Genomic DNA, 57,671 nt, shown 5'->3' with positions numbered 1-57,671 from the left:
TTATGCCGGGTTTAAAAAATCGACTAATGGGCTAGCCTGACAACGTCAAGTGGGGGCTTTGCAAGGGTATCTGTTCATAATCATGTGATCTGTCTCTAATTATGAAAAATCCCCTATGCCCTCGCCATAGGTTTTACATTATGCGTAGGGCTCAAAACGGAAATATTGCGTCAGGTCATTTTTAGCTAAAGTTAAAGAAAGTAAGGAAAGTAATACCGGATAAAAATAGCCGTTTCGCAGGATTTCTGCCCCATTTGGGGTAAATTAGTGCATCATAGTTAAACCAAGGCGAGAAAATCGGGTTTTCTTGGCTGGCTGGCTTTTAATTAAGGTTCACTCAGTCTATCATTCGCGCCTTATTTTTTGAGTGGCGCCGCTGGTTTTGAGCTACCTGACTCATTGATTTACTTTGAGTCTTCTGCTCCTACAGTCTTTTTTTTCAGCGGCGGTTCTATCTGCAACACGTAACGGGATAGAGTAACAAATAAATGACTGAGATATCTTCTCTGGGTTCCAACGCAGCATTACAGCCTGTTGTTCGTTTGACAGGTATCCGTAAGTCTTTTGATGATAAAGACATCATCACCGATCTTGACCTTACTATTAATCATGGCGAGTTCTTAACCATTCTCGGCCCCTCTGGCTGCGGGAAAACCACCGTTTTGCGTCTTATTGCCGGTTTGGAAGACGTTGATGATGGCCGCGTTATTTTGGACGGCGATGATATCACTCACGTCCCAGCCGAGAATCGCTGCGTTAATACGGTATTCCAAAGCTACGCGCTGTTTCCACACATGACCGTGCTAGACAACGTCGCCTTTGGGTTGCGCATGCAGAAGCGACCAGAAGCCGAAATTATTCCTCGCGCCCATGAAGCACTGCGTATGGTGCAGTTAGAGGAGTTCGCTCAGCGTCGGCCGCATCAGCTTTCTGGCGGGCAACAACAGCGCGTGGCCATTGCGCGTGCGGTGGTGAATAAACCCAAGGTGCTTTTGCTGGATGAATCACTGTCTGCGCTGGATTATAAGCTGCGCAAACAGATGCAAAATGAGCTCAAGGCCTTACAGCGTAAGCTGGGCATTACCTTTATTTTCGTCACCCACGACCAAGAAGAAGCGCTGACCATGTCAGACCGCATCGTGGTGATGCGTGATGGTAAGATTGAGCAAGACGGCACACCGCGCGAAATCTACGAAGAACCTAAGAACCTGTTTGTCGCCAGCTTCATTGGCGAGATCAATATTTTTGATGCCGAGGTTCTGCATCGCGTGGACGAACATCGCGTTCGTGCCAACGTCGAAGGCCGCGAGTGCAATATCTACGTCAATGCTGAAATGGACGTGCAGGCGGGCGATAAGCTGAATGTGCTGCTGCGCCCTGAAGATGTGCGAGTCGAAGAGATCCACGATGCCGGACAGGTTGATGGCATCATCGGATACGTGCGCGAGCGCAACTATAAAGGCATGACGTTGGAATCTACCGTTGAATTAGAGAACGGTAAGATGGTGCTGGTGAGCGAATTCTTTAACGAAGACGATCCCGACGTCGATCATTCGTTAGATCAGAAAATGGCCGTGACTTGGGTCGAAAGCTGGGAGGTGGTGCTGGCTAATGAAGAAGTCGCGTAAGTATTTTCAAAACGTGGTGATCACAACCGTGGTCGCCTGGCTGGTGCTGTTTGTCTTTATGCCGAATCTGATGATTATCGGCACCAGTTTCCTGACGCGTGATGACACCCATCTGATAAAGATGGTGTTTTCCTTCGATAACTACACTCGCTTATTTGATCCATTGTATGCCGAAGTGCTTCTGCACTCGCTGAATATGGCTATCATCGCCACGCTGTGTTGTTTGGTGATCGGGTATCCTTTTGCCTTTATTCTGGCGCGGCTACCGGAAAAAGTTCGCCCTCTTCTGCTGTTTTTACTGATTGTGCCTTTCTGGACCAACTCCCTGATCCGTATTTATGGCCTGAAATTATTCCTCAGTACCCGAGGTTATTTAAACGAGGTTCTGCTGTGGATTGGGATTATCGATAAGCCGCTGCGCATCATGTATACGCCTGAAGCCGTGATCCTTGGGCTTATCTATATACTGCTGCCGTTTATGGTGATGCCGCTGTATTCCAGCATTGAGAAGCTGGATAAGTCGGTATTAGAGGCCGCACGTGATTTAGGGGCAAATAAATTCCAAACGTTTATTCGGATTATTATTCCTCTCACCATGCCGGGTATTGTTGCGGGCTCGTTGCTAGTCATGCTGCCGTCTCTGGGGCTGTTTTACGTTTCCGACCTACTGGGCGGTGCGAAAAACCTGCTGATTGGCAACGTGATTAAAAGCCAGTTCCTGAATATCCGTGACTGGCCATTCGGCGCGGCCACCAGCATCTGTTTGACGCTGGTCATGGGCATCTTGCTGTATATCTATTACCGCGTTGGGAAACTGATGAATAAAAAGGTGGAACTGGAATGATCGGACGCCTGCTACGCGGTGGATTTATGTCCATCGTCTACGCCTATTTATATATCCCTATTATTATTCTGATCGCCAACTCGTTTAATAGTTCGCGTTTTGGTATCAACTGGAAAGGCTTCACCTTTGATTGGTACAGCACGTTGATGAACAATGACAGCCTGCTGCAAGCGGCTGGTCATTCCATCACCATGGCTGTCCTTTCTGCCACCTTCGCCACGCTGATTGGTTCGTTAACGGCGGTGGCGCTTTTCCGTTACCGATTCCGCGGTAAACCTTTCGTTAGTGGCATGCTTTTTGTGGTGATGATGTCGCCCGATATCGTGATGGCAATTTCACTGTTAGTCCTGTTTATGCTGCTGGGCGTTTCATTAGGTTTTTGGTCGTTGCTGTTTTCACACATCACCTTCTGCCTGCCCTTTGTGGTTGTCACCGTGTATTCGCGTTTGAAAGGTTTCGATGTGCGAATGCTTGAAGCGGCAAAAGATTTGGGCGCGGGTGAAGTGACGATTCTGCGGAAAATCCTCCTGCCGTTGGCGATGCCCGCGGTGGCGGCGGGTTGGCTGCTGAGCTTTACCCTCTCCATGGATGACGTGGTGGTTTCATCATTCGTCACTGGCCCAAGCTATGAAATTTTACCGCTGAAAATCTACTCAATGGTGAAAGTGGGTGTGTCACCAGAAGTGAACGCCTTGGCTACCATACTGTTGGTGCTTTCGTTGGTGTTGGTTCTCGGCAGCCAGCTTATTTTGCGTGATAGAACAGCGAGTAAGTAGCGGGATAAGTTAAATCTATTCAAAGGCGCCCTAAGGCGCCTTTTTCATGTTCATACATTCATTAATTAAAACTTCACCGATCCCTGCAAGAACAGCGTGCGCGGTTCTCCTACGTAAATCCCTTTATTGTTGTCATCATAGGCGCGGGTGAAATACTGATGATCCAACAGGTTACGCACGCCCATACCGAGATTTAAATTCGCCATATCGGGTCCGAATTGGTAATCAGCACGTAACCCCCAAATCATATAACCCGGAATACGCCCGGTGCTGCCGTCTGCGCTGGCTTTTTGCGTATTGGCATTATCGGCAAACTGACTCGACTGGAATTGCCCGTTCACATTAAATGCCCAATCCCCTGGACGATAATCTAACCCGATCATGCCTTTGTGTTTTGGCGAGAACGGAACCTGATTCCCTTGGTTGTGACCGTCTTCGCGGATAACAGCGTTAACATACGCATAATTAGCAGAAACGCTAACATCTTGCAGCGCTGGCGCAAGCTCGCTGAGATCATAACGCGCGCTGGTTTCTGCGCCAGTATGACGCGTTTTACCACGTGCCGTTACGCTGTCGGTTGCTTGGTTTGAGTCATACTGATTGTTGAAATTAATCAGGAATACACCAAATTCCGCCTTGAGCGCGTCGCCATCGTAACGGGTGCCTAATTCCCACGTGCGGGCTTTTTCTGGCTCAATGTTGCCGCTGGAAATCGCTTTACCCATCTGGCTATATTGCACGGTGCCAAAAGATCCCTCGGTGTTCGCGTAAAGATTCCACTCATCTGTGAGGTGATACATCACGTTTAGCGCCGGTAGCGGCGCGTTATAGCTAACTTCCTGCTTATCACCTTTGATCTGATTCTTCTGATATGAGCTGACATGCTCGTAGCGAATGCCCGGCGTAATGGTCCAGTCACCGATATCAACACGATCGTCGAGATACACGGCATGCGCCTGTGTGCCTGACTGCGTATCACGGTCGTAAGGACTGTTAGTGCTTGGCAATACCCCAGATTTGGTGGCGGTGTAATAACGTAACTCATGGGTAGACTCGCTTACGTAGCGATAGCCCATCCCCACCTCATGGGCTGAAGATCCCAGCATAAAGCTTTGGCTGTAGCGTGGTTCAACACCTCTGACCCAATATTCACGCGGTGAAAGCGTCAGCTTTTTGCCCTGCTCCAAATAACCACTGCGCAACGTGTAGGTATAAAACGTCTGCACGTTGAATTTATGCTGCTGATCGGGCTGATATTCATAGCCTAGACTGGCAAGATCGCGGCGTCCCCAAAATGAATCGTAAAGACGCGTTGATTGGTAGGGATCGCGATCGTACTGCGCCTGCGTTAAACCACCGGGCATCTCCGCCCGACCTTCGTAATGCTGTAGCAGGCTCGTAAATTTATGCTCTTCATTGGGCGCGTATTGCGTTTTGAGCATCACGTCGTCAATTTTGGTGTAGCTGTGTTCGCGCCAATCGCTGCCTCGGGTGCCGGAATAAAGCAACGCAGCGCCGAGGCCATTATCCGCAGTTCCTCCAATCATCAGATTTCCGGTGCCTTTCGGGTGATCCTGCGTGGACGTTGGCGTTAAATTGCCCTGCATCCCTGCTTCCACACCAAAGGTTTTCGGAATGGCACGCGTGACAAAGTTCACCACACCGCCAACCGACTGCGGCCCATAGCGCACAGCACCACCGCCGCGTACGACATCAATGGCATCCATATTGCCCAATGAAACCGGCGCTAATGAGAGCTGCGGCTGGCCATAGGGTGCAAACGGCACCGGAATACCATCCATTAATACCGTTGAACGGCTGGCCAAACGTGGGTTTAGACCGCGAATACCAAAATTCAGCGCTAAATCATGGCTGCCGGTACCGTTGTTTTCCGGTGCGACCACGCCTGGGATCTGGTTTAGCACATCACGCATACGCGTTGCACCGGTGGTGGCAAACTGTTCGCGGTAGATCACATCGCGAGCGCCCGCGTGTTCAAAAACATCATTTTCACGCGCTTGCCCAAGCCAATCACCCACCACGGTTAATGTCTCTTCGCCGTGCGGCTGAGGCAAGGGTTCAATCGCAAAGCTATTATTCCCTAACGCGTGCGCCACCAGCCCACTCCCCTGCAACAGAGTATTGAGCCCCTGCTGAGCGGGTACCTTTTTAGGCACTGCGGATACGGTTTTTCCTGCTGTGATCTCTGCATTCATCACTAAAGAAATGCCTGTTTCACGCGCAAACTGATTAAGCCCCTCGTCCAAAGAAATAGCGGAAGCCTGCAAGCTGGGCGAATTTGCCGCTAATGCATTAGGTACCTGAAGCAGCGCCATGCACACTAGCGCACGCTGCATAGCCTGCGCTAACGGAGAGATTTTGCCTGATGAGAGATACAAAGAGGCGTTTCCTGCCTGAAATAACATAACAAACTCCTGAATCATCATTGAATATGCCTAGCGGCATTTGTTGTATTTACTCAGGGGTCGTTTGGGACAGGGTAAAAGTACAATTAAGAATGAAAATATTTCTCATTTATTTTATTTCAGGCTCAACGCAGGGAAACACGCGCCCAATAACGGCTGACGTATCGCACTTTTATCGGTAAAACACGCGCAATCAGGGTGATGGCATGAGGAATATTATCGAGAGGGAAAGTACCACTAACGCGCAAATTGGCAGCATCTGAAGCGCAGGACAAATACCCAGATTGATAGCGCGCTAGTTCATCAATCAGCTGTGAAAGTGGCCAATGGCTAACGCTTAATAAGGCTTGCTCCCAGCTTGCGGCTGCCAGAGGAAGTTCTTCAACAGCTGAAATCGTTTTCGCATCGAAGCGGCGTTGCTGTCCGGCTTCCACAATGGCCTGCATACCGGTTTTTTGCGTCACGATCTCAACCGCATGTTCTTGAACGCTAAGTTGCGTGTAGCCATCGGTATGGCGCACCTGAAAATACGTGCCTAGGGCGCGTAGGCTGCCGTTTGACGTTTTGACATAAAATGGACGGGCTGGGATGGTTTCGTCTTTAGCCGTTCTGATGGATATTTCGCCTCGATGCAGCGTGACTAAACGACGCTGGGCATCAAAATCGACGTCAACGGCAGAGTCAGTATTCAGCACCAGTTGAGAACCATCGTCTAAGGTAAAACGAGAAAGCTGCCCTGCCGAGGTGCGGTACTCAGCCACCAACGCTTGCCCAGTTTGGCTACGCACGCCCTGCCAGCCAGCAAATCCCACGCCTAAGGTCAGCAGCGTCATTTTGAGTAGCTGTCTACGGGTGCGATCCTTGAGATCCTGTGACTGATTAAGCGCATGAAAACCCGCATGAACCGGTAATTGCCCCATCTGTTCGCATACTCGGCTCACCTGAGACCACGCCCAACCGTGGGTTGGGCTGGCGTCATGCCAAAACTGCCATTCTGCCTTCGCCGTCAGATCGTATTTATCCTGTAAACGCACATACCATTCAGAGGCTTGCGCTAGCGCATGGCGCTGTTGCGGGTCAATTGCAGGTGAACTCATGCTACGCAGTCTCATGGGTTAGACGGTATAACAGGCAATGCTCCATCGCTTTTGCCATGTACTTTTTAACTGAGCTAAGTGAAACCCCCAGCCGCAGTGCGATATCGCGATATTCAAGCCCTTCCAACTGCGCCAGCAGAAATGCCTGTTTGACTCTGCTACCTAAGCCATCGAGCATAGCATCCACTTCCTGCAACGTTTCCAGCACCGCGAGTCGCTCGTCTTCTCCGGGCATCTCCTGCTCTGGCAGTTGTGCCAAGGCGTCCAAATAGGCGCGTTCTAACGTTTTGCGGCGGATAAAATCCACCATCACACGCTTGGCTATGGTGGCTAAAAACTCACGCGGGCGTTGGATTGGTTCGCGGTTGGTGCTGCGTAAAATGCGCATAAACGTGTCCTGCGCTAAGTCTTCAGCATCAAAACGACAGTTCAAGCGAAAGCCTAACCAATTTCGCAGCCACGCGTGGTGCTGTTGATAAAGATCGTTCAGAGCCGAATGATGGGCGTTAGAGGTCGTCAGCATAGCCATTTACTTATGTTATCTATTGCGCGAACTCTAAATGATAATTATTATCAACACAACTTTTTTGCACACTTCTGCTAGCTTTATAACAAGCGCTATCTATAGAAATTGTCTATTCCTACAGCAATTACTATACAAAACTGTTTTAGCTCAAAGCATTGTCGTTAACGCTGGGGCAAATGTGATCCACATCGCAATTTGTCATATAATTCACTCAGGATTTCTTTCGATAAAACGACAGCATGCGGTGACGGAACACAGTGAATGCTTGATGTTAACGGGGCTAACATGGCGTCTTCTAAAAAAATCGGGCTTATTGCCTGTACCGGTATCGTCGCGGGAAACATGATGGGGAGTGGTATCGCGCTCCTGCCTGCGAACCTCGCCAAAATTGGTTCTATTGCACTCTTCGGCTGGATCATTACTTTAATCGGCGCCATGTCTTTGGCGTATGTCTTTGCACGTTTGACGACTCGCGACCCGCAGGTCGGTGGGCCTATCGCCTATGCAGGCCGGTTAGGCCCTGCGTTCGGTTTTCAAACTGCCGTTCTTTACTACCACGCTAACTGGATTGGTAATCTTGCCGACTGTTTGGCCGGTGTAGCTTATCTCTCGGTCTTTTTCCCTGCGCTCAATCACCCTATTCCCGCGGGTATCGCGAGCATTGTGATCATCTGGATCATGGCGCTGGTGAATATGATGGGCGGTAACTGGGTCAGTCGCTTAACCACGCTGGGATTAATTTTGGTTCTGGTGCCCGTGATTGGTACCGCCGTTGCTGGCTGGCATTGGTTTGATCCTGCGCTTTATCAGGCGAACTGGAATACCTCAACCCAAACCGATAGCAAAGCCGTTATGCACAGCATTTTGATTTGTCTGTGGGCGTTCGTCGGCGTGGAATCAGCCGCAGTCAGTTCAGGGTTAGTTAAAAACCCGCAGCGTACCGTGCCTATCGCCACTATGCTGGGTACCGCGCTGGCCGGTATCGTTTATATCTTGGCCACACAGGTGATGAGCGGCATGTTCCCTGCCGACGTGATGGCGAAAACCGGTGCACCGTTTGCTGCCAGTACCTCATTGATGGTCGGTAGTTGGGCCGCACCGGTGGTGTCTGCCTTTACTGCATTTGCCTGCCTCGCGGCGTTAGGCTCTTGGATGATGTTGGTGGGTCAGGCTGGCGTACGCGCCGCGCGCGACGGCAACTTCCCTAAAATTTACGGCGAGGTTGATAGCCACGGCGTACCGCGTAAAGGGATTATTTTGTCGGCCATAAAAATGACGCTGCTGATGGCGTTCATGACCTTTATGAGCTCGAAAGGCAGTAACTCATCCGATATTTTTGGGGAACTCATCGGGATCGCGGTTCTGCTTACCATGCTGCCGTATTTCTATTCCTGCGTAGCGTTGATTCGTATGGAAGGCGCTTCGCTGAGAAATATCGTGAGTGTGATGGCCGCAACCTTAGGCTGTATCTTCTGCTTTATCGCCCTGTCTGGCGCGGAAAATATCAAGTTAACCGCCACCTTTATCATTAGCTTAAGCATTTTGATGTTCTATGCCCGCAAGCAAGGGGAACATGAAAAAGCCTATGCGGCTCAACTTAAGAAAAATCCACCGCCTGACGATAACTTAGGATAAGCATTAACATCGTTCACTTTGCTGCGCCGCTATTATTTTTGATTAGCGGCGCAAATCTCTTTTGCCCCATCCGCTTTACCCCTACTCCCACGGCTCCTATAATGACCGCCCTGATGGCACGACTCCCATAAAAACGTTTTGTTCTTGTTGAAGTGTTCCATTCAGGACTCATAGAGATTTTCTCTTTATTTCGACCTTCACTATAGGGATACGCTGAATGAAAAAGTGGTCACCTCTGGTAGCCGCAGGTTTGTTGGCTTTGGGAGTAAATGCCGCAATCGCTGCCGATGCGCCGAAAACGGAAAATGACAATAACACTGTCTATTTCTACAACTGGACTGAATATGTGCCGCCGGGACTGCTTGAGCAGTTCACCAAGGAAACCGGCATTAAGGTGATTTATTCCACCTACGAGTCCAACGAAACTATGTATGCCAAGCTGAAGACCTATAAAAGCGGCGCATATGACTTAGTTGTACCTTCCACTTACTTTGTCTCCAAAATGAGTAAAGAAGGTATGCTGCAAAAGATCGACAAATCTAAGCTGACCAATTTCCATAACTTAGATCCAAACCTGCTGCACAAACCTTTCGATCCGGAAAATGATTATTCCATTCCGTATATCTGGGGAGCGACGGCAATCGGCGTTAATTCCGATGCTATTGATCCAAAAAGCGTGACCAGCTGGGCCGATCTGTGGAAGCCGGAATATAAAGGCAGCCTGCTGTTAACCGATGACGCACGCGAAGTGTTTCAGATGGCGCTGTTGAAGCTTGGATATTCAGGCAACACCACCGATCCCAAACAGATTGAAGCCGCTTATGAAGAGCTGAAAAAGCTGATGCCAAACGTGCTGGCCTTCAACTCAGATAACCCAGCCAACCCGTATATGGAAGGCGAAGTGAATCTGGGCATGGTTTGGAACGGTTCAGCGTTTGTCGCTCGCGAAGCTGGAACGCCGCTAGAGGTTATTTGGCCAAAAGAAGGTGGGATTTTCTGGATGGATAGCCTGTCGATTCCTGCAAACGCGAAAAACCCTGAAGGTGCGATGAAGCTAATTAACTTCCTGCTCCGCCCGGAAATCGCGGTACAGGTGGCGAAAACCATCGGTTATCCAACGCCGAACTTAGCCGCTCAGAAGATGTTGCCTAAATCAATTTCTGGCGATAAATCACTGTATCCTGACGCAGAAACCATCGCCCATGGCGAATGGCAAAATGACGTGGGCAGCGCCAGTGAAATTTACGAAAATTACTTCCAGAAGCTGAAAGCAGGCCGTTAATAAAGCCCTTTTGATTTGTTAGATATTAGGGGGGAACGTAGGGATGGGGTCGTAGCAGCTTTAGCTGCCGGAGTGCCCCACCCTACGGTAGCCCCGAGTATCTCGATCTTTCTGACAACCAACACACTCTATACGCCCACAGCATCCTGCTATGAAGAGTTCTTGGCGAATGATAAAACGACCTAAACCATCAAGAAACCGTTTTGAACGCGCGGATTTTTTGTAGGTGCTGCGACAAACTTTTAAATTTATGCGTTTGCTGCTCATCCCAGATAATTTCATAGAACGGCTGCAAATATTCAGCGCTACGCTGGCTGTCTAACACTTCATCAGTGCGAGAAAGCACCGCTAAACAGCGTTCGCGATTCTTCTCACGGAAGTTTTCCACGCACTTGGTCGCAATATCCAAATACTCTTCCGGACGGTCAATCTTACCCACCATGTTTTCCTGCGGGAACAAATTAGGATTGAACATCACCTGTCGAATACCGCACAGATAGCCAATACGCTCAGCCCAAAAACCGCCAAGGCCAACGCCGCAAATCAGCGCATGGCTATCACCGGCCTGCTGAACCACCTTATCGACTTCTTTCAGTAGATGCTGCATATCGTGGCGAGGATGGCGGGTGCTGTAGCTAATTAAACGCACGTCGGGATCGATGAATTGCAGCTGCATCACTTTTTCGTGATTGCCCGGACTGGTGGAATCAAAACCGTGAAGATAAATAATCATGTTCTCACTGCTCCCAAAAAGCGGCTAACTCTCAGCCGCTTTGCGTTATTGTCATTTGAGCGTCGAGCTTATGCTTTGCTCTCTTCCCAACGCAGATGAAGTTGCTCCAGCTCTTGATGCGCCGCTTTCCAGCGCGGTGAAGCCATTAACTCTTCACGTGTAAATTTACCATTATGATACAGGGCGCTAACGCGTTCTGCGGTGATCGGTGCCAAATTATCTAACACGCTTACCGCGCCAGCGCGATGATTACACACTAGAATCATATCGCAGCCAGCGTCCAGCGAGGCCTGCCCACGTTCGGCGTAGCTACCCATTACCGCAGCGCCTTCCATTGACAGATCGTCAGAGAAGATCACGCCGTTAAAGCCAAGCTGCTGGCGTAATACCTGCTTCAACCAATATGGCGAACCGCTGGCCGGAAGACTATCCGCCGCAGGGTAGATCACATGAGCAGGCATAATCGCGTCGAGCTTAGCGCGTGAATTCAGCTGGTTAAAAATAACCATATCATGATTAATGATTTCTTCCAGCGGACGTGGATCAATCGGGGTTTCTTTATGTGAGTCAGCGGTGACCGCGCCATGCCCTGGGAAATGCTTACCCGTAGTTTTCATGCCCGCTTCATGCATGCCATCGATGAAGCTTTCCGCCATACGAATCGCAATTTGCGGATCTTCATGGAAAGAACGTTCTCCAATGGCGGCGCTGCCGTGGCCAAGATCCAACACAGGTGCAAAACTGATATCGATATCCATCGCCATCATTTCGTTGGCCATCAACCAACCTGCTTCCTGCGCTAATCGGCGCCCTTCTGCATCGCTATTTATTGCGGCAAAAGACTGCGCGGCAGGCAGGCGCGTAAAGCCTTCGCGAAAGCGCTGCACTCGGCCGCCTTCCTGATCCACCGCAATAACCAGACGATTGCGTGACGCCGCACGGATCTGGCGCACCAATTCGCGAAGCTGCTCAGCATCATGGAAGTTTCGGGTAAATAAAATCAGACCGCCTACCAGCGGATGCTGCAAAATCTCACGCTCTTCGGCATCCAGTTCATAGGCTGCCACATCCAACATTACAGGACCCACAGGGATTCTCCTTTATACCCGTCATACTTGAAGCTGCATCCGTGTTGGCTACGCCAATTATTCAGGGTGTAGATATTAACTATATTGCGTGATGGCGTGGTTTTACGCCGTCAGTGTTTTATCGCGCATGCCGCATCTGTGCTACTTTCCCATTTTTAGCTGTGAAAGCAATAGATTGGCGGCCTCACGAAATGAATTCTGTTTTGATTGTTGCCAACGCACTTCATACCATAACCATGCCATATAATCGACGCGCGGCAGCCATTGCTCAACATGCTGTTGCAATTTTTTCGCATCACGATAGCCTCCGGCCTGTACGTATCGCTCCGTGAAATCGCGTCGCTGTGCATACTCCCAACCAAAACTACGGTACATAGCGGCCAGATCCAACGCAATATCGCCCACTGCGGCGTATTCCCAATCAATCAATCGCAGACCGTGATGCGTCAAAACGATGTTGCCCGGATGAATATCCATGTGCAGCAAAGCGACTTTCAACGGCTGAGGAACCTGGCGAGACTGCCAGTATTGATGAATTTTTAATCCTTGCGGCGTCACTCGCTGGCGGGAGCTTAGCTGGCGGTAGGATTGGCAATGACGGTGAAAATCACGCGCCTGCCCGCAGGGCTTTATGTTATGCAGTGCAACGATTTTTTCAGCTAAAGCGTGTAGATGTGGCTGATAGGTTGTGTCGTTGAGAACGTCGCCTGATAGCCATTCAGTGACTAGCCAGCCATCGTGAAGTCCTAAGCTTTGCGGTGCGAGATCATAGGCTGCCGCTAGCTGTAATGCGTGAGCTTCACGTTTGCGCTCAATACCTAACTGCGTTTTTTCAATCGTTTGAGGACGGATCAAATAAGTGACACCGTCACTCAATTGTGCTTTCCAATTGATACCCGTTAAGCCTTCGACCGGTGAAAGCTGCCATTCATGCGGCGCTACAGATGAAAAACAGCGGGCCAGAACGGCCCGCACAGAAATTAACGAGGGGTGAAAAGCATTCGACATAGAATCAGCGTGTCACGGCCCCGTTGCCAGACCAGATAATCTCACCGGTCTGCACTAACATCAGCTGCATCGCCACTTTAGGTGACTGCACATCGCCCTCTACCGTGCTATACAGCACGTATTGAGCATTAACAATGCGCGCTAAACCAATCGCTTTACGACGAGAACCTAAGCTATCTTCGGCAGATAACCCCAGTGACTGTTTGGCACTGGTGACCTGATTGGCGGGAACCAGCGTAAATTTATTCCCCTGCTGCAATGCTTTTTTCAATTCAGTCGTCGCATTTGATACCTGCAAGCTACCGTTGGTTTGGTTTTGCACGTTATCTACCAGCAAAACGCTGCCAGCGGTGACGTCTGGCGAGCCTAGCATCTGATTAATCAGCGGCGTTAAACTGGCACTCCAGTTGAAGCTTTGCACTTTTGGCGGCGTTGGCACCGTAGTCACCGGTGGCTGTTCAGGCGGCGTAGTCGGCACCGTCACCGGCGGCTGTGTTTGCGTTGGCTTTTCTGGTTCGGTTGTGGTTTCACTGCCTTGATGCGTGATCGTTTGACAGCCCGCCAGCACCATCGCCGCGAATGTCACACCTAAAAGCTTCTTCATCATCCCTCTCCCATGAGGTTATGGCTTAATTTATAGATAGAGGTAGAGGCGTACCTGTTTTGCTCGGGTATTCGCGCTTGTTGATTCCAAACGCACTTCTTGACCAGGGTTTAGCTTAATCGTCCGCGGTGGTTCATGTGGGAAGATATCGAGGCCCTTGGCGTCATACCAATAAAAACGGTAGTTCAGCGTGACGGGCTGTTGCTCTTCACCATAGCTCACGACCGCGCGGGCGACAGGATAGATATCCCCTGACGATACGGTTGGATTATCAGCCGTAACGCCTGCCGTGAGTACCGAAGGATCCATCACCACCCTCTGCCCATCGCTAACGGCGATATGACTCGGCGTGCTACACCCTGCGAGTAATGCCAGCGGCAAGATCACCGTCAATGTACATCTGGATAATGAGAATCGCATAACGGTGAACTCCAACTGAATATTTTCTGCCGAGCAAAACGAGGCAAAATGACATTAACGAGCGAGCAAAGGACCGAGTGAACGACCGCCCAGCAGATGCATGTGGATATGATAAACCTCCTGCCCCGCATGACGGTTGCAGTTGATAATCAGGCGATAGCCGTCTTCGGCAATGCCTTCCTGCTGCGCAATTTTTGCCGCCACCGTGACCATTCGGCCCAGCGCCGCTTCATCTTCTGGCTTAACGTCATTCACCGTTGGGATCAGCTGATTAGGGATAATCAGAATATGGCTAGGTGCCTGTGGAGAAATATCACGGAATGCAGTCACTAAGTCGTCCTGATAAACGATATCAGACGGGATCTCACGACGAATAATTTTGCTGAAAATAGTTTCTTCTGCCATGACGAATATCCTTTAGCAATCAATTGAGATAAAAATCTTGTGCTTGCAGTATGAGTAGAGCGAGCTCGGCTTTCAAGCCTGAGAGGGAGACAAATCATCAAGTGAGGGAAAATCAGCCGAAATAGCGCAGTCTTTCTCGCTATAAGTTTTATTAGTGGGGCACCTCCTTATGCCCCTGACGCTATCGTTCTAAAGCGGGTCCACCTTCAAACACGAAACCGCATGGCGGAAACTTCCCTCCATTAACGGTCGCGTTAATGCACATTCTGGCCCAGCAATTGGGCAGCGTGTACGGAACACGCAGCCTGATGGTGGATTGATCGGCGAAGGCAGTTCCCCTTCCAATAGCTGAATTTTTTTGTTGCGCTCTAAATCGGGGTCGGGAACCGGCACCGCAGACATCAGCGCTTTGGTGTATGGATGCTGAGGGTTGTGGTACACCTCATCATAGGTGCCGAGCTCAACCGCGTGGCCGAGATACATCACCAGAACGCGGTCGGAAATATGTTTCACCACGGCAAGATCGTGCGCGATAAAGATCAGTGACAGCCCCATTTCTCGCTGAAGCTGCTGTAGCAGGTTAACAACCTGCGCCTGAATCGACACATCGAGCGCAGAGACCGGTTCGTCGCAAATAATCAGCTTGGGTTCCAAAATCAGTGCGCGGGCAATCCCGATACGCTGGCACTGACCGCCTGAGAATTCATGAGGATAGCGGTTAATCAGGTTCGGCAATAAACCCACTTTCATCATCATGTTTCTAACACGTTCTTTCACCTCGCTGCGCGCCATCTTGGGATGGTACGTCCGCAGCGGCTCCGCAATGATTTCACCGATGGTCATACGCGGGTTCAGCGACGCCAGCGGATCTTGGAAGATCATCTGGATGTCGTGGCGAACGTCGTGCCAGTGTTTGGCGTCCATTCCCAGCAGATTCTTGCCGAGCCACGCCACACGGCCATCAGTCGCTTTCACTAAACCAATTAATGCACGTGCCAGCGTTGATTTTCCGCAGCCCGACTCACCGACCACGCCTAAGGTTTCGCCTTCATACAGGCGCAGCGTCACGCCGTCGACCGCTTTCAACGTTTTGGCTGGCTGCCAGAACCACGCTTTGTTGTCTTTTATCTCGAAGTGAACCTTCAGGTCGGCGACTTCAAGCAATACTTTTTTGTCTTCGCTGCTCATGCCAACTCCTCCACGGTTCTAAAGCAGGCGCGTAAACGCCCTTCACCAAACGACTCCAACGGCGGCATTTGCATACACTGCTCAGTGGAGTGAGGGCAACGCGGTTGGAATGGGCAACCTTTCGGCAGGCGCAACAGATTAGGTGGATTGCCAGGGATGGTCAGCAGAGATTCATTTTCGCCGTCTAAACGCGGTACAGCGTTTAGCAGGCCAATCGAATAGGGATGGCTAGGCGAATAGAACACGTCGCGCGCTTGACCGTACTCCATGGTGCGCCCCGCATACATCACCAGAACTTTGTCACAGATGCCCGCAACCACGCCCAGATCGTGAGTGATCATGATAATCGCGGTATTAAACTCGCTTTTCAGCTCATTGAGCAGCGTCATTATTTGTGCCTGAACCGTAACGTCCAGCGCAGTCGTGGGTTCATCGGCGATCAAAAGTTTTGGCCGACACAGCAGCGCCATAGCAATCATCACTCGTTGGCGCATACCACCGGAAAATTCATGTGGGAACATGCGCATGCGTTTACGCGCTTCCGGCATTTTTACAGCATCAAGCATACGCACTGACTCTTCGAAGGCCTGTGCTTTACTCATGCCTTTATGCAGCATCAGCACTTCCATCAACTGTTCACCGACGCGCATGTAAGGGTTCAGCGACGTCATCGGATCTTGGAAGATCATCGCAATCTCTTCGGCACGCAGTTTATTAAGCTGCTTCTCCGGTAGATTGAGTATTTCACGCCCGTTGAACAGCGCGGAGCCACCGATACGGCCGTTTTGTGCCAACAATCCCATCAGCGCAAACGCCGTTTGTGATTTACCTGACCCCGACTCGCCAACGATACCGAGCGTCTCACCCGCTCGCAGCGAGAAGTTTAAATCGTTGACCGCCGTGACATCGCCGTCGTTGGTGGTAAAGGTGACGCGGAGATCTTTTACCGCCAGCAGTCGCTCTGCGCTTTTATCTGTTGTCATCATCGTAAACTCCTTAACGATCTTTCGGGTCGAGGGCATCACGCAGGCCATCGCCGATAAAGTTGAAACAGAATAGCGTTACAACCAGAAACGCAGCGGGATACATCAGCAGCCACGGAGAGACTTCCATCGAGTTGGCGCCATCGCTTAACAACGCACCCCAACTGCTTAACGGTTCCTGAGTCCCTAGCCCTAAGAAGCTGAGGAAGGATTCAAACAAAATCATGCTCGGCACCAATAAAGACGCATACACCACCACCACGCCCAGCACGTTGGGAACAATGTGCCGAGTGACAATTTTGCGTGTGGATACACCGCCCACCAGCGCCGCTTCGATAAATTCTTTGCGCTTCAGGCTCAGCGTTTGTCCACGCACGATACGCGCCATGTCCAACCACGACACCATGCCGATCGCCACAAAGATCAGCAGGATGTTTTGCCCAAAGAAGGTTACTAGCAAAATCACGAAAAACATAAATGGGAAGGAGTTGAGGATCTCGAGCAGGCGCATCATCACCGAGTCGGTTTTGCCACCCACGTAACCGGCCATCGCGCCATACAAGGTGCCAACGACCACCGCAACCAGCGCCGCCGCAATCCCTACCATTAACGAAATGCGGCCACCAATCGCCACACGCACCAGCAAATCACGCCCGGAGGAGTCAGTACCAAAGTAGTGTCCTGACTCCATATCTGGCGCCGATGACATCATTCCCCAATCAGTATCGTCATAGGCAAATTGCGACAGCATCGGGGCAAAAATCACAAATAGCGCGATCAAGCTAAGGACAAACAGGCTCGCCAACGCAGCGCGGTTATGAACGAAACGGCGGCGCGCATCCTGCCACAGGCTGCGCCCTTCCACTTCCAGTTGTTCACCGAAGTTTTCGACCACCTGCGCATTTTTTTTATTCAGTAACATATGCGATCTCCCGAATCAGTAGCGGATTTTCGGATCGATGACGGCATAAAGCACATCGACAATCGCGTTAAACAGGATGGTCAGCGCACCAACCAAAATGGTTAGGCTCAGCACCAGGGAATAGTCACGGTTCAGAGCACCGTTAACAAACAGCTGGCCAATGCCCGGCAATCCATAAATAGTTTCAATAACCATCGAGCCCGTAATAATGCCAACAAAGGCTGGGCCTAAATAAGAGAGCACCGGTAGCAATGCCGGTTTCAATGCGTGGCGCAAAATAATGCGATGCATCGGTAAGCCTTTCGCCCGTGCGGTACGAATAAAGTTGGAATGCAGAACTTCAATCATGGAGCCACGTGTAATACGCGCGATGCTGGCAATATAAGCTAACGAAAGTGCCACCATCGGCAAAATCATGAATTTGAGCGCCCCACCGTTCCACCCGCCTCCCGGTAGCCATTTCAACTGAATGGCAAAAATTAACACCAATAACGGCGCAACCACGAAACTGGGTATGACAATACCGGTCATGGCCACCCCCATAACCGCATAATCCCATTTGCTATTTTGTTTTAGCGCAGCTAACACGCCCGCCGTCACACCAAAAACCACCGCTAATAAAAATGCCGCAAAACCTAATTTGGCCGAAACAGGAAACGACGCACTCACTAAATCATTAACGGAATAATCTTTATATTTAAACGAAGGGCCAAAATCACCGTGGCCTAATTGCACTAAATAATGCCCGTATTGTTTCCAGATAGGATCGTTAAGGTGATATTTCGCTTCGATATTAGCCAAAACTTCTGGCGGCAAAGCGCGTTCACCGGTAAATGGGCTACCCGGCGCTAAGCGCATCATGAAGAATGAGATGGTGATCAGGATAAATAGCGTCGGTATCGCTTCAAGCAAGCGCCGAAAGATAAATTTTAACATTGCCCTAGCCCTGCACTTCAGCCTTATGGCTGATTATATTTTTGAAAAGTGGCGAGGTTACCCTGCCACTGCTACTTCTATATCGACTATCAACGCCGTAGCCTTATTTGTTACGGCGTTGATAAATTTAGATATATTAGTGCTGAATAATGTACAAGTTTTTATCGTATACGTTATCTTGCGGATCTTTACCGGTATAACCACCTACATATGGTTTCACCAGACGCGCATTGACGTAGTAATAGACAGGGACAATGGCAGAATCTTTATCAAGCTGCTGTTCAGCCTGTTGATAAACGGCGGCTCGCGCCTCTTTGCTGCTAGTTTGCAGTGCGCCAGCCATGATTTTATCAAAGGCTGCGCTCTTATAGTGAGGGGTGTTACTGCTGCTGTCAGACAGCATCATATTCAGGAATGAACTTGGCTCGTTGTAATCCGCACACCAGCCCGCACGCGAAACATCGTAAGTGCCCTGATGGCGGGTATCCAAGAAGGTTTTCCACTCTTGGTTTTCCAGCTTAACGTTCACGCCCAGATTTTTCTTCCAGATTGAAGCGGCGGCAATCGCCAATTTTTTGTGTAGATCGGAAGTGTTGTAAAGCAGGTTAAACGTGAGTGGCTTATCTGGGCCATAACCCGCAGCGGCGAGCAACTTCTTCGCTTCTTCGTTGCGTTTTTCCTGTGACCAACCAAACCACTCTGGCGGAGTTAACTTAGCGCCATCGGTATAAGGCGGGGTGAAACTGTAAGCTGGCAGATCGCCCTGATTCTTAACTTTATTCACGATGATATCGCGATCCATCCCTAACTTGAGCGCCTCGCGCACGCGTTCATCGTTAAACGGTGGTTTCTGGTTATTAATTTCATAGTAGTAGGTACACAGATAGGGATCGGCTTTAACTTCCTGCGGGATCTCTTTTTTCAATTTCTGGAATAGTTCGATCGGCATATTATTATAGGTGACATCAATTTCGCCGGTACGGTAGCGGTTAACGTCGGTCACTTCAGAAGCGATAGGTAGGAACGTCACTTTATTAATAACGGTTTTCGCATTATCCCAATATTCAGGGTTACGCTCTAAAACAATACGCTCGTTAACGACCCAATCTTTTAATTTATAAGCGCCGTTGCTTACGTAGTTTTCAGGCAGCGTCCATTTGTCGCCAAATTTTTCCACCACGGCTTTGTTCACCGGTTTCATGGCGTAATGAGACGTCATTTCCGCTAAATACGGTACAGGTTCGGTTAACGTAATTTGGAAGGTTTTATCATCAAGCGCTTTCACGCCCAGCGTCGATTTATCTTTTTTGCCTGAAATAATGTCATCTACGTTTTCAACATGAGCGTATTGCAGATAACTGGCGTAAGGCGATGCCGTTTTTGGATCAACAATGCGCTGCCAGCTATAAACAAAATCTTCTGCGGTAACAGGCTGACCATTTGACCATTTAGCATCAGGACGAATATGGAAAGTCCATACTTTAAAATCCTTATTATCCCAACTCACCGCCGTGCCTGGGATAGTTTTACCCTGCGGATCATGCTGGGTTAATCCTTCCATCAAATCATTAGTGACGTTGTTTTCAGGCACGCCTTCAATTTTATGCGGGTCTAATGACTGAACTTCCGAACCGTTATTTTTAACCAGCTCCTGTTTATCGGCCAGTTTTACACCGGCAGGAACATCCGCCGCCTGCACCTGCGCAATGCTAAACATGCCCAATGCCGCCATAACGCTTACGGCCAGTAAATTCTTTTTGATGTGTTTGCTCATTGTATACCCACTCCCCTTTAATAAGATGCCCATTAGGACATGCCAACTTTTGTTAGCTTTTATGGCCACACCAACAAGGAACGAAGTTGTCGGCGTGATAGGTGGTTTTAAAACGTCATTACCCTTTCAGATCTAGAACTTTTACTGACAACACTCTTTGACTCAGATCAGACGTCAAAATATTCAGCAGAATTTTTCAATTAATACTTCAGCACAAAGTTTTCTCATCAACGCTAAGCGTAGTGATTATGCCCAGAAGCTAACAGATGGTTAAAATCACTGCTAATTATTTTTATAGAAATGTTACGCAATTCTCTTTATTGAAACGATGACGTTCTGACAGACTGCACTGAGGGAGGGGAAAGATCAATGATAACTCGCTGATATAACATAATATCTTTTCTTGAAGCTATGTTATAAAGAGAATCATTCAGTCTTAAGGAAAGTCATGAAGTAATACATCGTTAAATTAACAAATGTAAGCAGATTCAACCATTGATGATCTTATGAGCATTCGATAAGCCCGCTAATAACGTGTTTCAACAGAATGTTATGATGTGATTTTCTGAACAAAATTTGTGCTTATTACGTCAATAAATCATCACGCAAGTAAAACAAACTTATTGAAATAGCGCAGGTTTATAGCTGAAATGAGGAATAGCGGTCTATTAAGGCAACTATGTGGACCAGTTAAAAAAACCGCCATCGGCATTGCCGACAGCGGTTTCATCAGGTCACAATATTTGAAGGGTTATTTATAACAGGCCAGGGAAAATCGATCGTAATCCCGTAACAATAAATTCAATGCCTAACGCCATTAATAGCAGACCCATAATTCGCGTGATGACGTTAATACCCGTTTGGCCTAAAAGACGAACCAGCAGCGGTGCGGCCCTAAACAGTAGCCAACAACAAAACGCAAACAGAATAATAGCCAGAGAGAAACCAAGCAGGTTTTGCCAACCATGGTAGCGAGAACTCCACACTATCGTGGAGCTGATGGCGCCGGGCCCAGCCATTAATGGCAACGCCAGTGGCACAACACCCACGTTTTCTCGGATCGCAGTTTCTGATTTTTCTTGTTTGTTCTGCTTATCCTCGCCCAGCTTCCCGCTAATCATCGACATCGCAATCGTCACCACCAAGATCCCACCCGCAATGCGGAAGGAATCAATCGAGATGCCAAAGAACATCAGTATTGAATCACCCAGCAATAAAGAAGAGATCAAAATGATGGCAACCGACGTGTTAGCCGTCAGGTTGGTTTTGTTGCGCGCCGCAACCGCCTGATAGCTCGTCATACTGATAAACACCGGCAGAATACCCACTGGGTTTACCAATGCGAAGAGACCAACAAAAAACTTAATGTAACCAGATAAATCCAGCAAAGACTGGCTCACCATGCTCTCCAAAACCATGTTAATAACGCGACTGTCATTCTTAACATTGTCACTAGCAAACGGGCTGGGCAAACAATGTTAGCAAATCACAATAGAAGTGATACGTTCTTGCGGCGTAATGTAATGGAAATAGTGGCCCCGATCTATGCTCAATGTACTAATTTCTTACTGCATTTAACCGGAAGCATAAAAAGAGGCTCATTGTTGCAAAATTGTTTTATTTTATCGATACTTCGCTGCAAAATACGGCTCTTTTAGTTGTTAATGATAAAGACTCTCAACACCGCACTGCTGAAAGGTGTCAGCTTGACATTTTTGTGAGCCAAATCACAAAACAACTACCTAAGAATGGGTAAGCTCAGAGTCACAGTAAAGGCCTGCTATTATCATCTGGCCCACTGATTAGCAGAAAGCCAAACCGTTCATGTTTAACACAGGCTTTACTTCTCCACTGCTAGCTAAGCTGTTTTAGCAAATCAGCCAACGGGAACTTTTCAGCAAGTGAAGTTTCTGAAAGAGAGCACATTTATCTGTCTATACTTGTTGCTTGTGCGGCTCATTGACTAAAAAAGTTTAACATTATCAGGAGAGCATTATGGCTGTAACCAATATCGCTGAACTAGATGCGTTAGTAGCACGTGTTAAAAAAGCCCAGCGTGAGTTTGCCAATTACACTCAAGAGCAAGTAGATAAAATCTTCCGCGCCGCCGCTCTGGCTGCTGCTGATGCCCGTATCCCATTGGCTAAATTAGCCGTTGAGGAATCAGGTATGGGTATCGTGGAAGATAAAGTGATTAAAAACCACTTTGCATCTGAATATATCTATAACGCATACAAAGATGAAAAAACCTGTGGCATCCTGTCTCAGGACGACACTTTCGGTACTATCACCATTGCAGAGCCTATCGGTATCATCTGCGGTATCGTACCGACCACTAACCCAACGTCTACGGCCATCTTCAAGGCACTAATCAGCCTGAAAACCCGTAACGGTATCATCTTCTCTCCGCATCCTCGTGCCAAAAACGCCACGAATAAAGCCGCGGATATCGTTTTGCAGGCTGCTATCGCAGCTGGCGCACCAAAAGACATCATCGGCTGGATCGATCAGCCTAGCGTTGAACTGTCTAACCAACTTATGCATCACCCAGACATTAACCTGATTCTGGCCACCGGTGGCCCAGGCATGGTTAAAGCAGCGTATAGCTCTGGTAAACCTGCTATCGGCGTTGGTGCAGGTAACACTCCGGTTGTTGTTGACGAAACTGCCGACATCAAACGTGTTGTCGCTTCTATCCTGATGTCTAAAACCTTCGACAACGGCGTGATCTGTGCTTCAGAACAGTCCGTTATCGTAGTTGACTCTGTATATGATGCAGTACGTGAGCGTTTTGCTACTCACGGCGGCTACATGCTGCAAGGTAAAGAATTGAAAGCCGTTCAGGACATCATCCTGAAAAACGGTGGCCTGAATGCGGCTATCGTAGGCCAGCCAGCCACTGAAATTGCAAAAATGGCCGGTATTACTGTTCCAGCGACCACCAAAATCCTGATTGGTGAAGTGAAAGTTGTTGATGAGTCTGAGCCATTCGCTCATGAAAAACTGTCACCAACGCTAGCAATGTATCGCGCTAAAAACTTTGAAGAAGCTGTCACTAAAGCTGAGAAACTGGTTGAGATGGGTGGTATCGGCCATACCTCTTGCCTGTATACCGATCAGGATAACCAACCTGAGCGTGTAAATTACTTCGGCGAAAAAATGAAGACTGCACGTATCCTGATCAACACCCCTGCTTCTCAGGGTGGTATCGGTGACCTGTATAACTTCAAACTTGCTCCATCTTTGACTCTGGGTTGTGGTTCTTGGGGTGGTAACTCCATCTCTGAAAACGTCGGGCCTAAACACCTGATGAACAAAAAAACCGTGGCGAAGCGAGCAGAAAACATGTTGTGGCATAAACTTCCGAAATCTATCTACTTCCGCCGTGGCTCTCTGCCAATCGCGCTGGATGAAGTAGCATCTGATGGTGCAAAACGTGCCTTCATCGTGACTGACCGCTTCCTGTTCAACAATGGTTATGCAGATCAGATCACCAAAGTCCTGAAAGGCCACGGGATCGAAACTGAAGTCTTCTTCGAAGTTGAAGCTGACCCAACGCTGAGCATCGTACGTAAAGGTGCAGAGCTGATGAACTCCTTCAAACCAGACGTGATTATCGCGCTGGGTGGTGGTTCACCAATGGACGCAGCTAAAATCATGTGGGTGATGTACGAACATCCTGAAACCCACTTTGAAGAATTGGCTCTGCGCTTCATGGATATCCGTAAGCGTATCTACAAGTTCCCTAAAATGGGCGTGAAAGCGAAAATGATCGCCGTCACCACCACTTCAGGTACTGGTTCAGAAGTCACTCCGTTTGCCGTGGTAACCGATGATGCAACAGGTCAGAAATATCCACTGGCTGACTATGCATTAACACCAGACATGGCTATCGTTGATGCGAACTTAGTGATGAACATGCCAAAATCACTGTGTGCGTTCGGTGGTTTGGATGCCGTGACCCATGCTTTAGAAGCTTACGTTTCTGTTCTGGCTAACGAATACTCTGACGGTCAGGCTCTGCAAGCGCTGAAACTGCTGAAAGAAAACCTGCCAGCAAGCTACCACGAAGGGGCGAAAAACCCAGTTGCCCGTGAACGTGTTCACAACGCGGCAACTATCGCTGGTATCGCATTTGCCAACGCCTTCTTGGGTGTATGTCACTCCATGGCCCACAAACTGGGTTCTGAGTTCCATATCCCACACGGCTTAGCAAACGCCCTGCTGATTTCTAACGTTATCCGCTATAACGCGAACGATAACCCAACTAAACAGACTGCTTTCAGCCAGTATGACCGCCCTCAGGCTCGTCGTCGTTATGCTGAAATTGCAGACCATTTAGGTCTGAGCGCACCGGGCGACCGTACTGCCGCGAAGATTGAAAAACTGTTGGCATGGTTGGATAGCATCAAGGCAGATCTGGGTATTCCAGCATCTATCCGTGAAGCTGGCGTTCAAGAAGCAGACTTCTTGGCTAAAGTGGACAAACTGTCTGAAGATGCCTTCGATGACCAGTGTACCGGTGCGAACCCGCGCTACCCACTGATCTCAGAACTGAAGCAAATTCTGATGGATACTTTCTACGGTCGTGAGTTCAGCGAATCACTCGAAGTTGAAGCCGTAAAAGCACCTGCTGCTAAAGCTGAGAAAAAATCTAAGAAATAATTAGATTTCCTTATATAAATATAAAACCCGCCGCTGGCGGGTTTTTTTATGCCTATTGAATATCCCTATTCACTCAATGCTTCTCTATCTTCAGAAGATGGGAAAGACATATAAACGAGTACGTCACCAAACATCCAATCCCCTGCTCCATGCGGCAATATTCAGCCAACATCACAAGTCTGACTACAGATTAATGATTTAAGCAGGAGGAAATATAGAAGGCGTTAAAGATCGATGTCAGTGCATCGGTAACAGATTGGTATATAGAATGTGTACGATTATGCAATGCGCAAACTTGAACTGGGGAATATGTTTATCTTTCGACACACGCCCTGAGAAGACGTGTGCCTCATTATCTATACTCTGCCGATGCTCAGCAGCAACGTACAGCAAGTATCACGCTAACGCGTCTTTATAGTGCTTACGGCAGACTGAGACGTAGCTTTCATTGCCACCAATCACAACCTGCTCGCCATCCTTTAATGCTTTACCGTGCTCGTCTAGACGTAGCACCATATTCGCTTTGCGTCCGCAGTGGCAAATCGTTTTAAGCTCAACCAGTTTATCCGCCCAGGCTAATAGGTATTGGCTTCCCCCAAACAGCTCACCGCGAAAATCTGTTCTTAATCCGTAGCACAATACTGGGATATCCAAGTTATCTACAACATCAGAAAGTTGATTAACCTGATCTTTGGTCAGGAATTGACACTCATCCACTAACACGCAGTTGACTGGCAAAACATCATTTTCCTGCCGAATCATATCGAACAGAGGTGTTTCGCTATTATAAAGTTGAGCCTGTGAACTCAGACCAATACGTGAGCTCACTTTTCCCACACCAAAACGATTGTCAATTTCTGCGGTAAACACCAGCGTACGCATTCCTCGTTCCTGATAGTTATAGGAAGATTGAAGTAACGCCGTTGATTTTCCCGCATTCATCGCTGAATAATAAAAATATAGTTGTGCCACAACCTGCTCTAAGCCCCATATAGAATCGCGTAACTGGCCGGATTTTATCACAGCCAACGCACTGATGATGGCATAAAGTTATGAAAAAAAATGCCTAGCCAATCGCGTTATTCATAAAGCCTGTATCTATATCAATATCTGATAAAACAATATTTTGTCTAAAAATGCGAGGGACGCAACACTCTGTTAAGAAATGATGTCACACCAAACTCTGATTTTGCTAATTGATGGGATCGTTACTATAAAGGGATTTAGCACCCTAGTTTTTCCGATAATTCTCACCAGCTTTTGCCTTATATTTGCAATGTGGAGTGTGACAGCGCTTAAAGATCTGTAGATTTAATCAACAAAAAATATCCGCCTTGAAACATAACAACGCCGTCAATACGATTATATTTTAATAGACTTCGGTTTGGTGCTTTAGCTGCTTTGAACTCCATGTTGTAATCTGAATAACAAGTAGCTATATTCGTTATAGTGTTTAAAGAAGCATTATTTGCTTATATTACGAAATATTTTGCTAATCTTACAAAATTCACTATTGCGTTAAATAAACTGGCACTCTATTATAATCGAGACGCCCCCCACCAATATAATTTGAGATTAGGACAATGAGCGAAGCATTAAAAATTCTGAACAACATCCGTACTCTTCGTGCTCAGGCTAGAGAATGCACTTTAGAAACTCTGGAAGAAATGCTGGAGAAATTGGAAGTTGTTGTAAACGAACGTCGTGAAGAAGATAGTCAGGCACAAGCTGAGATCGAAGAACGTACTCGTAAATTACAGCAATACCGCGAAATGCTGATTGCTGACGGTATCGATCCTAATGAACTGCTGCAGACTATGGCTGCTGGTAAAGTAGCAGGTAAAGCAAAACGCGCTGCGCGTCCTGCTAAATACCAGTATGTTGACGAAAATGGCGAAACTAAAACCTGGACTGGCCAAGGCCGTACTCCAGCTGTGATTAAGCAAGCTATCGAAGAACAAGGTAAGTCTCTGGACGATTTCCTGCTGTAATTTTCTTCTGAACATTACAACTAAATCTGTATAAATAGCCTCTTATGAGGCTATTTTTTTATCCATATTTTACTAATGGACTTATGCATCTAAACCCTTACGTATAGCAATTCATTCTATGCACGCAAATAAATTCAATTTTTAAAATCCATTTTGAATAGCATGTCACGACAGTCCATACGGCAAGATACTGTGCCCATTTGCAATATGGCTGAAGAAAACCACGCCACTGTGGCATACCCTCCTCTGTGAGTGTACAGAGGCGCTCCTACGTTTCTGTAGGACTTATCTTTCACGCTGTAGAATTACTAGTAATGGACGTGTTCTAGATTAATTTCTACCATTGCGGTAGGCATAGAAACAACTGATAACCATGCATTTAAAATACCTTAAATTGATAGTAAACATCTGAGTAATAAACAACAGTAACTATGGTTATATTGATATAATCAATCTTCAGCAAAGTTAATATTTTTTTGATTTACCCCCGATATATACCACAAACAAGGTATGGGATTGTTCCCGTATAGCCTTAATTCAAGAGAAATCCCGTTAGGCGAGACGCCATTATTAAAAAAGACTTATCTTTTGATCCTTTCAGGGCATTGCTTTAGGCAGATTGAGTATTGCGAAGCGATTGAGAAGGAATTTAAATCAAAGAGGTCATACATTTAGTCATTATTTACTTAGATAAGTATTTAAGCTGCCTCGTACCTTTACGCGTACCTTTGAGATAACTCGCATAAAAAAAGGATGCCGAGGCATCCTTTACAGAGTTTCTTTAACCGCTGCGGCTTTTAGTCGTTCAAATCTAACGACTTCAACCACGTGGTGAATTCTTTACCTAACGATGCGTGGCGCATGCCATATTCAACGAACGCCTGCATGTAACCCATTTTATTCCCGCAGTCATGGCTCAGACCTTTCAGGTGATAAGCTTCAACGGTTTCTTTCTTCATTAACATCGCAATCGCATCTGTTAATTGGATTTCTTCGCCAGCGCCAGGAGGGGTTTTAGACAGCAGTGGCCAGATCTCTGGCGATAGTACGTAACGACCTACAATAGACAAGTTTGAAGGTGCTTTATCGCGTGCTGGCTTCTCAACGACCGCTTTCATCGGAGTGCTCTCACCCGCCTTCAACTCAACGCCGCTGCAATCTGCGACGCCATAGTTAGAAACATCTTCCATCGGTACTGGCTCAACCATAATCTGGCTATGGCCTGTTGCTTCATAGCGAGACAGCATCTCACTCAGATTATCTTTGCTCAAATCGGAGGTGTACTCATCCAAAATCACATCTGGCAGGATAACGGCAAATGGCTCATCACCAACCAGTGGATGTGCGCACAGGATCGCATGGCCTAAGCCTTTCGCTAATCCCTGACGAACTTGCATGATGGTGACATGCTTAGGGCAAATAGACTGCACTTCAGCCAGAAGCTGACGCTTAACGCGTTTTTCCAGCATTGCTTCTAACTCAAAACTGGTGTCGAAATGGTTTTCGATAGAGTTTTTTGAAGAATGTGTAACCAGAATAATCTCGTTAATCCCTGCAGCAATGCACTCATTCACAACATATTGGATCAGTGGCTTATCAACCAACGGCAACATTTCTTTCGGAATGGCTTTGGTGGCTGGCAACATACGTGTTCCTAGCCCTGCGACAGGTATAACAGCTTTTCTGATTTTTCTTACTGACGTTGACATACAACCTCTCTAATCGTTTAGCTCCGTGTTCATATCCATTTTATTTGGCGGATATGAATGCTAATTTCCAGCGCGAGTATACCAGTTAGTAATTTGTGCGCATTAAATTCAAAGTAATTACAGACCGATTGAGGATATTACAAGCAACCGGCCTTTTAGATAAATAACGACTCATTAACTGATTAAATTAAAAAGCAGATAAAACTGAAAAAAATCAGTGTTGCGGTGACGTCAGCATTAAACGCAGATGCCCACCCGCGCCCCAGATTTGGCTCTGCCAATGGCTACACCGCTGGCTAACCTGATTGATGTGAATTGATCCCATTGTGCCCAAAGGTACACCGCTATTAAGCTGGATCAGGTTATCACCTGCATGAATCTTGGCATGCAAACCAGCAGAAACAAGAATGAGATTCTGTTGCTGAACATGATAATACCCAGCCAGCAAAGGAAACTGCCCATCAAGATTTGCTTGACGCAACAGATGATTAACCTGTTTAAGAATGGTAGACATTTGGGGCAAGCGCAACTCTTGGTGAGCCAGCTGTTCTTGCAGCAACCCGTTAAAAATCGCCCGTACCATTAATGCTGCCAAAATGCCATTCTCTCCCGCCCGCGAAACATCTAAACAATAGAATGCAAGATCTTTACTGGATAACGGCGCTATATCTAACACCAAGCCTGAAGTATTCAGCGAAGTGAGTTGTCGATAATTTACCTTACAACCACAAATGGTTTGTTGAACCGGTGGCTGTAACTGTTTAAGCAAACGCGCCGCATATTCAGGATCTTGGCTTAATAGCTCCCAATCATGGATAAACTCATCTTTCTCTAAGGCCGGGGATTCGAATAGATCGGGATAAAAGCAGGATAAAAGCGTTTCCTGCAATCTGCTGAGGTCGGTTATGGGCTTGAGCAATACATCACGCACGCCAAGACGCATCGCATTTGCAACGTCAGCCATTTCTTCAGTCGCAGAAATCACGACGACCGGCGTTTGAAAACCCCGTTCTCTTAATCGTTTAATAAACTCGATCCCGCCCATTTCTGGCATCGCAAGATCACAAAGAATTACGTCTGGAGTGAACTCATCCAATAAACCTAAGGCCTCTATTCCATTGGCTGCTTCTTGAATCAAAGCGCCTTGGGATTGGAGGTATCCGGCAAGTACACAGCGAAAGACAGGATCGTCTTCAACGATCATTACTCGCTTACTTTCCAGTGGCAGCGCCATTAAGAACCTCCTTTCACTAGTGCTCCTTCTATTTTGGCTCAAGATGTCGCCTTGTGCTGCATAGATATTTCTGGAATGACGCGTTTTGCGCGCCATTACGCACATTTAACTAAAAGGCCTATTCGTTACAATTATTTATTAGCTGATGATTCAGAATATTATCTCAACGTCACGCCCTCGTAGCGGCTGAGATAAGGATTCGATACCATAGCCTCAATTCGTCTTTTGATAAGGTTCGACCGCAATGATATCTGCACCGCACACTCAGCCTGATAGCCACTCACCTTGCCCATGCCAAAGCGGCAATATGTTTGCCCAATGCTGCGAACCTATTATTAGCGGACAACGTATAGCCGCTGAACCTGAACAACTGATGCGCTCACGCTATACCGCCTATGTGGTGCGCAACGTCGATTATCTGGTGGAAACTTGGCACCCAGAATGTGGAATGGATAAGCAACGCGCCGCGATTGAAGATAGTTTTGCAGATACAGAGTGGCTAGGGTTAACGATTGTTAAAACTGCCAGCGGTAAGAACAGCGATGAAGGCTTTGTTGAATTCTTCGCGCGCTACCATTCTGAGGCCGAAAATCAAAATAATTCGATTCATGAATGTTCGCGCTTTATTCGTCTGGATCAACGTTGGTATTATGTGGATGGAACCAAGCCGCAAGTAGGTAGAAACGATCCCTGCCCTTGTGGTTCTGGCAAAAAATATAAGAAATGCTGTGGTCAATAAGATCATCCGCAATAATAAAAATATCTAGACAGGAAACCAACACATGTCACAACCCGTTATTCAACGCAAAGTTCTCCGCACCATCTGCCCTGATGCGAAAGGGCTGATCGCCAAGATCACCAACATTTGCTACAAACACCAGCTCAATATCATTCAGAATAATGAATTCGTTGACCATCTCACCGGTCGCTTTTTCATGCGTACCGAGCTGGAGGGCATTTTCAACGATGAAACGCTACTGGCCGATCTAGATGGTGCACTTCCTTCAGGTTCTGAGCGCGAGCTTACGGTATCAGGCCGTCAACGCATTGTGGTACTTGTCACCAAAGAGGCACATTGCCTTGGCGACTTACTGATGAAAAGCGCCTTTGGGGGCTTAGACGTTGAAATTACGGCGGTCATTGGCAACCACTCGACGCTGCAATCGCTGGTTGAGCGTTTCGATATTCCCTTCACGTTGGTCAGTCATGAAGGCCTCTCACGCGAAGAACATGACGCCGCCATGGTGGCTGAAATTAAAAAACATACGCCAGACTACGTGGTATTAGCGAAATACATGCGAATATTAACGCCTGACTTCATCAGTCATTTCCCTAATCAGATTATTAATATTCACCACTCTTTCCTTCCCGCATTCATTGGCGCGCGCCCTTATCACCAAGCCTATGAGCGCGGCGTGAAGATTATTGGCGCAACCGCGCACTTCGTTAATAACGATCTGGATGAAGGCCCAATCATCATGCAAGACGTTATTAACGTCGATCATACTTATACCGCCGATGAAATGATGCGCGCAGGGCGCGACGTTGAAAAAAATGTGCTTAGCCGAGCGCTGTACCGCGTGCTGGCACAGCGAGTATTTGTTTATGGGAATCGTACAGTTATATTCTGATTGACGGTTTTTTCTCTGCTTTTTGTTCACACAAAAGGCGTTAAGTGCAAAAAAACGGCAAACAAAATATTTTTTGTCTCCCAATGCTTTACAGCGCGGCGCGATTTGTTATTATGCGCCCCGCTTCCGGTGATAACGGAGCGATTAAAAATCTGGTGGGGTTCCCGAGCGGCCAAAGGGAGCAGACTGTAAATCTGCCGTCTCAGACTTCGAAGGTTCGAATCCTTCCCCCACCACCATCTTCTCTTTCAGAGTCGATAAAAAGCTGTCAGCCACAGCTTTCCGGAGAAAACCGGACAACAATTCGCAACCACGAATTTCGTGGTGGGGTTCCCGAGCGGCCAAAGGGAGCAGACTGTAAATCTGCCGTCTCAGACTTCGAAGGTTCGAATCCTTCCCCCACCACCATCCTTTCTTAGCTTTACAATCCCAAACAAATATAAAAATCGCATATTCCCCACGGGGAAGGTCGAGAACCTTCGATTAAGGTTTGAGTTGAGCGTAGCGAAACAACGTCGCTTGCGACGGCCCGCAGGGCGAAGAGCGTAGCGATGAGTCATCCTTCCCCCACCACCATCCTTTCTTAGCTTCACAATCCCAAGCAAATATAAAATCGCATATTCCCCATGGGGAAAGTCGAGAACCTTCGATGATGATTTCCTGTTCTCCATCATCTCCTTGAATTCCTAACACCAATCCGCTATACCACTGCTTTTCTCTTCAGCAGTAGGATATGTCATGCGTAACAATATCTGCGTTTTTTGCGGCGCCAGTGAAGGTACTAATCCAGCCTATTCCGATGCAGCTAAATTGCTTGGCCGTACACTTGCTCAGCAAGGCCGTCGCTTAATCTATGGCGGCGGCAGCAAAGGGCTCATGGGCGTGTTAGCCAATGCGGTACTTGACGCGGGCGGTGAAGTGCATGGCGTCATACCACAGCGTTTAGTGGAGGCAGAAACCGCGCACTACGGCTTAACATCTTTGGATATTGTTCCCGATATGCATACTCGCAAAGCTCGTATGGCCGAGCTATCTGATGGATTTATTGCCTTGCCTGGCGGGATCGGAACCTTGGAAGAATTATTTGAAATCTGGACCTGGAGCCAAATCGGCTACCACAATAAGCCTATCGCACTCATGGACGTTGCTGGCTATTACCAAAAACTGATCGAATTTCTACGCTACAGCGCCCAGCAAGGCTTTGTTCGTCAACAGTATGTCGATACGCTGGTCTGTTTAGAAGATCCTGCGGTGATCCTAAAAGAATTCGACCACTATCAACCACATAATTTGAACCGCTGGGCATAGTGACTGAGCGTAATTTTTGAATTGGTAGGCTTTCTGCTACTATTCATTCACAACTGTTGTTTAACAACGCTTTGTTAACCAGAACGCTTCAATATGGCCTGCACTTATGAAATTTATCTCTTTTAACATCAATGGACTGCGTGCCCGTCCACATCAACTTGAAGCCATCATCGCAAAGCATCAGCCCGATGTGATTGGCCTGCAAGAAACCAAAGTTCACGATGATATGTTCCCATTGGCTGATTTAGAGCATCTGGGATATCACATTTTCTATCATGGTCAGAAGGGTCATTACGGCGTTGCATTGCTGACGAAGGAAAAACCACTGGCCGTACGCAAAGGCTTTCCAACCGATGAAGAAGATGCGCAGCGTCGTATCATTATGGCCGATATTGCTACGCCGACCGGCGTGCTCACGGTTATCAACGGTTATTTCCCTCAGGGCGAAAGCCGTGACCACCCGATCAAATTCCCGGCGAAAACTAAGTTCTATCAAGATTTGCAGAACTATCTTGAGTCTGAACAGACCCCAGCGGGACAAGTGATCGTGATGGGTGACGTAAACATTAGCCCAACCGATGATGACATTGGTATCGGCGAAGAAAACCGTAAGCGTTGGTTACGCACCGGGAAATGTTCATTCTTACCCGAAGAGCGCGAATGGATGGATCGCCTGAAAAACTGGGGGCTCATCGATACTTATCGCCAAGCCAACCCTGAACGTAACGATCAGTTCTCGTGGTTCGACTATCGCTCGAAAGGCTTTGATGACAACCGTGGTCTGCGCATAGATTTAGTTCTGGCAAGCCAACCGCTCGCCGAAAAGTGCATTGATACCGGAATCGACTACGAAATTCGCGGAATGGAAAAGCCTTCCGATCATGCGCCAATTTGGGCTGAATTTAAGCTGGCATAATAGAAATGACCGCATCTCATAATACGATCGATGTCGTTGCCGCCATTATTGAGTCTCGAGGCAAAATCTTATTAGCCCAGCGAGGGGCAAATAAAGATCAGGCAGGTTTGTGGGAGTTTCCCGGCGGTAAAGTCGAGATGGGTGAAACTCAGCCCGAAGCGCTGTGCCGTGAGCTGGCAGAAGAGTTGTCAGTAAGGTGCAGCGTGGCAGATTACGTCGCCAGCAGCACGCTGAGGCTTGAGAACAAAACTATCCACCTGCATGCTTGGCGTGTGCAACATACCGAGGGTGAATTCATCGCCAACGAGCATGCAGCGTTGGTATGGGTGACGCCACAGCAGGCTGAGTCTTATGATTTAGCCCCTGCTGATATTCCCTTGCTATACGCTTATCAACAGAAGTTAGCGCAGTTATCGCAACAAGACGATGATGCGTAAGTAAACAAAAAGGCCAGTGTTAAACGCTGGCCTTTATACTATAAATTGCCCCACCCTAAATAACCTTGGGCTTTTCGCAGCGGCCTGTTAACGTTGTGGCATTAACCTTTTTTCAATACAACCCATTTGAGATTATTGGTGCTCAATACATTTTTATCCGCTGAGCACTGCAACAATACCCCTTCAGCCTTCACCACCGCGCCTTCTGAATAGCTACGGTTATCATAAATACAGCAACGTGGGCAGTTCACATTGCTATCGTTATTACTATAGCCACCGGTGTTATTCAGGATTTCTGGAGAAACTGGAACAACGACATCAATACCATTGTTGCGATTTGCCATCGCCGTGGCGCTGAGCAGTACCAACGGCAATACCCAGAATCCTATCGCACTCTTTTTCATGCCTTGTTCTCCTTTGCTTTTGGCTTATATTTTCGCTTGGCGCTTTTTTCCGCCGCCGGAGGTAAACCGCGAAACGCCTGAGGATTTCGATTGCTTCTCGCCTGATCGATAAGCTGATACAACGTGCCCACCAGCGGCTGCATAAAGTCCTGATAGCGTCGGTTTTTTTCACTGATTTGAGTCAGCGTAGCTTCCCAATCAGCGGTCATATCGGGCCGAGCGGCAATTTCAGGCAAGCAGTGGATCAATGCTCTGCCCGCTTCTGACGAATGTATATAGCGACCCTTTTTGTACAAAAATGTACGCCGGAACAATAATTCTATAATTCCGGCTCGTGTTGCTTCGGTCCCTAAACCATCGGTCGCTCGTAGGATTTTCTTTAGCTCTTTATCTTGCACGAAACGCGCAATACCCGTCATGGCCGATAATAACGTGGCATCGGTGAACGGACGCGGTGGCTGAGTTTGGCGTTCCATCAGCTCGCCTTTCTCGCACAGCAACTCATCACCTTTAGCAACCACCGGCAGCGGAGAACCTTCATCCTCATCATCTCGCTCTTTGGCACCCAGCAACGCTCGCCAGCCTGCTTCAGCAAGGAAGCGCGCTTTGGCCACAAACTTACCGTTGGCAATATCTAAATCGATAACGCATTTACGGTACATCGCATCAGGACAAAACTGCATCAGATATTGACGCGCCACCAAGGTATAAATTTTGCGTTCATCGTCGCTTAAGTTGATATTGCCAGCACGCGCGGTCGGGATAATCGCATGGTGAGCATCAACCTTTTTATCATCCCAGCAACGATTGCGTCTGTCGGGATCAACGGCAGCAACCTGCTGTAGTTCAGGAACATGAGAGGCGATTGCGTTCATTACGGCATGACGCCCAGCAAAATGCTCTTCGGGTAGATAGCGGCTATCAGAACGAGGATACGTAATCAGTTTGTGGGTTTCATACAGCCGCTGGCAAAGATCTAATACCTGCTGCGCGCTTAGGTTAAAGCGTTTAGAGGCTTCAATTTGCAGCGCAGATAGCGAGAACGGCAGCGGTGCGGTTTCTGATTCCCGTTTATCATTATAGCCGGTGACAATGGCTGGCTGGCCTTCAATCCGTTTGATAACGTGCTCAGCCAGAGCCTTATTCAGCAAACGCCCCTCTTCATCCTGATGAGGTTCACACGATTCACTCGGTATCCACATCGCCGTAAAACGCTCTTCCGCGGGCGTCACGATGTGGGCTTTAACTTCGTAGAAGTCTTTGCTGACGAAATTTTCAATCTCTTCGTCACGGCGCACCACTAAACCTAACACGGGCGTCTGCACACGACCTACCGACAGCACACCGTTATAGCCCGCATTTCGGCCCAAAATGGTATAAGCACGGGTCATATTAATGCCGTACAGCCAGTCCGCACGCGAACGGGCCAGCGCGGACACGCACAGCGGTATAAAATCACGGTTATCACGCAACCGCGAAACCGCACGCTCTACCGCTTGTGGGTTTAAGTCATTGATCAGACAGCGCTGTACGGTTTGACGTTTTTCGGGAGCCAGTTCTAGATAATCTAAAACTTCGTCCACCAGCAATTGTCCTTCGCGATCGGGGTCTCCCGCGTGAATAACTTGCTGGGCATCCCCCAGCAATCGTTTAATCACGTTGAGCTGCTTGGCAACAGAAGGTTTGGGCTTTAGCTGCCATTTTTCAGGCACAATCGGCAGATCGGCTAAGTTCCAGCGCGCATAGCGTGTGTCGTAAGCATCTGGCTCTGCTTGTTCAAGCAAATGACCAATACACCACGTGACAGTGTCACCGGAACCACAAGAGATATACCCGTCACCACGTCGGTGAGGTTTTGGCAGCACGTCGGCAATCGCGCGCGCCAGGCTTGGTTTTTCCGCAATAAACAGACGCATCAGTCACCGTAAGTCTGGCTGGTCGCCAATAAATAGTCCTTAACTTCCGAGTAATTGCCTCGGAAGACAATACGCTCCGCTTTCTTTTCCAGTTGATAGCGGTACATCGGGTCATAATATTCTTGCAGCAACGGTACCAGCCACGCGAGATGCCCATCGCTGATGCGCGTTTCACGCTGCTGAATAAGCGCCTGCTCTAGATAGAGTTTAAGTTTAGTATAACGTTCCATGCCCAAGCGCTTGCGGATCGCAAACAAACCGTGATGCAGGTATTCAACGTAATTATCCCAACCTAATTCTCGGCCGTAGGCACGTTCAAACTCAACGCGCATCAGGTCAATGTACTCTTCCTGCAATCGGATGATGCGTGTTTCAAAAGGATCGTCCACCACCGCAACCGGCGCTTTTTGCATTTGATCATAAAAACAGATCGGCAGATGATTTGAGCCAATAATTCGCCCTTCATCTTCAAGGAACCAGTGACGTATGCCTTGATCTTGTTTCTTGAGTAAATCCACGGCCAGACGATTTTCAAAATCGACCTGACTGCTTTGTTTGACCAAGGTGCGGCCAAACGATGAACCACGATGATGGGCAACACCTTCTAAATCGATACCCGCCGCCAGCTCGCGCAGCATACGGGTTTTACCACTGCCGGTATTGCCACCAATAAGCACCATTGGCAGCAATGATGCTTGTTCGGTGGCGTTCATCGCAAAGGTGCGCAGAGCTTTATAACCGCCCTCAACAAGAGGATAGTCCACCCCGCTTTCATGCAGCCACTGCTGAACGATGTGTGAACGTAACCCACCGCGAAAACAATAAATATAGCCTTCGGGGTGACGAGCACATTGTTCGCGCCATGCAGCTAGACGAGCATCGCGCACCGCACCATAAACCAGTTCATTACCCAGTTTTATCGCGGCGTCCTGACCGTGCTGTTTGTAACAAATACCAACGGCTTCGCGCTCGCTGTCTAACATAAGCGGCAGATTTTGCGCGCAGGGAAATGCTCCCTGAGCGAACTCAACGGGAGCACGAACATCAATTAGCGGGATATCATCAACCAGAATACGATGGTAATCCACGCCGTTGGCTCGCGAGTTAACGCGTGGATTGGACGGCAAAACCATTACTGCACCTCAATCAGAGGCTGTTCTGGCTGGCGCGGATGGAGCTCACCGATGGCCGTTAGCGTTAGTCCAAAGCGATTGGCTACGTCTTGAATCTGAGCTTCTGCTTCGGGTAAAACAGCCAGCAATAAGCCACCGGAGGTTTGTGGATCGCACAACAATTTGCGCTGCAAATCCGTCATTTCACCCACCAGATGGCCGTAGCTTTCAAAGTTACGACCTGTACCGCCCGGCACGCAGCCTTCATTGATGTAGCTTTCGACATCAGGCAGTTTCGGTATTTGATCAAACCAGATAGTGGCTTGTAAGCCTGAGCCTTGGCAAATTTCGCTCAGATGCCCCAGAAGGCCAAAACCAGTCACATCGGTCATCGCCGTAACGCCAGCAATATCGGCGAAATCTGTGCCCGGTTTATTGAGCTGACACATGGTCTCAGTGGCAACGCCCTGATGTTCTGGACGCAGCTTGCTTTTCTTCTCAGCGGTGGTTAACACGCCAATACCCAGCGGTTTGGTCAGATAGAGCTTACAGCCCGCCTGCGCAGCGCTGTTTTTCTTCACACGATCGGTACTCACCATGCCGGTAACTGCTAAGCCAAAAATCGGCTCCGGCGCATCAATCGAGTGACCACCAGCCAGTGAAATGCCCGCCTGTTGGCAAACAAAGCGTCCACCTTCAATCACCTGCTGGGCGATTTCTGGTGCAAGCTTATCGACCGGCCAACCGAGAATAGCAATCGCCATAATCGGTTTTCCGCCCATCGCATAGATATCACTAATCGCGTTGGTGGCGGCTATACGACCAAAATCAAAGGGATCGTCAACGATCGGCATAAAGAAGTCGGTGGTACTGATGATCCCAACCCCGTTACCGATATCATAAACGGCGGCATCGTCACGCGTTTCGTTACCTACCAACAGGTTAGGGTCAACAAATTTAGCGTGTTCGCTGTGCAGAATGGTTTCTAACACTTTAGGGGAGATCTTACATCCACATCCCGCCCCATGGCTGTACTGAGTCAAACGAATGGCTGGCGCAGTCATATCTACTCCTTTCCATCTAATTTATGGGTGCTATGTTAGCGCTTGAAGCCGAACTTAGTAAGGGAGTGAAGGAAATACCGGAAAGATCTGTGGAATAAATCGCGTGATTGCACAGTAAACCAGCAAAATAGTTTTCTGCTTAAGATTTTTTGGTGGGTATCGCAAGATAACGTTCACTCTGCGGCGAGCCATTCGCTGCGCGGCAGAGTGAAAATGACAGTCGTTTAAAATGCGCTGACGAATTGGCTACTGTCGAGTGGTGCTACACGCGGAGACTTCAGCTGTGGCGTTCCGAGATACAGAAATCCAACGATTTCATCTTGTTCGCGGCAGCCAAAGGCCGCACGAACTTTCTCATCGCTCGTCCACTTTCCGGTACGCCAAATACCGTTAAATCCTTGCGCCTGCGCCGCCATCTGCATGGCCATAACGGCACAACAGGCTGATGCCACCTGCTCCCAATGTGGGACCTTAGTTTCCGTATTACAGTGAGCTACGACGGTAATAATCAACGGCGCACGGAACGGGGCATTTTTCGCTTTTTCAATGCCCTTTTCATCTAATTGTTCTTCCACGGCAATGCCATGTAATAACGCGCTTAAACGCACCTGACCTTCACCTTCAACAGTGATAAAGCGCCACGGCTGCAATGTTCCGTGGTCTGGCGCACGTAAACCCGCTTGATAAATGGCTTCTAACGCATCACCGGTAGGCGCCGGTGCGGTCAAACGTGAAGCTGAACGGCGTTGTAATAATATTTCCAGCGCATCCATAACGATCTCCGAAATTATGCTGTTTCCAATTGATAATTGTTATCAACATTATCACGATTTGTTAACCTAGACATTATCGTTTTTGCATCATGAGCTGCGCTATCAGCGCTCACCCATATGAAAAGCAAAAGCTATAAGAACCATTTATGCTTGTTACAGTAAAATACGGCACGACAACCCTAACTCTGGCATAGTGCGAGAATCGCAAAATGCTGATGTTTTTAAAAACTGATATTCTTAAAAAAAATACGGTCAAAGACATAATACCGGTCGTTTAAGAGATCGAGATACACGGGTCTACCACACCGCGGGGCGCTCCGGCGGCTTACGCCGCTACGACCCCATCGGTGTGCTCCCCCTAAAATCAAGCTTAAGCAGCCAGCATTAGTTATAAGCAAAACATAAGACAACCCAATTTTATATGGAGAGCACATGCACTTTTTGTGGAGATGCATTTCAGGCGTATTTCGATGGACTTGGCGAATACTGAATTTTATCCGCGAGTTTATTTTGAACGTATTCCTGATCCTACTGATTTTGGTTTGTGTGGGAATTTACTTCCAGATGCAAACCAAACCCGTCGAGCCGGTTAAAGGCGCCCTGCTGGTTAACCTGACCGGCGTCGTGGTCGACAATCCTGCCATCAGCAACAAATTTAGCCAGATAGGCAGAGAATTGCTGGGCGCGAGTAGCAATCGGCTACAGGAAAACTCGCTGTTTGACGTGGTGGATATGATCCGCCAGGCCAAAACCGACCCAAATATCACCGGCATGGTGCTATCGCTTAATGATTTTGCCGGTGCGGATCAACCTTCGCTGCAATATATGGGTAAAGCGCTGCGTGAGTTCCGTGACAGCGGTAAACCTATCTTTGCCACTGCCGATAGCTATAGCCAAGCGCAGTACTATTTGGCGAGCTATGCCAACAAAATCTATCTGTCACCGCAAGGCGTAGTCGATCTGCACGGCATGGCCACCAATAACCTTTACTACAAAACCTTGCTCGATAAACTTAAGGTCAGCACGCATATTTTCCGCGTTGGAACGTATAAATCTGCCGTTGAGCCGATGATCCGCGACGATATGTCACCTGCGGCACGCGATGCGGATAATGAGTGGCTTAGCGGTATGTGGAACAACTACGTCGCAACCGTTGCCGCAAACCGTCAGATCACTGCGGAACAACTGTTCCCTGGCGCAGAAGGCGTATTGAAAGGCCTACAGGCGGTAGGTGGTGATACCGCTAAATATGCGCTAGACAATAAACTGGTCGATGGTTTGGCTTCGCGTTCAGACGTCGAAAATCTGTTTACCAAAGCCTTTGGCTGGAATAAAACCACCAAAGATTTCAGCGCCATCAGCATGTATGACTATACCCCACCGGCGGAGAAGAAAAGCGGGAGCGAAATCGCCGTTATCTTTGCCGATGGTGCCATTATGGATGGCGAAGCAACACCGGGTAACGTAGGTGGCGATACCACTGCGAACCAGATCCGCGATGCGCGTTTAAATCCTAAGATTAAAGCCATTGTTCTACGCGTAAACAGCCCTGGCGGCAGCGTTTCTGCCTCTGAGGTCATTCGTTCTGAACTGGCTGCTGCACGCGCTGCGGGCAAACCAATAGTCGTTTCCATGGGAGGCCTTGCCGCTTCTGGCGGTTACTGGATCTCCACTCCGGCTAACTACATCGTCGCAAGCCCAAGCACGTTAACCGGTTCTATCGGTATTTTCGGTGTGATTAACACCTTCGAAAATACGCTCGATAGCATTGGCGTTCATACCGACGGCGTGGCGACATCACCATTGGCTGACCTCACGGTAACCAAAGCGCTGCCTGAAGCTTTCTCGCAGATGATGCAAATCAACATCGAGAACGGCTATAAAAACTTCATCACGCTGGTAGCCAAAGCGCGTAACAAAACCCCAGAGCAGGTAGATGCTATCGCTCAGGGCCGCGTGTGGTTGGGTACTGATGCGAAGAAGAACGGCTTAGTCGATCAACTGGGTGATTTCGACGACGCAGTCACCAAAGCGGCAGAGCTTGCCAAGCTGAAAACTTACCAACTGAACTGGTTTGTTGAAGATCCAAGCTTTGGACAGATGGTGTTAGGTCAGTTAACCGGTTCGGTGCAAGCGGCGTTACCTTCCGCCGTACGTGCCATGCTGCCGGAGTCTTTAGTGCGTATTTCTGCGCTGCTGAAAGATAAAACCGACTGGATGTCCACCTTGAACGATCCACAAAATCGCTATGCGCTGTGCATGAGCTGCGGTGATGTGAAGTAAAAATAGAGAACTAAAATGCGGGCCCACCAAATTGATTAAGCCATTATTCTGGTTTATCGGCTTGGTGGGCTTTTTTTATTTGGCGTTCGCCCTATAATCCACTCCATCTCTAGGCCATTGCGCTTAATCCACCGCGAAAATCTCGCCACACAGAATCCTAAGCCATGCAGAAGAAATCCATTTACGTAGCCTACACCGGCGGTACCATCGGCATGCAGCGTTCAGAGAATGGCTACATTCCTGTTTCGGGCCACTTGCAGCGCCAATTGGCCTTGATGCCAGAGTTCCATCGTCCTGAAATGCCTGACTTCACGCTTCATGCCTACGAGCCGTTGATCGATTCCTCGGATATGACGCCGGAAGACTGGCAGCACATTGCGAATGACATTGAAGCCAACTACGACAAATATGATGGTTTCGTGATCCTGCATGGCACCGACACCATGGCGTTCACCGCTTCTGCCCTGTCGTTTATGCTCGAAAACCTCGCGAAGCCGGTCATCGTTACTGGATCTCAGATCCCGTTGGCTGAGCTACGCTCAGATGGGCAAATCAATTTGCTCAATGCGCTATATCTAGCCGCCAACTATCCGATTAACGAAGTTTCGCTGTTCTTCAACAACAAACTGTTTCGCGGCAACCGCACCACTAAAGCGCACGCCGACGGTTTTGATGCTTTTGCGTCACCTAACTACCCGATGTTGCTTGAGGTCGGAATTAATATCCGTCGTATCGCGCCACTGATGACTCAGTTGCATAATGCGCCGCTCAAGGTTCATCAAATTACGCCGCAACCGATTGGTGTGGTGACGATTTACCCAGGCATTTCAGCCGATGTCGTGCGTAACTTCTTGCGCCAACCGGTCAAGGCTCTGATCTTGCGTTCTTACGGCGTTGGCAACGCTCCGCAAAAAGCAGATTTACTAGCCGAATTGCAGGAAGCCTCAGATCGTGGGATCGTGGTGGTTAACCTGACCCAATGCATTTCAGGCCGCGTTAATATGGAAGGTTACGCCACGGGAAATGCGCTGGCGCATGCGGGCGTAATCAGCGGTTTCGACATGACGGTTGAAGCAGCGCTAACAAAACTGCACTATCTGTTGTGCCAAAATCTCAGCCCTGAGCAAATTCGCGAATTGATGAAACAGGATCTTCGCGGAGAGTTGAGCATCACCGACTAAGAAAAATTAAAAAAAGGAACTGCCAATGTCAGCCGCATTATTGCTTATCGATTTACAGAATGACTTTTGCCCGCAGGGCGCACTGGCAGTCTCCGAAGGCGATCGGGTAATTCCTATCGCTTTGGATGCGATTAAACAGGCACAGCAAAACAGCGTGCCGGTTATTGCGACTCAAGATTGGCATCCCGCGCATCACGGTAGTTTTGCTAGCCAGTCTGGGGGAAAAATCGGTGAGATGGGCGAGCTGGCAGGCTTAGAACAAATTTGGTGGCCCGATCACTGTATTCAAGGTTCCGAAGGCGCTGAGTTTCATCCGTTGCTGAATGCCGCCCATTTCGATCACATCGTACATAAAGGCACCGACGCCTCTATCGATAGCTACAGTGCTTTTTTTGACAATGGTCGCAGAGCCTCAACTGAGTTGCATCACTGGCTGCAAAGGCATCAAATCAACACGCTCTATATGATGGGGCTAGCCACAGATTACTGCGTAAAATACTCTGTGATGGATGCGCTGCATCTGGGTTATCGCGTAGTGGTGATTACCGACGGTTGCCGTGGCGTCAATATCAAACCCGAAGACAGCAAGATTGCGCTCCAGCAGATGCAAACCCTTGGCGCAACGTTAATGACGTTAAGCGACGTCAAATTCTAAAACGTTTTTATGCTTATGTGCTCGGGGCGGGAGTTTATTCAACACCACCGCCCTATCGTCTTCGCATCGCCGCACTATGCAATCCAAGGCTGTGCGCGCAAAAGTGATACAAATAAAAATTTATGCTTCGGGCTTTAAGCGAATAATGGCATCGCGCTCAAAGCCTTTCTTAAAGTCCTGCTTACTTTTCATTTCAATTTGCCCCTGCGTGTTGATGCTCATGTGCTGAGGATCGGTGTTATGGCGCGACTGCCATAGCATCACCATTTGCAGGCTGTTTTCTTTTTGCTCTGGCGTCAAACTCACGCCGTCAGGCCATTTGCCGAGTTCGACCGCAGTTGCCAAGCGTTGATAAATTTCTGGCGTCATCGCCGACAGCAAATCGTCAAGTTCCATTTTAAACCTCGCTTAATATGCACTTTGCTGAATCGTTTCTTCTGCGCTATAATAAGCACATAGAAAAGAGTTTGTTGTTAGCCCTGAGTCTGTTTACCGGAGTCTTCATCGGTGAAGCTAAGCGATGCAGAGTTTACGCAATAGCGGTCGCCGGTAGGCTGTGGTCCATCAGGGAAAACATGGCCAAGATGCGCATCACAGTGAGCGCAGCGAATTTCAGTACGCTGCATGCCGTGTGAGTTGTCTTCAAGGTAGCGGATAGCCTCCGCGCTAACGGGCTGGTAGAAGCTAGGCCAGCCGCAGCCAGAATCGTATTTGCTGTTTGAGTAGAACAGTGGACTGTTACAACACAGGCAGTGATAAATGCCTTCTTGTTTATTGTGTAACAGTTTACCGCTAAAAGGCGGTTCAGTGCCCCGCTGTTGTGTGACGTAGCGTTGCATTTCAGTTAAGTCATTCGGGTGTTGTGCAGAGAAATCGTCTTTAGCCATTTGTGCGTTCTCGAAGAGTTGTTTTTGGTTATCATTGATCACTTTTTTTGGCGATTAATTATAACAAACAGTTAACAACGGTTCAGCCAAATTTGGTCTAAACTGTTTAGCGAATCGGCGGCGGCCTCATTTTTGTGATGAGCATCACAAATGAAAGTCGAGATGGCTTGAGACTCAGATGACTGCCCCCATGTATAATCCGAAACAGAGTGTTAAATGGAAGCGTGTGATATGTGCTCAGCCAAGGCTTCGCTTTGATTTACAGCAATAATTGACACGATTCCGCTTGACGCTTTATAAGGTTTTTGTAATTTTACAAGCAACCTTTTATTCACTAACCAATAGCTGGTGGAATATATGACTATCAAAGTAGGTATCAACGGTTTTGGCCGTATCGGCCGTATTGTTTTCCGTGCTGCTCAAGAACGTTCTGACATCGAAATCGTTGCAATCAACGACCTGTTAGACGCTGAGTATATGGCTTACATGCTGAAGTACGACTCTACTCACGGTCGTTTCAACGGCACTGTTGAAGTTAAAGATGGCCACCTGGTCGTTAACGGCAAAACAATCCGTGTTACCGCAGAACGTGATCCGGCTAACCTGAAATGGAACGAAGTCAACGTTGACGTTGTTGCTGAAGCAACTGGTCTGTTCCTGACTGACGAAACTGCACGTAAGCACATCGCTGCTGGTGCTAAGAAAGTCGTTCTGACTGGTCCTTCTAAAGACAACACCCCAATGTTCGTAATGGGTGTTAACGATAAGACTTATGCTGGCCAAGATATCGTTTCTAACGCATCTTGCACCACTAACTGCCTGGCTCCACTGGCTAAAGTTCTGAACGACAAGTTCGGTATCGTTGAAGCACTGATGACTACCGTTCATGCGACTACCGCAACTCAGAAAACCGTTGATGGCCCGTCTCACAAAGACTGGCGCGGCGGCCGCGGCGCATCCCAGAACATCATTCCTTCATCTACCGGTGCTGCTAAAGCTGTAGGTAAAGTAATCCCAGAACTGAACGGCAAACTGACTGGTATGGCGTTCCGCGTTCCTACCCCTAACGTTTCTGTTGTTGACCTGACTGCTCGTATCGAGAAAAAAGCAACTTACAAAGAAATCTGTGCTGCAATGAAAGCTGCGTCTGAAGGCGAGCTGAAAGGCGTACTGGGTTACACCGAAGATGACGTAGTTTCTACTGACTTCAACGGCGAAGTTTGCACTTCAGTATTCGATGCTAAAGCTGGTATCGCGCTGAACGACAACTTTGTGAAACTGGTTTCTTGGTACGATAACGAAACTGGCTACTCAAACAAAGTTCTGGATCTGATCGCTCACATCTCTAAATAATTTAGCGATGAGAAGTTGATGAGAGGGCGACATTTATGTCGCCCTTTTTTTTGGTTTTTTGCACCTAGCATATGAAGGCCAATCTGATGTCACAACAAAATTTGTCTGAAAAAATCTTCACCCTGCCCGTTCAAGAACAAATCACTCCGTACATTTCTCAACGCCAAATCGACGAACTTCCTGTTGTCGTAGTTAATCATCCCAAAGTTCGCGCTGCTGTCACCCTGCAAGGCGCGCATTTACTCACTTGGCAGCCTTCTGGCGAGAAACCTGTACTGTGGTTGAGCAGCGAAACCGCGTTCAAAAACGGCGTAGCGATTCGCGGTGGTATTCCTATCTGCTGGCCTTGGTTTGGGCCAGCTGGTCAGCCAGCGCACGGTTTTGCCCGTAACCTGCCTTGGACACTCACCGCGCATGATGAAGATGAAAGCGGCGTGATCTTAACGTTCACTCTTGAACAAAGCGCTGAAAGCAAAAAACATTGGCCGCATGACTTCTGCCTGATTGCACGATTCAAGCTCGGCGAAGTATGCGAAATGGAATTGGAGTCTCACGGTGAATACGAATACGCCGCCGCGCTTCATACCTATTTCAATATCGGTGATATCACCCAGATTGACGTTAGCGGTTTAGGCTCGCCATACATTGATAAAGTCAATCCAGGCACCGGCGAACAGCAGGGTAATTTGACCTTTGCAACGCGTACCGACCGTATCTATACCAAGCCTGAGCCATTTAGCGTCATCACGGACAAAGCGTTACAGCGCGTGATTGAAGTACATCACCATAACAATACAGATGTCGTGGCATGGAACCCGTGGTCTGAGCTTTCTGTGAGCATGGCCGATATGCCTAACGATGGTTACAAAACCATGGTTTGTGTTGAAACTGCGCATGTCACTAGCCCGATGAAAACCTCAGCGAATACCCCGTCACGACTTTCCGTGACGCTGCGTGCGCGCCCTCTGCGCTAACCTCCGCATTGCCGCTTAGCGCTAATTTAAGCGTATAAAAAAGGGACGCCTATGCGTCCCTCATTTTCAACAACCCAGCCAACGCTTAGAAGGTGTAAGTCACACCCGTCCACAGCAAGCCAGTGTAGTTCTTATCAATCATTGGGCTATCTTTCACTTCATCGCTCAGGCGGATATAACGCCCGGTGAAGAACGCATTCCAGCTGCTATTAATCTGGTAGCGAGCCGTTAGCTCAACATACGGATTCCAGCTGTCGCTTGCGCTATAGCGCTTGTAGCCACTGCGGTTTGATTCGCTGCCGCTCACGCCAAAGTAGTAATCATTTTGGTTAGAGCTGTTCCACGTCACGCCCGCGCCTGGTGTAAATGACCAGTCTCCGGCTGTAATTGGGAACAAATAAGCCGCATCGGCGATCAGGCCGTTGCTGTTATCCAAAATATCGCCGGCGAATGAGGTACGAATGGAGCCCCAATCTTCTTTGTGGGTGTAAGAAACCCCCGCCATCACGGTGGAGTGACGGTTGCTCAACTGCTTCATGTGACGATCGTCGCTATCGCTCGCCTTGAAGTGTAATGGGTTATAAAAAGCCATCACGCTCAGTTGGTTCTGTTCATCTTTCCACAGGTAATAACCGGCGGTCAGGCTGCGAAAGTAAAAATCATCACCTTCATAGTTGATGATCGGAACAGGATATACGCGATCGTTATTACCGCGATAAGGGTCTGGGCTGACTAACGCAGAAGCCCCCAAAGACCACGTTCCGGCCTGAGCGGCACTTGTAGCAGCCAACACGAGCAGCCCTAGCGTAGTTAATTTTAAAGTTTTCACGTTTATGGTTTGTCCCTAACTAAATTGTCTATAAACAACGCGCTGATTGTAGACCAAAAACTTGTTTTAAGTCGATTTTTTACAATTTTCTAGGCAGTTTCGGAATCTTTACATCTGTCGAACAGGCTGCGCCGAAACATCACTATTTTTTACGCTTAGGTCACGATATCGTTCGTTGTACAAATACCTTTAATAAATATTTGTTGTAGTGAATTCGTCGAAAATATTGGCAGAGCCATGTACTTTTTAGCATAAACCGTAGATTTATCGCTTTTACAGCACTCTTCCTCAGCATTTATATCTAAATGCTTTTCATCATACCGATAAATTTTATACCGATCTTACCTGCTGGTAACTTGACCAACTGATGAAAGCCGCTCATAACAATATGGTAACAGTTTCAAAATTTTAACCCCCAAAATGAAGACTGTTACTTTTTTTGTTCCCAACCATTTTATCAGGACGGGCATCGCTATGAACATATTTGACCACTATCGCCAGCGTTATGAAGCTGCCAAGGACGAAGAGTTCACACTGCAGGATTTCCTTGCTATCTGCCGTCAGGATCGTAGCGCCTACGCGAACGCCGCTGAGCGTCTGCTTATGGCTATCGGCGAGCCTGCCATGATCGACACCGCGCTTGAATCACGCATGTCGCGTTTGTTCTCGAACCGGGTCATAGCCCGCTACCCTGCTTTTGAAGAATTCTATGGCATGGAAGAAGCCATCGAACAAATCGTGGCGTACCTCAAACATGCCGCGCAAGGTCTGGAAGAGAAAAAACAAATCCTGTATCTGCTGGGGCCGGTCGGCGGTGGTAAATCATCACTGGCGGAACGCCTGAAAGCGTTGATGCAGCGCGTGCCAATCTATGTTCTCAGCGCCAACGGTGAACGTAGCCCAGTTAACGATCATCCTCTGTGCCTGTTCAATCCACAGGAAGATGCCAATATTCTGAATAAAGAATACGGCATTCCTCCGCGCTATCTCGGCACCATCATGTCACCGTGGGCGGCCAAACGCCTGCATGATTTTGGTGGGGACATTACCAAGTTTAAAGTTGTCAAAGTATGGCCATCTATTCTGGAACAGATCGCCATCGCTAAAACCGAACCGGGCGACGAGAATAACCAAGATATCTCTGCGCTGGTGGGTAAAGTTGATATTCGTAAACTCGAAAATCATGCCCAAAACGATCCTGATGCCTATGGTTACTCCGGCGCACTATGCCGCGCAAACCAAGGGATGATGGAGTTCGTGGAAATGTTTAAGGCGCCAATCAAAGTGCTGCATCCGTTGCTAACCGCAACGCAGGAAGGCAACTATAACGGCACCGAAGGAATTTCCGCCCTGCCTTTCAGCGGCATCATTTTGGCGCACTCCAACGAATCGGAATGGGTGACGTTCCGTAATAACAAAAATAATGAGGCCTTCCTTGACCGTGTTTACATCGTCAAAGTGCCTTATTGCCTGCGCGTGTCTGAAGAGATGAAAATCTACGACAAGCTGCTGCGCAACAGCGAACTGGACCACGCACCGTGCGCGCCGGGTACGCTGGAAACGCTGTCACGCTTCTCTATTTTGTCTCGACTGAAAGAGCCGGAAAACTCCAGCATCTATTCAAAAATGCGGGTATATGACGGCGAGAGCCTGAAAGATACCGACCCGAAAGCCAAGTCCTATCAAGAGTATCGTGATTATGCCGGCGTTGATGAAGGCATGAATGGGCTATCTACCCGTTTCGCGTTCAAAATTCTGTCGCGCGTTTTCAACTTCGATCATAGCGAAGTGGCGGCTAACCCAGTTCACTTGTTCTATGTATTGGAACAACAAGTTGAACGCGAGCAGTTCCCTCAGGACGTTGCAGAGAAATATCTGGAGCACCTGAAAGGTTATCTGATCCCGAAATACGTGGAGTTTATCGGCAAAGAAATCCAAACCGCCTACTTAGAATCTTATTCTGAGTACGGACAAAATATCTTTGACCGCTATGTCACGTATGCCGACTTCTGGATCCAAGATCAAGAATATCGCGATCCTGAAACCGGTCAGCTATTCGATCGCGAATCCTTAAATGCGGAACTGGAGAAAATTGAAAAACCGGCAGGCATTAGCAACCCGAAAGATTTCCGTAATGAAATCGTTAACTTCGTGCTGCGTGCCCGCGCTAATCACAACGGACATAACCCGAACTGGACGAGCTACGAAAAACTGCGCACCGTTATCGAGAAGAAAATGTTCTCGAATACCGAGGAACTGCTGCCAGTTATTTCGTTCAATGCCAAAACCTCGACCGATGAACAGAAAAAACACGACGATTTTGTCGACCGTATGATGGAAAAAGGCTATACCCGCAAACAGGTTCGCCTGCTGTGTGAATGGTATCTGCGAGTAAGAAAATCATCATAATGCGCGTAACCAAAACCGCGTCGGCCCATGAGTCGACGCGGTTTACCCGAGTTGGCATACGGGAATTTACGGCGTATTTCAGACGGTAACGTCGTTTGGGGGAAATATGGCCTATTTCATTGATCGGCGATTGAACGGCAAGAATAAAAGCATGGTTAACCGCCAACGCTTTTTGCGCCGCTATAAGTCGCAAATAAAGCATTCTATCGCCGACGCCATCAATAAACGTTCGGTGACCGACGTCGAAAGCGGTGAGTCTGTCTCGATTCCCAATGAAGACATCAGTGAACCGATGTTTCATCAGGGACGCGGCGGCGAGCGTCATCGTGTCCATCCGGGCAACGATCACTTTGTGCAAAACGACCGCATCGAACGCCCACAAGGCGGTGGAGGTGGCGGCGGAAGTGGTCAAGGTGAGGCCAGTAAAGACGGCGAAGGTGAAGATGAATTTGTCTTCCAGATATCGAAAGATGAATATCTCGATCTTTTATTCGAAGATTTAGCGCTGCCAAACCTACGCAAAAACCAATACAAACAGCTGACCGAGTATAAAACCCATCGGTCAGGTTTTACCTCGAACGGCGTGCCCGCCAATATTAGCGTAGTACGTTCGCTGCAAAATTCTCTGGCGCGCCGTACGGCAATGACGGCGGGGAAACGCCGTGAACTGCATGAGCTCGAAAACGTGCTTGAAGAGCTACGCCACAGTGAACCGGCACAGCTGCTGGAGGAAGAGCGTATCCGTAAAGAAATTGCGGAGCTGCGCCAACGCATCGACAGAGTTCCATTTATTGACACTTTCGATCTGCGTTACAAGAACTATGAGCGCCGCCCTGAACCTTCCAGCCAAGCGGTGATGTTCTGCTTGATGGACGTTTCAGGCTCCATGGATCAAGCCACAAAGGATATGGCTAAACGTTTTTACATCCTGCTCTATCTCTTCTTGAGCAGAACGTACAAAAACGTCGACGTGGTGTATATCCGTCACCATACGCAAGCCAAAGAAGTTGATGAGCAGGAGTTCTTCTACTCGCAGGAAACGGGCGGCACCATTGTGTCTAGCGCGCTTAAGCTCATGGATGAAATTGTACGTGAACGTTACAACTCGGCAGAGTGGAACGTTTATGCCGCGCAGGCTTCCGACGGTGATAACTGGGCCGATGACTCACCGCTGTGCTCTGAGTTGTTAGCCAATAAGCTGCTGCCACAGGTACGCTACTATAGCTACATTGAAATTACCCGCCGTGCGCATCAGACGCTATGGCGTGAATACGAAGGGCTCAAACAGCGGTTTGAGAACTTTGCGATGCAGCATATCCGTGAACCTGATGATATCTACCCGGTGTTTAGAGAACTGTTTCAGGCTCAAGTTAACAAAAACTAAGCAAACAACCTGAACCGCCAGCGGGATCTCCCTCCGCTGGCGGTTTTTTTGTTCTCTTCGTGCTGACACCTTCATTTACAACTGAACATTTGTGGGATTGTGCTGTCTGTCACAATCTAGACAACAGTTTTTTTGTTGTGTTTGTTTATCACTTTTATTGTCACCATTGCATCAGGAATACCGTCTTATGCAGCAACCTCTTCACAGAACAACACACTGGTCAGAAGTGTGGCAATTGATTAAACCTTATTGGGTTTCTGAAGAAAAAGTCAGCGCCTGGACTCGCCTTATTGCGATCATCGCCCTCACGCTCGCTGGCGTGTATATCAATGTTTTGTTTAACGAATGGAATCGTGTTTTCTACGATGCGCTGCAAAACCGTAATTACGACGTGTTTAAAGCGCAGCTAATACGCTTTAGCTATCTGGCGGTTATTTTTATTGTTATCGCTATTTATCGTATCTATCTGACTCAGGGCTTACAGATGCTCTGGCGTCGTTGGATGACTGAAAAATATATGAGTAAATGGCTTTCACATCAGGCCTATTACCACACGGAAATTCAACAGACCATTGATAACCCCGATCAGCGTATTTCGCAGGATCTGAACGCGCTCACCAACGGTACGCTCTCTTTAAGCCTCGGCTTGCTTTCCAGCCTAGTGACGCTGTTTTCCTTTGTTGCCATATTATGGACGGTCAGCGGTTCCATTTCATTCATGTTGAATGACCACCAGTTTGTTATCCCTGGTTATATGGTGTGGTTCGCCCTGCTCTATGCCGGTATGGGGTCAATTTTAATTTGGTGGATTGGGCGTCCGCTGGTGGGATTAAGTTTCGATCAAGAACGTTTCGAAGCAAACTTTCGTTTTGGTTTGATTCGAATCCGTGACAATGCCGATCCGATTGCGCTGTATCACGGTGAACAACAGGAAAAAAATCAGCTCAGCGGCCAGTTTGAAAACATCCGTGGAAACTGGTGGTCGATTATGCGCTTAACGAAGCGCCTGAATGTGGCCTCTACGTTTTACGATCAGTTTGCGAATATTTTCCCTATTCTGGTGGCGTCACCGCGCTATTTCTCCAATGCCATTCAGCTCGGCACATTGATGCAGGTTGCTTCTGCGTTTGGACAAGTACAGGGTGCCCTGTCTTGGTTCATTGGTGCATTCACCGATTTGGCCTCGTGGAAAGCCTGTGTAAACCGTCTGGCTGGTTTTAACGCTGCCATAACGGCAATTGAGCAGCATCCAAATAACCTTTCCCACACGACCTGCACCGACCGTGATGATTCATTAGTTACGCGCGATCTCACCTTGAGCTTGCATCAGGGGCGCGAACTGTTCAGCCATGCCAATCTCCACGCACGCCGCGGAGATAAAATCTTGATCACAGGCCCTTCTGGCTGTGGGAAATCAACGTTGCTACGTGCTATTGCGGGCGTCTGGCCTTATGGCCAAGGGGAGATTTCACAACCTCCGGCAGACCAATGCACCGTGCTGTTCTTGCCTCAACGCAGCTATTTGCCGATTGGTACGCTGCGCGATGCATTGTGCTATCCGCAAAGCTCAGCCGGTTATAGTGACGAAGAATTACAGCAGGTTTTAAAAGCCTGCCGTTTACATCATCTGCATCAGGCGTTAGACATTCGCGCTAACTGGACTCATCAGCTATCCCCTGGTGAGCAACAGCGTTTGTCATTTGCCCGTGCATTAGTGATAAAACCCGACGTGCTGTATCTGGATGAAGCCACCAGCGCACTGGATGAAGAAACCGAACAGCGTGTTTATCAACTGATCAACCAAATGCTGCCCGACACAACCTTGATAAGCGTCGCACACCGTAGCAGCGTGGCACCTTTCCACAATATTCGTTGGAAATTTGTTAAGCAGGCCGATGCCGACCAAGAAGAGATTTATTACTCTGCTCCATCCGTGATTGAAATTAGCTCACTCAATCACTAAAACAAACCCCGCGTGCTGGCTATCAGTACGCGGGGTTTATTCAAGGTATAAAAACGTTATTCTTTGAAACTACATCAGCTAGAACTGGTAAACCAACCCTAACGCCACTACGTCATCCGTATTCAAATTCAGCGGATTATTGTCGTTTAGCTGGTTTATTTTGTAATCTACAAACGCCGACATGTTTTTATTGAAGTAATAAGTGGCTGCCACATCAATATATTTCACTAAATCAGCATCGCCCACGCCCTCAATATCCTTACCTTTGGATTGGATATATCCCAGTGACGGACGCAGACCAAAATCAAATTGATATTGTGCAATCACTTCAACGTTTTGCGTTTTATTCGCCAGCCCTTTCACGCTGGTATTAACCCCATTAATCACAGACGTCCCTGATATTGGGGTCATATTGCGTGTTTCGGCATACATAGCAGCCAAGTAAACGTTATTAGCGTCATATTTTAAGCCACCGGTCCAAGCATCGGCTTTATCGCCGTGGCCAAATGCCGATGCCTGCTGCGCACGAGTACGGTCTGAAGAGGCATACGCGCCACCGATAGAAATACCGTCAACGATTTCATAGGTTGTCGATAAAGAGTAACCATCGCCATTCTGTTTGGTAATATCACGATCGTTTTCATTTTTACCTTGATACTGCAACGCAAAATTCAAACCATCAACCAAACCAAAGAAATCACGATTTCGATAGGTTGCAAGACCGGTGCTACGCCCCGTCATAAAGTTATCAGCTTTGGTGTAGCTATCACCGCCAAACTCGGGGATCATATCCGTCCACGCTTCAACGTCATAGAGCGCGCCGTAGTTACGTCCATAGTCGAACGAGCCAAACTCGCTAAACTTTAGTCCTGCAAAACCTAAACGTGTTTTCGTTCCTGTCGCGCCATCACTTTCCGCACGGTTGGCAGCAATTTGATACTCCCACTGACCAAAGCCCTGCATCATATCGTTAATCTGCGTGACGCCTTTGAATCCGAAGCGCACATAGGACTGGTCACCATCAACCGCATTATTGTCAGAAAGGTAATGTTCAGCCTTCACTCGACCATACATATCCAGCTTGTTGCCATCTTTATTGTAAACTTCTGCTGCCTGCGAAACAGATGTTGCCAGAGAAGCAACCGCCAATGTCATCATCATTGCCAACGCGCTTTTTTTCATTGTCTCATCCATCAATATTGTTATCTGCAATTACGTATTTTTTATGCTTTGCCTATTTCTGAAGGCGCAGATGTTTTACCGAATGAAGATGAAAGTTTTATTGCACAAAAAATACTTTTGATGACAATAAAATAGACCTATAAAAAACAGGGCTTAATTTTAGAAAAAATTTGGTTAATTAAATACCTACAAGGATCTGGGGTAATATGCCTAGAGTCTTAATTGATAAGAGTTACTAATATTTCAGATCATTGTGTAAAAGATCAAAATGTTTGCTAACATTTTTCTAATTATCATCAATCTCTTTTACCGTGGGCAGGCTGAAAACAGGGCTATACTTTTGAGGTTTTACTTTTTTGCACTGTTCAAGTGCATCCTTAAATACCTGACGTAGCTTGGCTTGTGTATAGGAACTGACTGATGAATAGCTTATTAATTGACGATGTCGCCCAGAATTTATTTCGCAATGAGGTTTCTAAAATTATCGGCGAAGCCGTCAGTGATTTAGTCGGGCGTGAAGGCGATATTGTTTATGGTAAGTTAATTAACTCGTTAGCCCACTCTGCCGATCAAGAAACCAGCCTTGAACGCAAAACGTTGTTATTAAGCGCAATCGACCGACTTATCGGCGATGAAAATTTGCTTCGCCGCAAGCGACTTTTACAGACGAAATGATCTGTTCAGTTATGCTCAGCCATGTTCAGTTATAAGGGCCATGTTTAGCATCAAACGGCAGCATAAACGTATCGGCAATTAAAGAAAACGGCACATCTAAAGCCGTGACATAACGCCAAGGGCTATCGCGGAGATCCCACTGTACGCCTGGATAATATTGATAGCCGTGCCCTTTCCCCGCAGTCCGACTAATGATGCTCCCACAGCCGCTGAGCAGCATCACACAGGTCGCAAGCAAAACCCATTTTGACCATAGTCCTGTCTTCATTCTTTTCTCATATTGACGCAATGAAACAATTTTGGAGTATATATCAGTGGCTAGACGCTGACACCTGCGCTAAGGTGAAGATTAAGCCGTTACGGTTGATTTTCGAGCTAACACTCCGCGGTAAGTGATTAAATTTATAGCACTTGCGCACTCAAAACTAACCCAATAGCGAAAACAAGTTCATACTAGATAAGGTTACTTCGTTCGTTTTTAAGGAGACTGTTATGTCAGATCCACATCACATCGCCGATTGGGCGCGTCTACGTCAGACATCTGTCGAAATCGCACACGCAATTTTCGAATTAGCTAAGAATGATGAAGTATTAGCTGAAAAAATTTGGGAAGAAGGCAGCGACGAAGTCTTGCCATTAGCATTCTCTAAAACAGATAAAGATGAGCTGTACTGGGGTGAAGAAACCATCTTCCGCGCCAACGTGTAACGCGCCTCATCCCTTCAGACCATGCCCGTGAACGCGGGCATTTTTGTCTCTTTTTTTCACTCTTTTTGTCGTTAAAGGCTACGCTATGCACCATTTGATGCTAGATATTGAAACGTTGGATACCACGCCAAGTTCGGTGATCCTCTCCGTAGCAGCCGTATTTTTTGAGCCGATGACGGGGGAGCTGGGCGAAAGTTTTACCGCTCAGGTCAGCCCACAGAAACCACAGCTACATCGCACCATCAGCGCAGATACGGTCGCATGGTGGGCGCAGCAGTCTGATGCAGCACGTAAAGAAGCCTTTTCCGGTACCGAAACGCTAAAGAAAACACTGACTCAATTCAGCCGCTTTATTCAAATTCACACAACGGATAAAGTTCATGTATGGGGCAATGGAAAAGAGTTCGATTGTTCGATTCTGGAGCATGCCTATGGTCAGCTTGAAATGACCTGTCCGTGGGATTTTTGGCGCACGCAGGATGTGCGTACCTTGGTCACGCTAGCGCGTACGCTTGGCTTTGATCCTAAGAAAACGCGGCCTTTTGAAGGCGTACCGCATCTGCCGCTGGACGATGCTCAACATCAGGCTCGCTATGTCTCGGATATCTTCCGTTCGCTACGTGTGATACCGTCTGCGCTTGAAAATCATCAGTAAACAATATCGGAAAGCTTCCGAAATGACGGATGAGTAACACCTGCTTAACTTCCAATCACCATTAAAAAAATTATTATGCGAAACTATATTCTGCTACTGCTTACGCTTGTTTTGTTTGGTCCTTTGGGGATCGATCTTTTCCTGCCGACTATCCCAGCCATTGCCGCTGATTTCCAGGTTAAGAACGAAGTCATTCAGTCCACCATTTCCCTATTTTTATTAGTGATGGGGCTGGGTCAGCTTATTGCGGGCCCGTTGGTAGATAAATTTGGTCGCCGTCCTATCGCGCTGGTGGGAATTTCGCTCTACATCGTGGGCTCCATTTTGGCGGCGCTTTCCACCTCCTCCGATATTTTCGTTATTGCCCGCGTGGTTCAAGGCTGTGCCGTTTGCTGTACCGGCGTGGTGTGTTTCAGCGGTGTTCGCGACCGTCTAAGTGGCAACGAGGCGGCAAAAGCCTATGGTTTCCTCAACGGAACGCTCAACATTGTACCGGCCTTGGCTCCGCTGTTAGGCGGCATATTGGCAGAGTTATTTAACTGGCGAGCCCCATTCTGGTTCTTGGTATTCTATGCCGTCGTTGTTTTCATCATTATGGCTATCTGGCTGCCCGAAACTCGCCCTGCGGATACCAAACCGGTCACAGGTTTACCGCTAAAACAATATGCACGCATTCTCAGCAACGGTCGCTTTTTGCGCTTTGCCTTAGTGAATGCGGGCGCAATGGGAATGGCGATCACCTATGTCTCCTTTGCGCCTACCGTTTTGATGACGGAAGGCCAACTTTCACCGCTGACTTTCTCACTTATCTTTGGCGGTAATGGTTTCTGGATTTTGCTGGTCAGTCTGTTAGCAAATAAAGTGATTCAACGTGCGGGTCGCCCATTCTGTCTTATGCTGGGCACCATTCTGATGGGATTAGGCTGCGTAGGCTTATTTGCGGGCATGCACTTATTACCAGAGGCGGCAAGCCAACACTGGCTAAGCTATATGTTACCTGTCGCCAGCGCCTGTGCGGGATTAGCGTTTATTATGGGGCCAGCCACCAGCTATGCGCTGGAGCCTTATTCCGACGAAGCGGGGATTGCTTCCGCCTTG

General features: G+C 48.1%; 52 protein-coding genes, 2 tRNA genes and 1 other RNA gene (1 of these 55 running past the window's edge). 27 read left to right on the top strand and 28 right to left on the bottom strand.

The window, feature by feature from the left end; translation table 11 throughout:
* The first annotated feature begins 488 nt into the window (after positions 1-488).
* The 3 genes from potA to potC are packed head-to-tail and all read left to right on the top strand — an operon-like array spanning position 489 to position 3,248.
* Entirely contained in the window at positions 489-1,628 is a 1,140-nt protein-coding gene (gene potA / locus RSC70_RS02455) for a spermidine/putrescine ABC transporter ATP-binding protein PotA (protein ID WP_025801204.1), read from the top strand.
* Positions 1,612-2,472: a spermidine/putrescine ABC transporter permease PotB gene (gene potB, locus RSC70_RS02450; RefSeq protein ID WP_040045056.1), complete on the top strand. Its 861-nt coding sequence runs from the start codon at positions 1,612-1,614 to the stop codon at positions 2,470-2,472. The genes potA and potB overlap by 17 nt, the downstream gene beginning before the upstream one ends.
* Positions 2,469-3,248 (top strand): spermidine/putrescine ABC transporter permease PotC, encoded by a 780-nt coding sequence (gene potC, locus RSC70_RS02445; protein ID WP_025801202.1) that lies wholly within the window; start codon positions 2,469-2,471, stop codon positions 3,246-3,248. The genes potB and potC overlap by 4 nt, the downstream gene beginning before the upstream one ends.
* A gap of 65 nt (positions 3,249-3,313) precedes the next feature.
* Here potC and fecA read toward each other — a convergent pair whose 3' ends face one another.
* The 3 genes from fecA to RSC70_RS02430 form a co-directional block, all read right to left on the bottom strand.
* Positions 3,314-5,674 (bottom strand): TonB-dependent Fe(3+) dicitrate receptor FecA, encoded by a 2,361-nt coding sequence (gene fecA / locus RSC70_RS02440; RefSeq protein ID WP_332541539.1) that lies wholly within the window; start codon positions 5,672-5,674, stop codon positions 3,314-3,316.
* Positions 5,675-5,799: 125 nt separating this feature from the next.
* Positions 5,800-6,771, bottom strand: a complete 972-nt coding sequence (locus tag RSC70_RS02435) for a FecR domain-containing protein (RefSeq protein WP_332541537.1) — start codon at positions 6,769-6,771, stop codon at positions 5,800-5,802.
* Position 6,772: 1 nt separating this feature from the next.
* Positions 6,773-7,294, bottom strand: coding sequence for a sigma-70 family RNA polymerase sigma factor (locus RSC70_RS02430; RefSeq protein WP_442904240.1), 522 nt, complete (start codon positions 7,292-7,294; stop codon positions 6,773-6,775).
* A gap of 288 nt (positions 7,295-7,582) precedes the next feature.
* Here RSC70_RS02430 and cadB point away from each other — a divergent pair, with 288 nt between their 5' ends.
* Together cadB and potD are read left to right on the top strand one after the other, a co-directional pair.
* Positions 7,583-8,932, top strand: a complete 1,350-nt coding sequence (cadB, locus tag RSC70_RS02425; protein ID WP_332541535.1) for a cadaverine/lysine antiporter — start codon at positions 7,583-7,585, stop codon at positions 8,930-8,932.
* Between the two features lie 217 nt (positions 8,933-9,149).
* Entirely contained in the window at positions 9,150-10,214 is a 1,065-nt protein-coding gene (gene potD / locus RSC70_RS02420) for a spermidine/putrescine ABC transporter substrate-binding protein PotD (protein WP_040045059.1), read from the top strand.
* A gap of 190 nt (positions 10,215-10,404) precedes the next feature.
* On the opposite strand, the gene ycfP is transcribed toward potD, so the two are convergent.
* The 12 genes from ycfP to RSC70_RS02360 form a co-directional block, all read right to left on the bottom strand.
* Entirely contained in the window at positions 10,405-10,947 is a 543-nt protein-coding gene (gene ycfP, locus RSC70_RS02415) for an alpha/beta hydrolase YcfP (RefSeq protein WP_130986752.1), read from the bottom strand.
* 68 nt (positions 10,948-11,015) lie between these two features.
* Positions 11,016-12,035, bottom strand: coding sequence for a beta-N-acetylhexosaminidase (gene nagZ / locus RSC70_RS02410; protein WP_103009623.1), 1,020 nt, complete (start codon positions 12,033-12,035; stop codon positions 11,016-11,018).
* A gap of 141 nt (positions 12,036-12,176) precedes the next feature.
* A complete protein-coding gene (locus RSC70_RS02405) occupies positions 12,177-13,043 on the bottom strand; it encodes a phosphotransferase (RefSeq protein ID WP_332541530.1) in 867 nt (288 codons plus the stop codon).
* Positions 13,044-13,047: 4 nt separating this feature from the next.
* Positions 13,048-13,647 (bottom strand): penicillin-binding protein activator LpoB, encoded by a 600-nt coding sequence (gene lpoB, locus RSC70_RS02400; RefSeq protein WP_332541528.1) that lies wholly within the window; start codon positions 13,645-13,647, stop codon positions 13,048-13,050.
* Positions 13,648-13,677: 30 nt separating this feature from the next.
* Complete coding sequence (locus RSC70_RS02395) at positions 13,678-14,067, bottom strand: YcfL family protein (RefSeq protein WP_040045064.1); 390 nt, start codon at positions 14,065-14,067, stop codon at positions 13,678-13,680.
* Positions 14,068-14,121: 54 nt separating this feature from the next.
* Positions 14,122-14,472, bottom strand: a complete 351-nt coding sequence (hinT, locus tag RSC70_RS02390; protein ID WP_025801190.1) for a purine nucleoside phosphoramidase — start codon at positions 14,470-14,472, stop codon at positions 14,122-14,124.
* A gap of 189 nt (positions 14,473-14,661) precedes the next feature.
* The gene (gene oppF / locus RSC70_RS02385; protein WP_332541526.1) at positions 14,662-15,660 is read right to left on the bottom strand and encodes a murein tripeptide/oligopeptide ABC transporter ATP binding protein OppF; all 999 of its coding nucleotides are present in this window, start codon (positions 15,658-15,660) and stop codon (positions 14,662-14,664) included.
* Positions 15,657-16,646 (bottom strand): ABC transporter ATP-binding protein, encoded by a 990-nt coding sequence (locus RSC70_RS02380; RefSeq protein WP_025801188.1) that lies wholly within the window; start codon positions 16,644-16,646, stop codon positions 15,657-15,659. The genes oppF and RSC70_RS02380 overlap by 4 nt, the downstream gene beginning before the upstream one ends.
* Positions 16,647-16,656: 10 nt before the next feature.
* Positions 16,657-17,565: an oligopeptide ABC transporter permease OppC gene (gene oppC / locus RSC70_RS02375; protein ID WP_025801187.1), complete on the bottom strand. Its 909-nt coding sequence runs from the start codon at positions 17,563-17,565 to the stop codon at positions 16,657-16,659.
* Between the two features lie 15 nt (positions 17,566-17,580).
* Positions 17,581-18,501 carry an oligopeptide ABC transporter permease OppB gene (oppB, locus tag RSC70_RS02370; RefSeq protein ID WP_040045066.1) on the bottom strand — a complete coding sequence of 307 codons (921 nt, stop codon included), beginning with the start codon at positions 18,499-18,501 and terminating at the stop codon, positions 17,581-17,583.
* A 136-nt stretch (positions 18,502-18,637) separates the two neighbouring features.
* On the bottom strand, positions 18,638-20,275 hold the full coding sequence (gene oppA / locus RSC70_RS02365; RefSeq protein ID WP_234618409.1) for an oligopeptide ABC transporter substrate-binding protein OppA: 1,638 nt from the start codon (positions 20,273-20,275) through the stop codon (positions 18,638-18,640).
* A 755-nt stretch (positions 20,276-21,030) separates the two neighbouring features.
* Positions 21,031-21,675, bottom strand: a complete 645-nt coding sequence (locus tag RSC70_RS02360) for a YchE family NAAT transporter (RefSeq protein WP_025801184.1) — start codon at positions 21,673-21,675, stop codon at positions 21,031-21,033.
* A 595-nt stretch (positions 21,676-22,270) separates the two neighbouring features.
* On the opposite strand from RSC70_RS02360, the gene adhE reads away from it, so the two are divergent.
* Positions 22,271-24,940, top strand: coding sequence for a bifunctional acetaldehyde-CoA/alcohol dehydrogenase (adhE, locus tag RSC70_RS02355; protein ID WP_063587252.1), 2,670 nt, complete (start codon positions 22,271-22,273; stop codon positions 24,938-24,940).
* Between the two features lie 396 nt (positions 24,941-25,336).
* Here adhE and RSC70_RS02350 read toward each other — a convergent pair whose 3' ends face one another.
* A complete protein-coding gene (locus RSC70_RS02350; RefSeq protein ID WP_038502798.1) occupies positions 25,337-25,912 on the bottom strand; it encodes a thymidine kinase in 576 nt (191 codons plus the stop codon).
* A 611-nt stretch (positions 25,913-26,523) separates the two neighbouring features.
* Between RSC70_RS02350 and hns the strand changes: the two genes are divergently transcribed.
* A complete protein-coding gene (gene hns / locus RSC70_RS02345) occupies positions 26,524-26,931 on the top strand; it encodes a histone-like nucleoid-structuring protein H-NS (protein WP_025801182.1) in 408 nt (135 codons plus the stop codon).
* Positions 26,932-27,728: 797 nt separating this feature from the next.
* Here the strand turns inward: hns and galU are convergent.
* Complete coding sequence (gene galU / locus RSC70_RS02340) at positions 27,729-28,640, bottom strand: UTP--glucose-1-phosphate uridylyltransferase GalU (RefSeq protein ID WP_025801181.1); 912 nt, start codon at positions 28,638-28,640, stop codon at positions 27,729-27,731.
* A 214-nt stretch (positions 28,641-28,854) separates the two neighbouring features.
* Positions 28,855-29,874 carry a two-component system response regulator RssB gene (gene rssB, locus RSC70_RS02335; RefSeq protein WP_130998539.1) on the bottom strand — a complete coding sequence of 340 codons (1,020 nt, stop codon included), beginning with the start codon at positions 29,872-29,874 and terminating at the stop codon, positions 28,855-28,857.
* Positions 29,875-30,118: 244 nt separating this feature from the next.
* On the opposite strand from rssB, the gene RSC70_RS02330 reads away from it, so the two are divergent.
* From RSC70_RS02330 to RSC70_RS02295, 8 genes are all read left to right on the top strand, one after another.
* On the top strand, positions 30,119-30,613 hold the full coding sequence (locus RSC70_RS02330) for a YchJ family protein (RefSeq protein WP_332541522.1): 495 nt from the start codon (positions 30,119-30,121) through the stop codon (positions 30,611-30,613).
* 43 nt (positions 30,614-30,656) lie between these two features.
* On the top strand, positions 30,657-31,505 hold the full coding sequence (gene purU / locus RSC70_RS02325; protein ID WP_332541520.1) for a formyltetrahydrofolate deformylase: 849 nt from the start codon (positions 30,657-30,659) through the stop codon (positions 31,503-31,505).
* Positions 31,506-31,659: 154 nt separating this feature from the next.
* Positions 31,660-31,744 (top strand) — tRNA-Tyr (locus RSC70_RS02320).
* 84 nt (positions 31,745-31,828) lie between these two features.
* Positions 31,829-31,913, top strand: a tRNA-Tyr gene (locus tag RSC70_RS02315).
* Between the two features lie 40 nt (positions 31,914-31,953).
* A non-coding RNA gene (locus RSC70_RS02310) (RtT sRNA) lies at positions 31,954-32,081 on the top strand.
* Positions 32,082-32,243: 162 nt separating this feature from the next.
* Positions 32,244-32,813, top strand: coding sequence for a TIGR00730 family Rossman fold protein (locus RSC70_RS02305; RefSeq protein WP_103009619.1), 570 nt, complete (start codon positions 32,244-32,246; stop codon positions 32,811-32,813).
* A gap of 106 nt (positions 32,814-32,919) precedes the next feature.
* A complete protein-coding gene (xthA, locus tag RSC70_RS02300; RefSeq protein WP_025802049.1) occupies positions 32,920-33,729 on the top strand; it encodes an exodeoxyribonuclease III in 810 nt (269 codons plus the stop codon).
* Between the two features lie 5 nt (positions 33,730-33,734).
* Positions 33,735-34,166 (top strand): pyrimidine (deoxy)nucleoside triphosphate diphosphatase, encoded by a 432-nt coding sequence (locus tag RSC70_RS02295; protein ID WP_063587256.1) that lies wholly within the window; start codon positions 33,735-33,737, stop codon positions 34,164-34,166.
* 101 nt (positions 34,167-34,267) lie between these two features.
* Here RSC70_RS02295 and RSC70_RS02290 read toward each other — a convergent pair whose 3' ends face one another.
* The 5 genes from RSC70_RS02290 to RSC70_RS02270 form a co-directional block, all read right to left on the bottom strand.
* The gene (locus tag RSC70_RS02290) at positions 34,268-34,570 is read right to left on the bottom strand and encodes a DUF1496 domain-containing protein (protein WP_040045075.1); all 303 of its coding nucleotides are present in this window, start codon (positions 34,568-34,570) and stop codon (positions 34,268-34,270) included.
* Positions 34,567-36,486: a DNA topoisomerase III gene (locus RSC70_RS02285; RefSeq protein ID WP_040045076.1), complete on the bottom strand. Its 1,920-nt coding sequence runs from the start codon at positions 36,484-36,486 to the stop codon at positions 34,567-34,569. The genes RSC70_RS02290 and RSC70_RS02285 overlap by 4 nt, the downstream gene beginning before the upstream one ends.
* On the bottom strand, positions 36,486-37,619 hold the full coding sequence (mnmH, locus tag RSC70_RS02280; RefSeq protein WP_332541519.1) for a tRNA 2-selenouridine(34) synthase MnmH: 1,134 nt from the start codon (positions 37,617-37,619) through the stop codon (positions 36,486-36,488). Before mnmH ends, RSC70_RS02285 begins: the two co-directional genes overlap by 1 nt.
* Complete coding sequence (gene selD, locus RSC70_RS02275) at positions 37,619-38,662, bottom strand: selenide, water dikinase SelD (RefSeq protein ID WP_282814614.1); 1,044 nt, start codon at positions 38,660-38,662, stop codon at positions 37,619-37,621. The genes mnmH and selD overlap by 1 nt, the downstream gene beginning before the upstream one ends.
* 224 nt (positions 38,663-38,886) lie before the next feature.
* A complete protein-coding gene (locus RSC70_RS02270) occupies positions 38,887-39,435 on the bottom strand; it encodes an NAD(P)H nitroreductase (RefSeq protein WP_332541518.1) in 549 nt (182 codons plus the stop codon).
* A 432-nt stretch (positions 39,436-39,867) separates the two neighbouring features.
* On the opposite strand from RSC70_RS02270, the gene sppA reads away from it, so the two are divergent.
* From sppA to pncA, 3 genes are all read left to right on the top strand, one after another.
* Positions 39,868-41,718 (top strand): signal peptide peptidase SppA, encoded by a 1,851-nt coding sequence (sppA, locus tag RSC70_RS02265; RefSeq protein ID WP_040045080.1) that lies wholly within the window; start codon positions 39,868-39,870, stop codon positions 41,716-41,718.
* A 164-nt stretch (positions 41,719-41,882) separates the two neighbouring features.
* On the top strand, positions 41,883-42,899 hold the full coding sequence (gene ansA / locus RSC70_RS02260) for an asparaginase (RefSeq protein WP_040045081.1): 1,017 nt from the start codon (positions 41,883-41,885) through the stop codon (positions 42,897-42,899).
* 25 nt (positions 42,900-42,924) lie between these two features.
* Positions 42,925-43,554, top strand: coding sequence for a bifunctional nicotinamidase/pyrazinamidase (pncA, locus tag RSC70_RS02255; protein WP_282808080.1), 630 nt, complete (start codon positions 42,925-42,927; stop codon positions 43,552-43,554).
* 120 nt (positions 43,555-43,674) lie between these two features.
* Here the strand turns inward: pncA and RSC70_RS02250 are convergent, their stop codons facing one another.
* Positions 43,675-43,950 (bottom strand): YeaC family protein, encoded by a 276-nt coding sequence (locus RSC70_RS02250; protein WP_072307547.1) that lies wholly within the window; start codon positions 43,948-43,950, stop codon positions 43,675-43,677.
* A gap of 77 nt (positions 43,951-44,027) precedes the next feature.
* On the bottom strand, positions 44,028-44,441 hold the full coding sequence (msrB, locus tag RSC70_RS02245) for a peptide-methionine (R)-S-oxide reductase MsrB (protein ID WP_025802027.1): 414 nt from the start codon (positions 44,439-44,441) through the stop codon (positions 44,028-44,030).
* A 357-nt stretch (positions 44,442-44,798) separates the two neighbouring features.
* Here msrB and gapA point away from each other — a divergent pair, with 357 nt between their 5' ends.
* Positions 44,799-45,794 carry a glyceraldehyde-3-phosphate dehydrogenase gene (gene gapA, locus RSC70_RS02240; protein ID WP_038502170.1) on the top strand — a complete coding sequence of 332 codons (996 nt, stop codon included), beginning with the start codon at positions 44,799-44,801 and terminating at the stop codon, positions 45,792-45,794.
* 101 nt (positions 45,795-45,895) lie between these two features.
* Positions 45,896-46,768 carry a D-hexose-6-phosphate mutarotase gene (locus RSC70_RS02235; RefSeq protein WP_282814749.1) on the top strand — a complete coding sequence of 291 codons (873 nt, stop codon included), beginning with the start codon at positions 45,896-45,898 and terminating at the stop codon, positions 46,766-46,768.
* A gap of 85 nt (positions 46,769-46,853) precedes the next feature.
* On the opposite strand, the gene RSC70_RS02230 is transcribed toward RSC70_RS02235, so the two are convergent.
* Entirely contained in the window at positions 46,854-47,597 is a 744-nt protein-coding gene (locus RSC70_RS02230) for a MipA/OmpV family protein (RefSeq protein ID WP_432707126.1), read from the bottom strand.
* A gap of 474 nt (positions 47,598-48,071) precedes the next feature.
* On the opposite strand from RSC70_RS02230, the gene RSC70_RS02225 reads away from it, so the two are divergent.
* The 3 genes from RSC70_RS02225 to RSC70_RS02215 all read left to right on the top strand — a co-directional run bounded on the left by RSC70_RS02225 (position 48,072) and on the right by RSC70_RS02215 (position 53,353).
* Complete coding sequence (locus tag RSC70_RS02225; RefSeq protein ID WP_025802022.1) at positions 48,072-50,006, top strand: PrkA family serine protein kinase; 1,935 nt, start codon at positions 48,072-48,074, stop codon at positions 50,004-50,006.
* Positions 50,007-50,112: 106 nt separating this feature from the next.
* Positions 50,113-51,390, top strand: a complete 1,278-nt coding sequence (locus RSC70_RS02220; protein WP_040045087.1) for a YeaH/YhbH family protein — start codon at positions 50,113-50,115, stop codon at positions 51,388-51,390.
* A gap of 187 nt (positions 51,391-51,577) precedes the next feature.
* Positions 51,578-53,353, top strand: a complete 1,776-nt coding sequence (locus tag RSC70_RS02215) for an ABC transporter ATP-binding protein/permease (protein WP_332541515.1) — start codon at positions 51,578-51,580, stop codon at positions 53,351-53,353.
* A 78-nt stretch (positions 53,354-53,431) separates the two neighbouring features.
* Here RSC70_RS02215 and ompC read toward each other — a convergent pair whose 3' ends face one another.
* Positions 53,432-54,535: a porin OmpC gene (ompC, locus tag RSC70_RS02210; RefSeq protein ID WP_025802016.1), complete on the bottom strand. Its 1,104-nt coding sequence runs from the start codon at positions 54,533-54,535 to the stop codon at positions 53,432-53,434.
* Between the two features lie 420 nt (positions 54,536-54,955).
* Here ompC and RSC70_RS02205 point away from each other — a divergent pair, with 420 nt between their 5' ends.
* Positions 54,956-55,210 (top strand): hypothetical protein, encoded by a 255-nt coding sequence (locus RSC70_RS02205; protein WP_040045089.1) that lies wholly within the window; start codon positions 54,956-54,958, stop codon positions 55,208-55,210.
* A gap of 25 nt (positions 55,211-55,235) precedes the next feature.
* Here RSC70_RS02205 and RSC70_RS02200 read toward each other — a convergent pair whose 3' ends face one another.
* Positions 55,236-55,478: a YceK/YidQ family lipoprotein gene (locus RSC70_RS02200; RefSeq protein WP_063587264.1), complete on the bottom strand. Its 243-nt coding sequence runs from the start codon at positions 55,476-55,478 to the stop codon at positions 55,236-55,238.
* A 224-nt stretch (positions 55,479-55,702) separates the two neighbouring features.
* Here RSC70_RS02200 and RSC70_RS02195 point away from each other — a divergent pair, with 224 nt between their 5' ends.
* From RSC70_RS02195 to RSC70_RS02185, 3 genes are all read left to right on the top strand, one after another.
* The gene (locus RSC70_RS02195; RefSeq protein ID WP_025802010.1) at positions 55,703-55,918 is read left to right on the top strand and encodes a YccJ family protein; all 216 of its coding nucleotides are present in this window, start codon (positions 55,703-55,705) and stop codon (positions 55,916-55,918) included.
* Between the two features lie 85 nt (positions 55,919-56,003).
* A complete protein-coding gene (locus RSC70_RS02190) occupies positions 56,004-56,573 on the top strand; it encodes a 3'-5' exonuclease (RefSeq protein ID WP_332541514.1) in 570 nt (189 codons plus the stop codon).
* A 75-nt stretch (positions 56,574-56,648) separates the two neighbouring features.
* Positions 56,649-57,671 carry the 5' portion of a multidrug effflux MFS transporter gene (locus RSC70_RS02185; protein ID WP_063587266.1) on the top strand. The gene runs 177 nt beyond the window's last position, so only the first 1,023 of its 1,200 coding nucleotides appear in the window; its start codon is at positions 56,649-56,651; its stop codon lies off the right edge, out of view.

The organism is Hafnia sp. (genome assembly GCF_036648275.1).
GTDB lineage: Bacteria > Pseudomonadota > Gammaproteobacteria > Enterobacterales > Enterobacteriaceae > Hafnia > Hafnia alvei.
Note: the sequence above shows the minus strand (reverse complement) of the source record. Positions and strands in the feature narration are given on the sequence as shown.

What these genes read in the sequence shown, in the direction of transcription:
- ycfP (WP_130986752.1), bottom strand. Translation starts at nt 10,947, where the DNA reads ATGATTATTTATCTTCACGGTTTTGATTCCACCAGTCCGGGCAATCAC.
- adhE (WP_063587252.1), top strand. Translation starts at nt 22,271, where the DNA reads ATGGCTGTAACCAATATCGCTGAACTAGATGCGTTAGTAGCACGTGTT.
- RSC70_RS02205 (WP_040045089.1), top strand. Translation starts at nt 54,956, where the DNA reads ATGAATAGCTTATTAATTGACGATGTCGCCCAGAATTTATTTCGCAAT.
- RSC70_RS02435 (WP_332541537.1), bottom strand. Translation starts at nt 6,771, where the DNA reads ATGAGTTCACCTGCAATTGACCCGCAACAGCGCCATGCGCTAGCGCAA.
- oppB (WP_040045066.1), bottom strand. Translation starts at nt 18,501, where the DNA reads ATGTTAAAATTTATCTTTCGGCGCTTGCTTGAAGCGATACCGACGCTA.
- RSC70_RS02430 (WP_442904240.1), bottom strand. Translation starts at nt 7,294, where the DNA reads ATGCTGACGACCTCTAACGCCCATCATTCGGCTCTGAACGATCTTTAT.
- oppF (WP_332541526.1), bottom strand. Translation starts at nt 15,660, where the DNA reads ATGAGCAGCGAAGACAAAAAAGTATTGCTTGAAGTCGCCGACCTGAAG.
- gapA (WP_038502170.1), top strand. Translation starts at nt 44,799, where the DNA reads ATGACTATCAAAGTAGGTATCAACGGTTTTGGCCGTATCGGCCGTATT.
- fecA (WP_332541539.1), bottom strand. Translation starts at nt 5,674, where the DNA reads ATGTTATTTCAGGCAGGAAACGCCTCTTTGTATCTCTCATCAGGCAAA.
- RSC70_RS02225 (WP_025802022.1), top strand. Translation starts at nt 48,072, where the DNA reads ATGAACATATTTGACCACTATCGCCAGCGTTATGAAGCTGCCAAGGAC.
- cadB (WP_332541535.1), top strand. Translation starts at nt 7,583, where the DNA reads ATGGCGTCTTCTAAAAAAATCGGGCTTATTGCCTGTACCGGTATCGTC.
- RSC70_RS02215 (WP_332541515.1), top strand. Translation starts at nt 51,578, where the DNA reads ATGCAGCAACCTCTTCACAGAACAACACACTGGTCAGAAGTGTGGCAA.
- pncA (WP_282808080.1), top strand. Translation starts at nt 42,925, where the DNA reads ATGTCAGCCGCATTATTGCTTATCGATTTACAGAATGACTTTTGCCCG.
- RSC70_RS02380 (WP_025801188.1), bottom strand. Translation starts at nt 16,646, where the DNA reads ATGATGACAACAGATAAAAGCGCAGAGCGACTGCTGGCGGTAAAAGAT.
- RSC70_RS02200 (WP_063587264.1), bottom strand. Translation starts at nt 55,478, where the DNA reads ATGAAGACAGGACTATGGTCAAAATGGGTTTTGCTTGCGACCTGTGTG.
- RSC70_RS02295 (WP_063587256.1), top strand. Translation starts at nt 33,735, where the DNA reads ATGACCGCATCTCATAATACGATCGATGTCGTTGCCGCCATTATTGAG.
- potA (WP_025801204.1), top strand. Translation starts at nt 489, where the DNA reads ATGACTGAGATATCTTCTCTGGGTTCCAACGCAGCATTACAGCCTGTT.
- ansA (WP_040045081.1), top strand. Translation starts at nt 41,883, where the DNA reads ATGCAGAAGAAATCCATTTACGTAGCCTACACCGGCGGTACCATCGGC.
- potB (WP_040045056.1), top strand. Translation starts at nt 1,612, where the DNA reads ATGAAGAAGTCGCGTAAGTATTTTCAAAACGTGGTGATCACAACCGTG.
- lpoB (WP_332541528.1), bottom strand. Translation starts at nt 13,647, where the DNA reads ATGAAGAAGCTTTTAGGTGTGACATTCGCGGCGATGGTGCTGGCGGGC.
- RSC70_RS02305 (WP_103009619.1), top strand. Translation starts at nt 32,244, where the DNA reads ATGCGTAACAATATCTGCGTTTTTTGCGGCGCCAGTGAAGGTACTAAT.
- RSC70_RS02290 (WP_040045075.1), bottom strand. Translation starts at nt 34,570, where the DNA reads ATGAAAAAGAGTGCGATAGGATTCTGGGTATTGCCGTTGGTACTGCTC.
- hinT (WP_025801190.1), bottom strand. Translation starts at nt 14,472, where the DNA reads ATGGCAGAAGAAACTATTTTCAGCAAAATTATTCGTCGTGAGATCCCG.
- galU (WP_025801181.1), bottom strand. Translation starts at nt 28,640, where the DNA reads ATGTCAACGTCAGTAAGAAAAATCAGAAAAGCTGTTATACCTGTCGCA.
- RSC70_RS02270 (WP_332541518.1), bottom strand. Translation starts at nt 39,435, where the DNA reads ATGGATGCGCTGGAAATATTATTACAACGCCGTTCAGCTTCACGTTTG.
- selD (WP_282814614.1), bottom strand. Translation starts at nt 38,662, where the DNA reads ATGACTGCGCCAGCCATTCGTTTGACTCAGTACAGCCATGGGGCGGGA.
- sppA (WP_040045080.1), top strand. Translation starts at nt 39,868, where the DNA reads ATGCACTTTTTGTGGAGATGCATTTCAGGCGTATTTCGATGGACTTGG.
- potD (WP_040045059.1), top strand. Translation starts at nt 9,150, where the DNA reads ATGAAAAAGTGGTCACCTCTGGTAGCCGCAGGTTTGTTGGCTTTGGGA.
- msrB (WP_025802027.1), bottom strand. Translation starts at nt 44,441, where the DNA reads ATGGCTAAAGACGATTTCTCTGCACAACACCCGAATGACTTAACTGAA.
- RSC70_RS02405 (WP_332541530.1), bottom strand. Translation starts at nt 13,043, where the DNA reads ATGTCGAATGCTTTTCACCCCTCGTTAATTTCTGTGCGGGCCGTTCTG.
- rssB (WP_130998539.1), bottom strand. Translation starts at nt 29,874, where the DNA reads ATGGCGCTGCCACTGGAAAGTAAGCGAGTAATGATCGTTGAAGACGAT.
- oppA (WP_234618409.1), bottom strand. Translation starts at nt 20,275, where the DNA reads ATGAGCAAACACATCAAAAAGAATTTACTGGCCGTAAGCGTTATGGCG.
- xthA (WP_025802049.1), top strand. Translation starts at nt 32,920, where the DNA reads ATGAAATTTATCTCTTTTAACATCAATGGACTGCGTGCCCGTCCACAT.
- potC (WP_025801202.1), top strand. Translation starts at nt 2,469, where the DNA reads ATGATCGGACGCCTGCTACGCGGTGGATTTATGTCCATCGTCTACGCC.
- mnmH (WP_332541519.1), bottom strand. Translation starts at nt 37,619, where the DNA reads ATGGTTTTGCCGTCCAATCCACGCGTTAACTCGCGAGCCAACGGCGTG.
- RSC70_RS02330 (WP_332541522.1), top strand. Translation starts at nt 30,119, where the DNA reads ATGATATCTGCACCGCACACTCAGCCTGATAGCCACTCACCTTGCCCA.
- RSC70_RS02220 (WP_040045087.1), top strand. Translation starts at nt 50,113, where the DNA reads ATGGCCTATTTCATTGATCGGCGATTGAACGGCAAGAATAAAAGCATG.
- hns (WP_025801182.1), top strand. Translation starts at nt 26,524, where the DNA reads ATGAGCGAAGCATTAAAAATTCTGAACAACATCCGTACTCTTCGTGCT.
- RSC70_RS02250 (WP_072307547.1), bottom strand. Translation starts at nt 43,950, where the DNA reads ATGGAACTTGACGATTTGCTGTCGGCGATGACGCCAGAAATTTATCAA.
- RSC70_RS02195 (WP_025802010.1), top strand. Translation starts at nt 55,703, where the DNA reads ATGTCAGATCCACATCACATCGCCGATTGGGCGCGTCTACGTCAGACA.
- ompC (WP_025802016.1), bottom strand. Translation starts at nt 54,535, where the DNA reads ATGAAAAAAAGCGCGTTGGCAATGATGATGACATTGGCGGTTGCTTCT.
- oppC (WP_025801187.1), bottom strand. Translation starts at nt 17,565, where the DNA reads ATGTTACTGAATAAAAAAAATGCGCAGGTGGTCGAAAACTTCGGTGAA.
- RSC70_RS02285 (WP_040045076.1), bottom strand. Translation starts at nt 36,486, where the DNA reads ATGCGTCTGTTTATTGCGGAAAAACCAAGCCTGGCGCGCGCGATTGCC.
- RSC70_RS02395 (WP_040045064.1), bottom strand. Translation starts at nt 14,067, where the DNA reads ATGCGATTCTCATTATCCAGATGTACATTGACGGTGATCTTGCCGCTG.
- purU (WP_332541520.1), top strand. Translation starts at nt 30,657, where the DNA reads ATGTCACAACCCGTTATTCAACGCAAAGTTCTCCGCACCATCTGCCCT.
- RSC70_RS02190 (WP_332541514.1), top strand. Translation starts at nt 56,004, where the DNA reads ATGCACCATTTGATGCTAGATATTGAAACGTTGGATACCACGCCAAGT.